This window comes from Streptomonospora mangrovi (assembly GCF_027604915.1).
In the GTDB taxonomy this organism is placed as follows: Bacteria; Actinomycetota; Actinomycetes; order Streptosporangiales; family Streptosporangiaceae; genus Streptomonospora; species Streptomonospora mangrovi.
This window is the reverse complement of the sequence record NZ_JAJAQC010000027.1, coordinates 1-54,695: the sequence shown is the minus strand read 5'-3', so window position 1 is coordinate 54,695 and position 54,695 is coordinate 1. Positions and strand designations below refer to the sequence as shown.

Sequence of the window (54,695 nt, the reverse complement as noted above, 5' to 3'; positions counted from 1 at the left end):
TGCGCCCACGTGCTGTCGTGGGTCGAGGCGCACCCGGGCCTGGGCGACAGCGAGCGCGAGCGCGCCCAGTGGATCCGCCGGGGCGGCCTGACCATCCACACCACCCTGGACGTGCGCATGCAGGAGGCCGCCCAGACCGCCGTGGAGGACTTCGTGCCGCCCACCGACCCCTCGGGCAAGGTCGCGGTGAACGTGCTGGTCGACCCGGCCACCGGCGGCATCCGCGCCATGGCGCAGAACCGCGAGTACGGGTTCGAGGCCGACAAGCCGGGCACGACCTCGGTGAACTTCGCGGTGGACGCCGCCTACGGCGGCTCCTCGGGGTTCCAGGCCGGATCCACGTTCAAGGCGTTCACCATCGCCGCCGCGCTGAAGGCGGGCATGGGGTTCACGACCTCCTTCGACTCCCCCCGCAACGCCACCGTCAAGGGCATGCGCAAGTGCTCGGGGGAGAAGCTGCCGACCTGGCACGTGCGCAACCACGGCGACTCCACCTCCGGCAAGCACGACATGCTGTCGGGCACCCGGCACTCGGTCAACACCTACTTCGCCCAACTCCAGAAGGAGGTCGGACTGTGCGAGACCGCCGAGATGGCGCGCACCCTGGGCGTGGAGCGCGCCGACGGCGAGCCGCTGGCGGAGTGGAACTCCCTCACCCTGGGCGACCAGGAGGTCTCGCCGCTGGCGGTGGCCGGCGCCTACGCGGTGTTCGCGGCGCGCGGGGTGCGCTGCGAGCCGCGCCCGGTCAGCGCGATCTCCGACGGCGTGGGCACCGACCGGCTGGCGCCCGTCTGCGCCCGCGTGCTGCCGCGCGACGTCGCCGACGCCACCGCCCACGTGCTGCGCCAGCCCTTCGCGTCCGGCGGCACCGCCGAGGGGCTGGCCATCGACCGCCCGGTGGCGGGCAAGACCGGCACCACCGACAACGCCGCCGCCGCGTGGTTCGCCGGGTTCACCCCCGACCTGGCGGGCGCCGTGGCCCTGGGCGACCCGCGCGGCGCCACCCGGCACCCGCTGCGCGGCGTGGTGATCGGCGGGCAGTACCACTCGACCGTCTACGGGGGCACCCTGCCCGGCCCCATCTGGCAGGAGACCATGGAGAAGGCGGTCGAGGACATGCCCAAGAGCCGGTTCCCGCGCCCGCCGAAGGGCTTCGAGGGCGGGGAGGACGCCCGGCGGCCCCAGGAGGCGGAGCAGAAGGCGGAGGCGGAAGACCCGGAAGCCCCCGCCGAGGAGTCCGCCGAGATCCCCGACGTGATCGGCCAGGAGCCCGAGGAGGCCGCCGCCGCCCTGGAGGACACCGGACTGCGCCCCGTCGTCGGGGAGGTGACCGTGCCCTCCGACACCGCCGAGGGCCGCGTCGCCTCGACCAACCCGCCCACGGGGTCGCATCTGCCGGAGGGCGCCAAGGTGAACGTCTTCCTCAGTCGCGGCCGCTGAGCCGGGTCCAAGGCCGGTTGGCGCTGAGGCGCGGCGGAGGCCGAGGTCGCCGGACATCGGTTTTCGGGGTGGGCGGCCGGGCCTCCACCTCCCGCCCACCTCGGTGCCCCGCACCCCTGGCCGCGGGGTTCGGGTCACGGCAAAAGCCCTGGTGCGGACCGCCGTGACCGCTACGCTGGCCCCGAACTTCCAGGAGGTCGCGCATGGCCGTCGTTCCCCTCCACTACCGCTTTGACGGGCCTCGGCACGCCCCCGCTGTGCTGCTGCTGGCACCGCCGGGCGTGCGGTGGACACTGTGGGAACCCCAGATGCCGGAACTCACCCGCGTGCTGCGGGTGCTGCGGGTCAACCACCGGGGCCACGGCTCCTCGCCCGCCCCGCCCGGCGACTATCGGCTCGACGACCTCGGCGCCGACGTGCTCGCCCTGCTGGACGAGTGCGGGCTGGACCGGCTGTCCGTCGTCGCCGCCGGACTCGGCGGGCTGCTGGCCACCTGGATCGCGGCGGCCCGGCCCGAGCGCGTCCGGCGCCTCGCCTACCTGGCCGGGGCCGCCGTCGTGCCGCGCACCCAGCCCTGGGCGGCGATCGCGGCCCGCACCCGCGACAGCGGGATGGCGGGGGTGGCCGACGACGTCATGCGCCCCTGGTTCACGCCCGCCTTCGCCGAGGACCGCCCCGACGTGGTCACGCGCCTGGCCGACGACTTCGCCCGGATCGACCCCGCCGGGTTCTCCGGCTGGTGCGCGGCGGTCGCGGGCGCCGACCAGCGCGGCCTGCTGGACCGCGTCCGCGCGCCCGCCCTGGTGGTGGCCGCCGCGCACGACCCGCTGCTGCCGCCCGGCCACGGTCGGCGCCTGGCGGCGGCGCTGCCCTCCGCCCGGTTCGCGTCGGTGACGGGCGCCGCCCACCTCGTGGGCATCGAGCGCGCCGACCGCGTCAACGAACTGCTGATGGCGCACGTCGCGCGCTGACCCGCCGCCCTGCGGCGGCCGCCCGGGCGGGGACTATGATCGCCACGGCGTGCCGGGCTCGGCCCCGGGTCCGGCCCCGCGTTTCCGGGTCCCGGCGCGGGCGCGGCGAAGCCGCCCGCCGTCCGAACCGCCGGTCCGGCCCGCCGGGTCCGCCGCTCCCGTCCGGCCCACCGGCCACCTCGCCGGCCCGATGGCCGGTCGAGCCGCCGGCCACCCACCCGTCCGAGCCCCCCGTCCGATCGTCCGCCCCGATCCGCCGCCGAGGGGAGACACCATGCCCGCCGCCTCCGAGCCCGCCGCCGGGGGTGTGCCGTGGGCCGAGGTCGGCGCGGTGGCGGCGGGCGGGGCGATCGGCGGCGGGGCGCGCGCGGCGGTCGACCTGCTGATGGCGCACGAACCCGGCGCCTGGGCGTGGTCCACGCTGGCCGTCAACTGGACCGGCTGCCTGCTCATGGGCGCGCTGATGACCGTCCTCGCCCTGCGCCGCCCGCGCACCCGCCTGCTGCGGCCCTTCCTCGGCGCGGGCGTGCTGGGCGGGTTCACCACGTTCTCCACCCACACCGCCGACGCGCTGGCGATGGCGGTCGCCGGGGCCGTGCCCGTGGCACTGGGCTACCTCGCGGCGACGCTGCTGGGCGGGCTGGCGGCGGTGTGGGCGGGTGCGGCGGCGGCCGAGCGGCTGTGGGGCCGCCCGTCGGCGGCCGGAGGCTCCGGGAGGCGGACGTGACCGTCCTGCTGGCCGCGCTGGGCGCCGCGATCGGCGCTCCGCTGCGCTACCTCACCGACACGTTCGTGGGCCGGGCGACCGGCTCGGCGCTTCCGTGGGGCACGCTCACCGTCAACGCCGCGGCGTGCCTGCTGCTGGGCGCGGTCACCGCGCTCACCCTGCCCGCGTGGGCGTCGGCGCTGGTGGCGACCGGTGTGCTCGGCGGGCTGTCCACCTACTCCGCGTTCGGCTACGAGACGTTCGCCCTGCTGCGCGCGGGGCGCCGCCTGCTCGCGCTGGCCAACGCGGCGGTGTCGATCGCGGTGGGCCTGGCGGCACTGACGGCGGGCCTGGCCGCGGGCGCCGCGTTCACCGGCTGACGCGGCCGCGCTCCACCGGCCGGGGCGGCGAACCACCACGTCACCACGGTGCCTGTGTCAGAAGATGTCGGGACCGCCCCAGTCGTAGGTGTCGCGGTCGCGCACGGCGGCCAGTTCGTCCTCGGTGAGGATCCGGGGGCCGCCCAGCGCCCGCGCGCCGATGTAGACGCCGCACAGCCACTCCAGCAGGCGGGCGTTGGCCAGCGCCTCCTCCACGTCGGCGCCGATGGCCACGCCGCCGTGGTTGGCCAGCAGCGCGGCGCGCTTGCCCTTGAGGGCCTTGACCAAGTGGTCGGAGAGCTGCCCGGTGCCGTAGGTGGCGTAGTCGGTGACGGGGATCGCCCCGCCCAGGCGGGCGGCGCGGTGGTGCACGGGCGGCAGCTCGGCCAGCGCGGCCGACACCACGGCGGCGTGGTGGCCGTGCGCCTGCACCACGGCCGCCGCGTCGGTGGCGCGGTAGACGGCGGTGTGCAGGATGGTCTCGGCGGAGGGCTCGCGGCGGCCCTCCAGCACTCCGGCGTCGACGGAGAGCACCGGGCAGTCGGCGGGCTCCACGCGGTCCAGCGGGATCCCGGCCGGGGTGACGGCCACCCATTCGCCGCTGCGGACGCTGACACTGCCGCCCTCGTGCTGCGCCAGCCCGGCATCGGCGAGGCGGCGGGCGGTCAGGCACACGTCGCGGCGTTCTTGCTCCAGCAGCATGGTTCCTCGGCAGTCTCCCGGAGCGGCGAGGCGTCCGGGGATGGGGCGGCGGTCACGGCGGCACCCGGTTAGGTTTGCCTAAACTACGGTAACCCGAGCCCCGGTGGTCTTGTCCAGTGCCGGAGCGAGATCCGCCCCACGCCCGGCCGCGCGCCGTCCGAAGCCGAGCCCCCGGCCCGGGGCGGCCGGGGGCTCGTGTCGTCCGCTGCTAGCAGGCGTCGAGGCGGTCGAACCTGCCGGGCCAGACCCACTGGTAGTTCCGGTGGGTGCCGCTGAAGATCGTCTGGCAGGAGAGGTCGGTCGCGTGGGCCAGGACGACCTTGACGCGCACGTCGTAGCCGCAGTCGTTGTACACGGTCAGGTAGTCGGTCGTTCCGCTGTCGTCGAGGCTGGTCACGACGCAGCCGGGGACCGATGCGGCTCGCGGAGCCGACTGGGGGGTGGTCTCTGCGGCGGCGGGGGCGGCCCCCGCCAGGATCGAGGCCGCGACCAGCGCGCTCGCGGCGATCGCTGACGTCTTCCTGAGCATGCGTGTACGCCTTCCGTTCGGCGGTGTGGAGTGACGTGATGGACATTAAGCGGGGGCGGGGGTGCCGCCTAGAGATGTGGCCACACACGGTCACCATATGAATTCACAGAGTTGCTCACTGTGATCACTCCAGCCCCAAAACGGGCAGATCGACCCCTGTTCCCGGCCACCCGGATTGCCCGCCTCCGTCCGCTGATGGGCGGGGCTTCTCGGGGGCGGAAGAGGCTGGTGAGGCCGGTGGCGGCCGCCTTCCCCGGCGGTCCCGCCGCCGCGCCCGGCAGGGGGAACGCCATCTGCTAGAGCGGGGTCGCGCCGTCCCCGGCGGTGCCTCCTCGCGGTCGCGCGCGGGCCGACGGCCCCGGCGGCCCTGCCAAGCGCCGGCGGCCCCAACCGACCCGACGCCTCCGGCGGTCCACCGCGACCGGCCCGCCCTGTGGACAGCGCCGACGCCGCCCGCCGTCCGTGCCGTAGCTTCGTGTGTCGGAACCGTATAGAACGTGCACCGACCGTTTTGTGGCCTTTTCACCAGGGGAGAAGCGTCTCGTGACCCGACCCGACGTACGACTGCCCAGCACCTCCTACCTCGCCGCACCCGGCTCCTCCGCCGCCACCAGCCTCTTCGTTGACGGCGCCTGGCGCCCGGCGGCCAAGGGGCGGGTCCGCGAGGTGGTCAACCCCTACGACGCCTCCGTGCTCACCGTGGTGAGCGAGGCCGGCGCCGAGGACGTCGACGCCGCCGTCGCCGCCGCCCGCGCGGCCTTCGACTCCGGCGGCTGGCGGCGCACCCCCGCCGCCGAGCGCGGCGCGCTGCTCCACCGCGTCGCCGACCTCCTCCAGCGCGACCGCGAGGAGATCGCGCTGATGGAGTCGCTTGACACCGGCAAGACCCTCGAAGAAGGCCGCATCGACGTCGACGACGTCACCGCCGTCTTCCGCTACTACGCCGGGCTGGCCGACAAGGACGCCGGACGCGTCATCGCCGCGCCCGAAGGCGTCTTCAGCCGGGTCGTCTACGAGCCCGTGGGCGTGTGCGCCATGATCACGCCCTGGAACTACCCGCTCCTCCAACTGTCGTGGAAGATGGCGCCGGCGATCGCCGCCGGAAACACCATGGTCGTCAAGCCCAGCGAGGTCACCCCCGTCACCACGTGCAAGCTGTTCGAACTGTGCGCCGAGGCCGGGCTGCCCGCCGGGGTGGCCAACCTCGTGCTGGGCACCGGCGCCGAGGTCGGCGCGGCGATGGTCGAGCACCGCGACGTCGACCTGGTGTCCTTCACCGGCGGCCTGGCCACCGGCACGCGCATCATGGCCGCGGCGGCGGCCACCGTGAAGAAGGTCGCCCTCGAACTCGGCGGCAAGAACCCCAACATCGTCTTCCCCGACGTCGACCTCGACACCGCCGTGGATTACGCCATGGCCGCCGCGTTCTTCCACTCCGGCCAGGTGTGCTCGGCCGGTGCCCGCCTGATCGTGCACGAGGACATCCACGACGCGTTCGTCGCCGAACTCGCCCGCCGCGCCGAGGGCGTGCGGCTGGGCCGGGGCACCGACCCCGGCGTGCAGTGCGGCCCGCTGGTCTCGGCCGAGCACCGCGCCAAGGTCGAGGCCGCCGTCGCGCGCGGCGTCAAGGAGGGCGCCCACCTCGCGGCGGGCGGGCGCCGCCCCGACGACCCCGACCTCGCCGCCGGGTTCTTCTACCGGCCCACCGTCTTCACCGGCTGCCGCGGCGACATGGACATCGTGCAGACCGAGGTGTTCGGCCCGGTCGTCACCGTCGAGACCTTCCGCACCGAGGACGAGGCGATCGCCCTCGGCAACGACACCGACTACGGCCTGGCCGGTGCCGTGTGGACCAACGACCCCGGCCGGGGCGACCGCGTCGCCGCCGCGCTGCGCCACGGCACCGTGTGGATCAACGACTACGGGCCCTACTTCCCGGCCGCCGAATGGGGCGGGTTCAAGCGCTCGGGCGTGGGCCGCGAACTCGGCCAGGCCGGGCTTGACGAATACCGCGAGGCCAAGCACGTCTACCGCAACCTCGACCCCCGCCCCCAGCGCTGGTTCGACTGACCCGGAGACCGGCCCCGTCCGCCGTCCTACCGGCCACGACCCGCCACCACGCTCCACCACCGCCCGCGCCGGGGCGCGCCCGCCCGGGCGCGGCCGGCCGTGCCGACCCCACCGTCGAACGGGGTGGTCCATGACCGGGCCGAGCGGGCGGGCAACCGGGCGGGCGGGCGAGCACCCGGGCGGGCGAGCGAGCAGGCAGGCAGGCAACCGGCCGGGCGGGCGGTCCGTCACCGCGGTTCGGAGGCGGCGTCCCGATCTCCGCCGTCGACGTCCTCGGTGCTGACGCGCCGCCCGGTCGGCTCCGGGCCGGACCGCAGCGCACCCGTGGGGTCGCGCTCGTCGTCGGTGGCGTCGTCGCGGTCGGTCGAGCGGGACAGCTCCGCCCATCTCTCGTCACTGGCCAGCAGGGCGCGGGCGGCGCCGGTGGCGTAGGTGTACGCCTCGCTGCCGGTCAGCAGCCGCACCGGAGGCTCGTCCATGTCGGCGACCCGGAGCACGACCCGCGCGACCTTGGCGGTGTCGCCGAGCGGGCGGCCGGCGCCGTACATCGCGGCGGCGGCGCCGACGGTGGCCCGATAGGGCTCGCTCACCGGCGGGACGGCCATCGACGACCCGGCCCAGTCGGTGTCCATGCCACCAGGCTCGATCGCGGTGACCTTGACGCCGAGCGGCGCGACCTCAAGGGCCAGCACCTGGCTGAATCCGCTGACGGCCCACTTGGCCGACTGGTAGGCGGCCAGCCCCGGGGTGGCGAGGCGGCCGCCCACCGAGCTGATGTTGATGACGTGGCCGCCGCCGCGCTCGCGCAGGGCGGGCAGCGCCGCGCGGGTGGTGTGGACGGTGCCGAAGAACACCGTCTCGACCTGGTCGCGGAACGACTCCTCGGTGGCGTCCTCGACCGCTTCCACGTTGGCGTAGCCGGCGTTGTTGACCAGCACGTCCAGGCCCCCGAAGGCGTCGCGGGCGAGCGCGACGGCCGCGTCCGCCCGCGCGCGGTCCGTGACGTCGTGGGCGATGGCGCGCAGCGTGCGGGGATACCGTTCGGCCAGGTCGGCGAGGGTTCCGGGGCGGCGGGCGGTGGCGACGACGCGGTCGCCGCGATCGAGGGCGGCGTGGACGACGGCGCGGCCGAGGCCGCGGGAGCTTCCGGTGACGAGCCAGACGGTCACGGTGGTCCCTTTCCGGGATGGGTCAGCGGGCGCGGAGCGCGCCGGCGAAGGCGGCGGCCAGGTGGTCGCCGAGGAGGGTGATGGCTTCCCGGGCGGTCCCGGCGGGCTCGGTGTGGGTGAAGCCGTGGTCGACACCGGCGAACTCACGGTGGGTGACCCGCACGCCCTTCGCGGCGAGGTCGGCGGCAAGGGCGTTGGACTCGTGCCTGAGCGTGTCGAACTCGGCGGTCTCGATGAGGGTGGGGGGAAGTTCGGCGAGGCGCGGGTGCAGCGCGGGCGAGGCGAGCGGCGTGTCGAGCGGCGCGTCCTTGAAGTAGGTCGCGCGGACCAGGCGCATGAGGCTCGGCGCGACCACGGGGTTCCGCTTCGCGCTGGTGCGGGTCGAGTCGGGGCGCGACATGTCGGCGACTCCGTACTCGCTGGACACCGCGAGCGGAACGGGGTAGCCCTCGTCGATCGCCGTCAGCGCCACGTTGAGGGCGAGCTTGCCGCCCGCGCTGGCGCCGCCGACCGTGACCCGGTCGCCGTCCCACCCCATCCGCGCGCCGTGCTCGCGCACCCACCGGTAGGCGTCGTAGCTCTCCTCCTCCGAGACCGGGAACCGCACCGCCGGAGCGGTGTCGTAGTCGGGGATCACCACGTAGCAGCCGACCTCGCTGGCGAGGTAGCGGGCCACGTTGTCCTCCTGCTCGGGCACCCGGATGATGAACGCGCCGCCGTGCGTGATCAGGTGCACGGGCGGCAGGTGCCCGGCGTCCTTCTGGGCGGCGATGTCGGCGGCGGTGGGGGCGTAGACGATCGTGCGCAGGTCGCCGTGGCGGGTGGGGATGCGGACCGTCGTCGGCCGCGCGATGGGCCGGGTGGCGAACCGCACCTTCGGTGACGCGTACATGAGGCGGTGCATCAGCGGGAACACCGCCTGGAACATGCGCGCCCGCCGCGCGGCACGGCGGTCGATCACGGGGTCGTTGCGGGGCATGGGCTGCTCCTCGGAGCGAAGTTTCTAACCGTTTAGTTGACTGGACTCGCGCCGACTGTAGGTCGCACGTCCAAATCCGTCAAATAACCGGTTAGTTGATACGCTCGACGGCATGATCAGAGACGCCGAGGCCACCCGGGCCCGCCTGCTCGCCGCGGCCCGCCGGGAGTTCGCCGCCTACGGCATCGCCGGAGCGCGCGTGGACCGCATCGCCGCCGAGGCGAACAGCAACAAGGCGCAGATCTACCACTACTTCGGCAACAAGGACGGCCTGTTCGACGCCGTGTTCACCGGGATCGTGGAGCAGGTGGTGACCGGTATCCCGCTCGACGTCGACGACCTGCCCGGCTACGCCGTGAAACTCGCCCGGGGGTACGACGAGCACCCCGACATCCTCCGGCTCAGCACCTGGCACCGCCTCGAACGCGGCGACTCGGCCCTGGTCGAGGCCGCCGTCCGCAGCAACCAGACCAAGGTCGACCAGATCGCCGCCGCCCAGCGGGAAGGCAGACTGACCACCCACTACCCGCCCGGCGTGCTCCTCGCCCTGGTCCTCCACACAGCCGCCGTGTGGGCGTCCACCCCCGACGAGCTCGCCGGCGTCATCGGCCCGACATCCCCGGAAACCCGCCACCGCCTCGTCCACGACGCGGTGCGGGCCCTCCTGTCGGCCTAGCCCGCCGGTGCGCGTCCTCCGGGTGACACCGCGACGCGCGAGCGGGTGGTTCCCGGCCGCACGGGTGCGGCACGGTCAGAAGCGGCCGGGGACCAGCGAATACAGTTTCGCGATGTTGGCGGCGGCCGAATCGGTCCGGCCGACGAAACCGCTGCGCGGGTTGAGCCTGAGCGTGCTCCCATCGGCCCGGCGGACCGTCACGTAGGCGTTGCCGGTGTTGACGCCGCTCGTCAGCCAGACCTCGTAACCGCCCTTGAGCGCGACCCGGTCCAGCGGGTCGGCCCACAGCAGCCCCTTGTCCGTGATCGACCAGTAGCCGCTCTTGACCAGGATGAGCCGGTGATCGGTCACGCCGACCACCCGTCGCCCGAAACCACCCCCGGTGTAGGCGGAGAACGCGGCGCGGACCTCTTCGTCGCGTTCGGTGTAGCGGGCCACGATGCGGTGTTCGTCAGATGCCACAGACGCCATGGGTGGGCTCCACATGAACGGACAGAACTGGCGGAGATCCTACGCGTCCGCGCCGCGCGCCGCGCCGCCCCGGCATGGGGTCCGGGGCGGCGCGGCGCGGAAGCGGTGGTGCCGACGGGAATCAGTCCTGGTCAGCGGTCCCGGCGGTGTCCTCGGCCGGGCCGGCGGCGGCCCGGCGGCGGCGCGACAGGTACATCGCGCCGGCGCCGCCGCCGATCGCGGCCACGGCCGCGGCCACCAGGCCGCCCAGCGCGGGGCCGGTCAGGGGAAGGCCGCCGGCGGCGCCGGTGTCGTCGCCGGGCGCGGGCGCGGCCTGGTCGTCGGGCGTGGCCGTGCCGCCGGTCGAGGGGGACGGCGAGGGCTCGGCCGAAGGCTTGGGGTCCTCACCCTCGGGGTCCTCCTCCTCGCCGCGCTGCTCGTCGTCGTCGCCGGGCGGCTGCTCTCCGTCGCCGCCGTCACCGGGCTTGCCGGGGTCGCCGTCGGAGATCTTCTCGACGCAGTCCGCTTCGGCGATGCCCAGCACCGACACCGCGTTCCCGCAGATGTCGACCGCAGCCTCGACCGGGATGTTCACCTGGTTGCCGCTGGCGACCCCGCCCGACCCGTCGGTGGTGGGCGCGTCGTCTCCGGAGGACTCGGCGGACTCCTCCTCGATGGCGTTGACGATGGTGGTGCACTCGGCGCTGGAGGCGCCCAGCACGGCGATGGAGTTGCCGCAGACGTTGACCGCGACGTCGACGGGGATGTTGATCTGGTTGCCGCTGGCGATCCCGCCCGACCCGTCGGTGCTGGGGCCGTCCTCGGACTCCTCGGCCAGCTTCTCCACCACGGTGACGCAGTCGGCCTTGGCGATCCCGCCGATGGCGGCGGAGTTGCCGCAGACGTCCAGCGCGACGTCGACGGGGATGTTGATCTGGTTGCCGCTGGCGATCCCGCCCGACCCGTCGGTGCTGGGGCCGTCCTCCTGCCCCGCGCCGCTGGCGGCGTAGAGGACCTCGGAGACGCGGTCGCAGTCGGCCTGGGAGATCCCCAGCACCGCCAGCGCGTTGCCGCACAACTGCGCGCGGATGTCGGCGGGGACGTTGACCTGGTTGCCGCTGCCGACCCCGCCCGACCCGTCGGTCTGGGGACTGGCGAAGGCGGCGGCGGGCGCTGCGCTGAGGAGCCCCGCGGTCAGCAGGGAGGCGGTCAGATAGGTGTACTGCTTGCGCATATTTCGGCGTGACCTTTCGCGGACGCGAACACGTTGGGCGTTCGATCTGTGTCGAAGCGTCACCACGGGCGGGCGCAGTGCGGCACGGCGCGGCCCGCGGGCAGAGGATGGTGCTTCAGGCGGCACCGACCCGGCGGCCTGTCGGCGCCCGTTCGCGGGCGGCGGCCGTGGGGCGGCGGAAAGATCGACTCGTCGGGACACCGGGGTCCCCCACGAGCGTGTCACCTTGCCGCTCGTGAGTCACGCTAGCAGCTTTGGCCTTCCTGTCAGGCGTTTTGCAAAAAATCCACCCATACCAACAGGGGCGGGGACTGGCCGAACGACACGCTCCGTGATCCCTGTTGACGCACGCGCGCCAGCCTTCCGGCTCCCATAAGCCCGACATTTTTCGCCAAACAGGACAAGACAACGTGGCTCTTTCGCCCATGCCCGCCGAATGCGGGGAATCAGGGCCTTACGCCTGGTGAGCAACAAAAAGGTCACGAGCGAAATCCGCCGATCACCCGGCGTGGCGGGGCGCACCTCCAGCCACTCGCCCCGCCCTCACGCCGGCGCGTCTCCCCCTTCTCTCCCTGTACGGAAAAGCCCCGGGCGCGGACCGAGGGTCCGCGCCCGGGGCGGGCGGCCGGGCTCAGCGCGCGCGGCGCCGAGCAGGGTGCCGGGGGCAGGCGATCAGCCGGTCAGGGCGTCAGGACTCCACGCCCAGGCCCTTGGCCACGCCGGCGCCGAGGTCGGGGTGGACGTTGGTCCAGTACTCCACGACGCGCTTCTTCATGTCGGCGGTGACCTCGGGGGCCGAGGCGTGGCCGACGATGTTGCTCACCATGTTGGCGCGCTCGGGCTCCGACAGGACGTTCTCCCACAGGGCGCGGGGCTGGCCGAAGTCGTCGTCCTCCTTGTGCAACTCGTAGGCCGAGCGCACGATCTCGCCGGAGACCTGGTAGCCCTCGGCCTCGTAGAGGTCGACCGCCGCGGCGGGGCCGCCCACGGTGTTGGGCGCGTAGACCGGGTCCACGCCGTTGCGGTAGGCCATCGGGCCGTCGAAGTTGTAGCTGCGGACCTCGACCTTGGGCTGGTTGACCGGCAACTGGAGGTAGTTCGGGCCGATGCGGTACCGGTGGGCGTCGGGGTAGGAGAACAGCCGCCCCTGGAGCATCTTGTCGGGGCTGCCGCTGATACCCGGGACCAGGTTGGAGGGCTCGAAGCCGGCCTGCTCGATCTCGGCGAAGTAGTTCGAGGGGTTGCGGTTCAGGGTGAACCGGCCGATCGTGATCTCCGGGTAGTCGCTGTGCGGCCACACCTTGGTGAGGTCGAACGGGTTGAACCGGTAGTCGACGGCGTCCTCGAACGGCATGATCTGGACGTTGACGGTCCAGGAGGGGTAGTCGCCGCGCTCGATCGCCTGCCACAGGTCGCGGCGGTGGGCGTCGGGGTCCTCGGCCTCGATGGCCTTGGCCTCGCCGGCGGTGAGGTTCTCGATGCCCTGCTCGGTCTTGAAGTGGTACTTGACCCAGAACTTCTCGCCGTTGGCGTTGTACCACATGAAGGTGTGGCTGCCGAAGCCGTGCATGTGGCGCCAGCTCTTGGGGGTGCCGCGGTCGGTCATCAGGAACGACACCTGGTGCGCCGACTCCGGGTTCAGCGTCCAGAAGTCCCACTGCATGTTGTTGTCGCGCAACTGGTTGTCGGCGCGGCGCTTCTGCGAGTGGATGAAGTCGGAGAACTTCGAGGGGTCGCGGATGAAGAAGATCGGCGTGTTGTTGCCGACGATGTCGTAGTTGCCGTGCTCGGTGTAGAACTTCAGGGCGAACCCGCGGGGGTCGCGCGCGGTGTCGGCGCTGCCCAGCTCGCCGGCCACGGTGGAGAAGCGCAGCAGCAGCGGGGTCTTCTTGCCCTTCTGGAAGAGGTCGGCCTTGGTGTAGGCGCTGACGTCCTCGGTGATCTCCATCTCGCCGAAGGCGCCGCCGCCCTTGGCGTGCACGACGCGCTCGGGCACGCGCTCGCGGTTGAAGTGGGCCATCTTCTGGATGAGGAAGTGGTCCTGGAGCAGCAGCGGCCCGTTGGGGCCGACCGACTGCGACAAACCATCGCTGGGCGCCGGGTGGCCGGCGTCGTCCGTGCTGTAGGGAACGCTCACTGCTCGCACCTTTCAAGAATGCTCAAAGCTGCCTCGGGATCGGCGCATGGCCGAGGGGCCGCACCGTGCCGCCTCGGGCGGGGGGCGGGTGGAATCAGGACGCGCCGTGCGCCCGCCGCGCGGGCGGGCGGTCGGGAGGCGCGCCGTGCTCCTGGCATTGCGGACAGACGCCCCAGAACACCACTTCGGCTTCCTCGACCACGAAGCCGTGGGTCTGCGAGGGCTCCACGCACGGGGCCTCGCCGACCACGCAGTCGATGTCGCTGACCTCGCCGCAGGAGCGGCAGACCAGGTGGTGGTGGTTGTCCCCGACCCGGGCCTCGAACCGCGCGGGCGAACCCGCCGGCTCGATGCGCCGCAGGAGGCCGGCTCTGGTGAGCGCGTGCAGCCCGTCGTAGACGGCCTGGGTCGAGACGTGGCCGACCGCACCCCGCACGCCGCGCGCGATGCGTTCGGCGTCGAGGTGGTTGCCGGACCGGACCTGCTCCAGGATGGCCACCCGTGCCGCGGTGACCCGGAGTCCGGCCGATCGGAGATCATCGGCGACGTTGTCCATGGTGATCACTCTACGACACAGACTGGAATGATTCAAGAAAACGAGTGATTCCAGTCGGGGGCGTTGGGCAAGGCTTCACCAGGAGTTTTCCGGCCCGCCGGACGGGCCGCGCGGGAGCCGCCGCCACCGGCGGCACCGGCGGGGCGACGCATCGTAAGCGCACCTTTTCATAACACGCCTGTGGCGCGGCGGGACGCCGACGTATCCTCGCCGTGGCCGCTCCCGTGCACCGGGAACCGGCCGTGCCGGTCGCGCCCGCTCCGCGACGACCCCACGCGGCGGCCCCTGGCCGCCCATCCCCCTGGAGCGACCATGGACCGACCCTCCCCCGCCCGGCCGACAGCCCCGCCGTCCGCGCGGCCGCCCGTCAGACCGACCGCCCGGCCGGCCACCCGGCGCGTCGTCCTGCGCGCGGGCGCGGCCTTCGCCGCCGCCGCGCTGGCCACCTCCTGCTCCTCCTCCGGCGGGCAGGGCGGCGACGGGTCGGGCGGCGGCGACCAGGCCGCCGGGCGCGACGCGCCCCCGCCCAGCTCCTCGCCCCCGGCCTCGGGCTCGCCCTCCGCCGACCCGGGCCGGATCACCGTCGCCGTGGGCGGCGACGTCCACTTCGAGGGCGAACTGGCCCAGCGCCTGGCCGCCGACCCCGAGACGGCGCTGGGGCCCTCCATCGCCGACACCCTCTCGGCCGCCGACGTGGCCGTGGTCAACCTGGAGACCGCCGTCACCGAGGGCGGCACCCGGGCGCCGGGCAAGGAGTACGCGTTCCGCGCGCCCGCCACCGCCTTCACCGCGCTGGCCTCGGCGGGCGTCGACGTCGCGTCGCTGGCCAACAACCACGGCATGGACTTCGGGGCCGAGGGCCTGGCCGACACCCTGGCCGAGGCCGAGGCCGCCGGGTTCCCCCTGGTCGGCGCCGGGCACAACGCGGCGGAGGCGTACGCCCCGCATCTGGTCGAGACCGGCGCCGGAACCGTCGCGGTGATCGGCGCCAGCGACGTCCTGGACGAGCACCTGATCGCCGAGTGGACCGCCACCGACACCCGGCCCGGTCTGGCGTCGGCGAAGTACGAGCAGCGCGCCCGCCTGGTGGACGCGGTCGCGGCGGCGGCGAAGGAGGCCGACGTCGTGGTGGTCTACCTGCACTGGGGCCTGGAGGGCGAGCACTGCCCGCTGCCGCACGCCCCCGAACTGGCGCGTGCGCTGGTGGAGGCGGGCGCCGACGCGGTCGTCGGCGGCCACGCCCACGTCCTGTCCCCCGGCGGCTACACGGGCGGCGCCTACGTCCACTACGGCCTGGGCAACTTCGCGTTCTACAACTACGCGGACGCCACCGCCGAGACCGGCGTGCTCACCCTGGAGTTCGAGGACGGCCGCGCGGTCGGGGACACCTGGACCCCCGCCCGGATCGAGGGCGGCGTGCCCGTGCCCTACGAGGGCGCGGAGGCCAAGGACGCCCTGGCCGCCTGGGAGGGGCTGCGCGCGGAGTGCGGCGGCCTGGACCTCGCCCCGGCGCCGGAGGGCGGCGCGACGGAGGGGACCGACGACGCGGTCGAGGCCGGGTAGGCGACCGGTTCCCGGGGCGGAGGGAATCTTCCCGGGCGGGGGACCGCGACGGGGGCGGCGGGCGGCCCGACGACCGCCCGCCCGAGCCGCCCACCCGCCGCACCGCCTAGGAGCCGGCGTGCTCCGCCAGCACCGCGTCGATCTCCGCCGTCAGCTCCCGCTTCGCCGACTCCTCCAGGTACGACGCGGCCACCCCGTTGCGCGCCAGCGCCGCCAGCGCCGAGGCGTCCAGGCCCAGCCGGGCCGCCGTGCGGTACTCGTTGGTGAGGTCGGTGCCGAACATGGTGGGGTCGTCGCTGTTGAGGGTGACCACCAGCCCCGCCTCCACCATGCGCGGCAGGGGGTGGTCGCCGATGGCGGCGATCGCGCCGGTGCGCAGGTTGGAGGTGGGCGAGACGTCCAGGGGCACCCGCTCCGCCACCAGCCGGGCCACCAGGTCGGCGTCGCGCATGGCGTCGATCCCGTGCCCGATGCGCTCGGCGCCCAGCAGGTCCAGCGCCTCGCGGACCCGCTCGGGCCCGCCGTGCTCGCCGGCGTGGGGCAGGCTGTGCAGCCCGGCCGCCCGCGCGCGGGCGAACAGGTGGGCCACCGGCGCGAAGGGCGCCTCGATCCCGCCCACGCCGAACCCCACCACGCTCTCGGGCCCCTCGGCCAGCACCGCCTCCAGGGTCTGCTCGGCGACCTCGGGGCCGTAGTCGCTGGGGTAGTCGGGGATCCAGCGCAGCCGGATCCCGTGCTCGCGCTCGGCCTCGATTCGGCCGCGCTCGATGCCCGCGAACACCGTCCGCGCGGGCACCCCGCGCATCAGGTGGCCGTAGAGGCTGACGTGGACCTCGGCGTAGCGCACGTTCTGCGCGGCCAGCCGGGCGGCCACGTCGGCGGCCAGCAGGGCGAAGTCCTCCTCGTCCACCAGGGTGTGCACCGAGGCCAGGTAGACGTCCACGAAGTGCGGGAAGTCGCGGAAGGCGTACCAGTCGCGCACCTCCTCCAGGGTGCCCGGCAGGGTCGCCACCTCGTGCTTGCGCGCGAGCCGCAGCAGCAGCTCCGGCCGCATCGAGCCCTCCAGGTGGACGTGCAGCTCGACCTTGGGCAGGGCGCGGATGAACGCCTCGGTGTCGAGGCCGGATGGGGTGGTGGTCAGATCCATGGCGGCGACGCTACGCAGGCGGCCCCCCGCGCGCCAAGGCGCGGCCCCGGCATTTGACGTTGATTCGTCTGATTGACCATGCTTCCAGAGCGCCGTGCCCCCGCGCGCTCCGGCTGCGCAGTTACCCGCCGTACGCGACTGGCCATATCCGGACAGCCGCCGATCAGCGCCGGCTCAGCAGGAATTCAATGGGAACCGTTTGAACGCGGAAGCACATCATAGGGGGCGTGATGACGACAACTTCTGGCAGCTCAACCGCTTCAACCCTGCCCAGGGCGGGCGCGCGGCAGGCCAAGTCGGGGGACGACACCGGGGCCGCCGACCAGCGCAGCCGCGTGGGCGCGGTGGAGCCGTCGCTGGCCTACGCGCCGCTGCGCCGGCTGCCCGCCCAGCACCGCAGCATGGTGCGGGTGCAGCGGATGCTGGACGCCTGCGCCGAACTCCTCGACGAGGGCGGCTACAGCGAGCTGTCGACCACCCGGATCGCCGAGCGGGCGGGTGTGGCGATCGGCTCGGTCTACCAGTTCTTCCCCGACAAGAAGGCCATCACCCAGGCGCTGGGCCTGCGCTACCTCGACCAGTTCACCGCGCGCGTGACCGAGCGACTCGCCGAGGAGGACCGCGAGCACTGGACGCACGCCGCCGATGTCATCATCGACGAGTACCTTGACATGCACCGCACCGTCCCGGGGTTCCGGAGCCTGCACTTCGGCGACGTCGTGGACGAGCGGCTGCTGGACTCCGGCACCGAGAACAACCGGGTGATCGCCACCCGGCTGCGCCAGTTGCTCACCGCCCACGGCGGCGCGCACGAGTGCGAGCAACTGGACCGCGCCGTCGTCGTGGCCGTCGAGGCCGCCGACGCGGTGCTCAAGCTCGCGTTCCGCCTCGACCCCGACGGCGAGCCCCGCCTCATCGAGGAGACCAAGCTGCTGCTGCGCACCTACCTCGGCCACCACTTCGGCTGAGGCCACCGCCCGCACCCCTCCACGGTCCGGGCACCGGCGCGGCGGCCGCCCGGCCCCGCGTTCCGGCGCGCGGCAACCGCACACGGGAGGAGACCCTCAAGTGCCCGCCGACAGCACCGCCCCAAGACCCGCCGACAGCACCGCCCAGTCCGCCACCGCCCCGCTCGCCACCGCCCACCCCACCACCGGCACGGTGGCCGGAATCCCCTACCTGGCCGTGCCCCCGGCGCTGCCCGTGGCCGACGCTCCCATGGTGGTGGCGCTCCACGCGTTCGAGCCGCCGCGCAGCGAGATTGCGCTGGCCGGCACCCTGCCGCTGGCCTCCCTGCCCGCCTGGCGGTTCTACCTGGGCCTGCCCATGTTCGGCGCCCGGCTGCCCGAGGGCGGGATCGCCGAGGTCAACCGGCGCGGCCACGACGACTACCTCATCGAACTGTTCGGCCCGGTGGTCGAGAAGGCCGCCGCCGAACTCCCCCGCGCGGTGGCCGGCCTGCGCGAACTCCACCCCGTGGGCGACACCCCCGCCGGCCTCCTGGGCGTGGGCGCGGGCGGCGCGGCCGCGCTGCTGGCCCTCGCCGACAACCGCGTGCCGGTGGGCGCCGCCGGCCTGGTCAACCCGATCGTGGACCCCCGCCCGGTGCTGGCCGCCCGCGAGCGCCGCCTGGGGGTGGACTACGCCTGGACCGACACCTCGCGCGGCGTGGCCGCCTGGCTCGACTTCACCGCCCGCGCCGCCGAGATCTGCGCGCGCCGCCCCCAGCCGCCGCTGCTGATCGTCAGCGGCGGCCAGGACGACGTCATGCCGCCCGAGCGCACCCGCGCCCTGCACGACGCCCTGGCCACCGGCTACATCCCGCAGGCGCTGCGGCACATCGTGGTGCCCGACCTCGCCCACACCATGGGCCCCGAGCCCGGCCTCCAGCCCGGCCCGCCCGAGCCCGGCGGCGTGCTGGCCGACCGCGCGCTGGTGGAGTGGTTCCACACCCACCTCAGCCCCACCGGCTCGGCGGCCGAGGAGACCGTGCGGCTGGGCTAGGCCCCGGCGGGGCCGGCGCCGACGGCGCCGAGTGTGCGGCACGACGCGTTGCCGCCCTCCTCAGCGGCGTTGTACATTGCAAGACTTTGCCGCCGCCGCCCCGCTGAGGAGGGCTTTCGTGGACCTGCCCCGTGAGCACGCCGCCACCCTGGCCCGGATCGAGGCCCGGGTGCGCGCCGACCCCCGTTTCACCGGGCTGGGCGCGGGCGGCTCGCTGCTGTCCGGCGCCGTGGACGCCTACTCCGACCTCGACCTCGTGGTCGTCGTCGCCGACGAGCACCACGAGGCGGTCATGGCCGCCCGCAGGGAGATCGCCGCGTCATGGGGGCGGCTGCTGGCCGCGTTCACCGGCGAGCACGTCGGCGAGCCCCGGGTGCTCATCTGCCTCTACGCCGACCCGCTGCTGCACGTCGACCTCAAGTTCCTGCGCGCCGACGAACTCGCCGACCGGATCGAGGACCCCCGGGTGGTGTGGGAGCGCGACGGCGCGCTGTCGCGGGCGCTGGCCGCCGCCCCCGCCGCGCCGCCGGAGGTGGACCCCCAGTGGATCGAGGACCGGTTCTGGATCTGGGTGCACTACGCGGCGACCAAGCTCGGCCGGGGTGAGCTGTTCGAGGTGGTGGAGTTCCTGGCATTCCTGCGGGCGCGGGTGCTGGTGCCGCTGGCCGGGGCCGCGCGCGGGCTGGAGCCGCGCGGGGTGCGCAAGGCCGAACTGGCGCTGCCCGGCCTCGTGCCCGCGCTGGTCGAGACCGCCCCCGGCTACGACCCCGCCCTGCTGGGGCGGGCCGTCCTGCGGTGCGTGGAGCTGTACGCGGCCCTGCGCGACGCGCTCCCGGACCCGCCCGCCCACCAGGAGGACGCGGCGCGGGCCGCCGTGGCGTACCTGGAGGAGGTCGTCGGCCGGTAGGCGGGGAAGACAGCGGGCGGGTAGCCGGGCGCCACCTCGCCGCCACGCCGCCCACCCGTCTACGGCCTCACCCGCGCCTTCACATCCGCTCGGCCAGCTTGCGGGCGGTGATCTGCACCGGGTCCCACACCGGCGAGAACGGCGGGGCGTAGCCGAGGTCCATGCCGGCCAGGTCCTCCACCGCCATGCCGCCCCACAGCGCGGCGGCGACGGTGTCGATCCGCTTTCCGGCGTTCTCCCAGCCCACGATCTGGGCGCCCAGCAGCCGCCGCGTGCGCCGCTCGGCCAGGATCTTGGTCGTCATCGTCGCCGCGCCGGGGTAGTAGCCCGCGCGGGTGGTGGAGGCCAGCGTCTCCGCCTCGTACTCGAACCCGGCCGCGCGCGCCTCGGCCTCGTTGAGCCCGGTGCGCGCCACCTCCAGCCCGCACACCTTGCTGATGGCGGTGCCCAGCACCCCGCCGAAGCGGGCGTAGCCGCCGCCGATGTTGGTCCCGGCCACCCGGCCCTGCTTGTTGGCGTGGGTGCCCAGCGCGATCGACACCGGCCGGTGCGAGATCCGGTGGAAGGACTCCACGCAGTCCCCCGCCGCCCAGACGCCCTCGGCCGAGGTGCGCATGCGCGCGTCGACCGCGATCCCGCCGGTGGGGCCGATCTCCAGCCCGGCCGCGCGCGCCAGGGCGCTGTTGGGCCGCACGCCCAGCCCCAGCACCACGATGTCGGCGGGGTACTCCCCCTTCTCGGTGGCCACCGCGCGCACCCGGCCGCCCTCGGTGCGCAGCCCGGTGGCGGGCTCGCCCATGTGCACCTCCACGCCCAGGCCGGTGAGGGCGGTGCGCACCATGGCGCCCATGTCGGGGTCGAGGGTGCCCATGGGCTCGGCCGCCGCCTCGACCAGGTGCACGCGCAGGCCCCGCTCGATGAACGCCTCGGCCATCTCCAGCCCGATGTAGCCGCCGCCCACGACCACGGCGCAGGAGGGCCGCGCCTCGTCCACGTAGGAGCGCACCGCGATCCCGTCGGCCAGGGTCTGCACCCCGAACACGCCCTCGGCGTCGATCCCGGGCAGGGCGGGGCGCACCGGCACCGCGCCGGTGGCGATCACCAGGTCGTCGAAGCGCTCCTCGACCTCCTCGCCGGCGGGTCCGCGCGCGGTGACCGAGCGGCGGTCCAGGTCGATGCCCACCACCTCGGTCTCCGTGCGCACGTCCACGGCGTGCTCGCGGCGGAAAGTGTCGGGGTCGCGCGCCACGAGGTCCTCGGCACTCGATACGGTCTTGGCGACCAGGTACGGGATCCCGCACGCCGAGTACGATGTGTGGCGGCCCCGCTCGAAGGCGAGGATGTCCAGCTCCTCGGGCCCTCGCAGCCGGCGGGCCTGCGACGCGGCGCTCATTCCCGCGGCGTCGCCTCCGATGACGATCAGTCGTGGCCGTGCGTTCACTCGCCGCTCCATGCCGCCTCCCTTGTCGGACGCTCCGGCGTCAGTCTGCCGCCGTTGCATGGGATCATCCCCGTGGCGGCCGGGATCTCCCTGGTACATAGTGACGAACACAGCGCTAGGAGGGCGGCTTACGTGACGGAACCGGCACCGGTGTTTGCCAACGGGGTCGACCACGAACGGCTCACGTCCCAGCTCCGGTTCTACCTTGAGACCGACAAGCTCAAGCGGATCCTGCGGCGCAACATGCTCGTGGACGGCTCGCGGCGCGAGAACGACGCCGAGCACTCCTGGCACCTGGCGCTGGCCGCGCGGGTGTTCGCCGAGTACGCGCCCGAGGGCACCGACATCGACCGCGTGGTCGAGATGCTCGTGCTGCACGACATCGTCGAGATCGACGCCGGCGACACCTTCGTCTACGACGCCCAGGAGTCCGTCTCGCAGTTGGAGCGCGAGCGCGCCGCCGCCGACCGCATCTTCGCGCTGCTGCCCGAGGACCAGGCCAAGCGCACCCGCGCCCTGTGGGAGGAGTTCGAGGCCCGCGAGACCCCCGAGGCCCGCTTCGCCAAGGCCATCGACCGCCTCGCCCCGATGCTGGCCAACTGGCACACCGAGGGCGGCACCTGGGTGCGCCACGGTGTCACGCGCGCCCAGGTGCTGGAGAAGGTCAGGATCATCGCCGAGGGCTCCGAGGCGCTGGGCTCCTACGCGGTGGCCCTGATCGAGGACGCCGACCGCCGGGGCTACCTGGCCACCGGGTGACCCGGTCGGGCGCCCGGGTCAGAACTGCTCGATCACCAGGTGGACCACGGCCATCAGGCCCACGGTGACGATCAGCCCGCGCAGCACGAACGGCTTGAGCCGGCGGCCCAGCCGGGCGCCGACGTAGCCGCCCAGCACCGACCCCGCCGCGATCAACCCCACCACCGGCCACTCCGGCTGGGCGAAGACCGTGTAGAACACCGCGGCGGTGGCGTTCACCACCGAGGTCAGCACGTTCTTGATCGCGTTGATGCGCTGCACGTCCTCGTCCAGCGCGGTGCCCAGGACGCTGATGAGCACGATCCCCTGGGCGGCGGCGAAGTAGCCGCCGTAGACCCCGGCGCCGTAGACCCCCAGCGGCAGCAGCGGCCCCCGGCCGCGGTGCTCGGCGCCCCGGCGCGAGCGCACCCACGCCGAGATCCGCGGCTGCACGATGATCAGCACGCAGGCCAGCGTGATGAGGACCGGCACGACCAGCTCGAAGACCTCCGAGGGCAGGTTGAGCAGCAGCACCCCGCCGGTGATGGCGCCCGCGCACGACATCACGGCCAGCCGCGCCGCGCGGCGGCCCTGCCCCTTGAGTTCGCGGCGGTAGCCGATGGCGCCGGTGATCGCGCCCGGCGACAGGCCCACGCTGTTGGAGATCGACGCGGTCACCGGGGGATAGCCCAGGGCGAGCAGCACGGGGAAGGTGAAGAGGGTCCCCGAGCCCACGACGGCGTTGATGCCGCCGGCTCCGATGCCCGCCAGCAGAATGGCGAGCGCCTCCCAGACACTCATGGGCACCCTTCGTCGGTGGCGGGGACGGGCCGGGCACGGCGGGGCCCCGGTGGGGGGATCCGGGGTTGCGCCGTGCCGGGCGGGCATGCGGTCGCGCCCGCCGCGCGTGGTCGATGACCTGGCCCGATCACGATGGCGATGCATACAGTCTACGCACCGCAGGGAATCGACCGGTCGACCGCCCCCTGGCCACCAGGACGCAATCGACTACTCTCCGCACCTGGTAGATTACTTACCGTCTCTTTGGCTATAGCTCACTCGGGCTATATCAGAAATGAACCCAATGGGGCCTGTCGGTGATCTGCGCCGGTCCGTAGTTTCGTCCTCAGCGGTGAGGAACGACACAGTCCGCCGAAACCCCGGCCCCGAGCGACCACCGACCCCCTGTCGGACGATCCACGGGACCCCCGTCGCGGCCCGTGCCGTCCCCCGCACCGTGTCGGCGTCCGCGCCCGTCGGCACACCCGATAACACACATGCTGATCTGGGAGTGGGGCAACATGTGGACTGCGGAGATGACGACCCGCGCGCTCTGTCGCGAGGTCGATCCCGACGCGCTGTTCGTGCAGGGAGCCGCGCAGAACCGCGCCAAGCTCATCTGCCGGGGCTGCCCGGTGCGCACCGAGTGCCTTGCCGAGGCGCTGGACGAACGCATCGAGTTCGGCGTCTGGGGAGGGATGACCGAACGCGAGCGCCGGGCGCTGCTGCGCCGCCGCCAGGACGTCACGTCGTGGTGGGACCTGCTGACCGCCGCGCGTGACCGCTACGAGCGCGAGAACACCGAGCCCTCGGGCGACGGCTGGCTGACCGACTCCCCCCTGGTGGCGGGGGTCGGCGCCGAGGCCGGCCGGTAGCCGGCCGGGGGCCGCGCCCGTGCGGCGCGGCCCCCGCCGGTCCGTCCGCCACCGCGCCCCGCCCCGTCGGCGGCGGGCGCGGCCCGCCGTGCGCGCGCCCTCAGGCCGGCGGCGCCGGTCCGCGCGCTCTGCCGCGCGAACCCCGGCCCGCACCTCTCAGGTGCGCGCGCCGGGCTCCACCGTGCGCTCGCGGCCGTTGGCCTCGCCGGTCACCCGCTGGTCGGGCTGCTCGGGGCCGCTGTCGCGCACCCGGTCGAACATCCCGCCGATGCTCTCCAGTGCCTTGCCCATCTCGCTGGGCACGATCCACACCTTGTTGGCGTCGCCGCGCGCGATCTCCGGCAGCTTCTGGAGGTACTGGTAGGCCAGCAGCTCGTTGGTCACCTTGCCGGAGTTCAGCGCGCGGGCCACCATCATGATCGCGTCGGCCTCGCCGCGCGCCCGCACGGTCATCGCCTCGGCCTCGGCCTTGGCGCGCACCTTCTCGGCCTCGGCGGCGCCCTGGGCGCTGAGCACGGCGGCCGACTGCTCGCCCTCGGCGCGCAGGATCGCCGACTGCTTCTGGCCCTCGGCCGTCAGGATCTCCGCGCGCTTGTCGCGGTCGGCGCGCATCTGCTTCTCCATGGCCTCCTGCACCGACTCCGGCGGCTCGATGGCCTTCAGCTCGACCCGGCTGACCTCGATGCCCCACTCGGCGGTGGCCTCGTCCAGGACCGCCCGCAGCTCGCGGTTGATCTGGTCGCGGGAGGTGAGGGTCTGCTCCAGGTCCATCCCGCCGATCACGTTGCGCAGGGTGGCCGAGGCCAACTGCTCCACAGCCTGGATGAAGCTGGCGACCTTGTAGGTGGCGTTGTAGGGGTCGGTCACCCGCACGTAGACGGCGGTGTCGACGTTCACCGACAGGTTGTCCTGGGTGATGGCGGCCTGCGGCGGGAAGCTGACCACCTGCACCCGCAGGTCGATCCGCTCGCGCACATGGTCCACGAACGGGATGACCACGTGGAACCCGGAGCCGAGGGTGCGGTGGTAGCCGCCGAAGCGCTCGACCACGTCGGCCTCGGCCTGGGGCACGATCCGGATGCTGAACCAGCCGACCACCGCCAGGATGGCGACGAAGATCAGCAGGATGACGATGACGGTTCCCATCAGGGCGGCTCCGGCTCTCCTGGCAGGGGGACACGGGCGGGCGCGGCACATCGGCTGCCACACAACCGATGTACGCGGCGATCCTAGGGGCCGCACGTGGGCCGATCCCCGGAGCAGGCCGCCGACCAGGCGCTAAACCCGGTCAACGTGGCCGGATGCGGACACCTCGCCTAATTACGGGCAACCGGATGTCAGGGTTCGACAACCGCACAAACCCCGCCCGCCCGGCACACCCGTCCCACCGGCGGCGTCCGGCGCGCCCGCCTCCCGCGAGCGCGCCGCCGCGCCGCCGCCTCACACGGCGCGGGCGCTCCACCGGTCGCCGTCGCGGTCCACCTTCAGCGGCATCCCGAACGCCTCGCTCAGGTTCTCGCCGGTCAGCTCGTACTCCAGCGGCCCCGCCGCCACGACCCGCCCCTCGCGCATCAGCAGCACGTGGGTGAACCCCGGCGGGATCTCCTCGACGTGGTGGGACACGATCACCAGCGCGGGGGCGTCGATGTCGTCGGCCAGCGTGGTCAACCGGCGCAGCAGGTCCTCGCGCCCGGCCAGGTCCACCCCCGCCGCCGGCTCGTCCAGCAGCAGCAGTTCGGGGTCGGCCATCAGCGCCCGCGCGATCAGTACCCGCTTGCGCTCGCCCTCCGACAGGGTGCCGTAGCGGCGCTCGGCCAGGTGCGCCGCGCCCCAGCGGGCCAGCAGCGCCCGGCCCCGGCCCAGGTCCACGGTGCCGTACTCCTCGCCGAACCGGCCCAGGTAGCCGTAGGACGCGCTGATCACCAGGTCCAGCGCCAGCGCGGAGTCGGGGATGCGGTTGGCCACCGCCGAACTGGCGAACCCGACCAGGCTGCGCAGCTCGGTGGTGTCGGCCTCGGCCAGGTCCTCGCCCAGCACCGCGACCTCGCCGGAGTCGGGCGCCAACTGCGCGGCGGCCACGCTGAGCAGCGACGTCTTGCCCGCGCCGTTGGGGCCGAGGACCACCCAGCGCTCGTCCTCCTCGACGGTCCACTCCACCTCGTGCAGCAGTTCCGCCTCGCCGCGGCGCACCGTCACGCCGCGCATGCGCAGCACCTGGCCGTTCATCGCACTCCCCGGGGTCTTCCACGTCCATGCCGCCCGCCGCCGCGCCGCCGGAGGGGGCGCCGCGCGGCGCGGGCCTCGCCGTTAGGAACCTACTCGACGCCCCCGCCTGTCCGCGCCCCGATCTAGGCTGAAGCGATGCTCGCAGAACTGTCATCCGCACAGGTGGTCGCCTGGGGCAACGCCTGGCTCGCCGGGCACGCCGGGCTGGACGACCTCGTCGACGCCGTCGAGCGCGCCACCGGGCCGCACGTGGTGGGCGCGGTCGCCGAGGGCCTGCCGTTCGAGTCCGGCGCCCCGCTGCGCAGCGCGCTCGCCCGCCTGCGCTCCCACGGCCTGGCCCGGTTCCACCTGTGCCTGCCCGTGCCCGGCGACCCCCTCGGGCTGGTCGGCGGCCCCGACCTCAACCGGGCCGCCGTCGAGGCGCGCGAGGCCGTGCTGGTCCGGCTGGCGGATCGCCGGGTGGGGCTGGTCCCCGGCGAGGACCGGCGCGGCTCCTCCTACGTCGGCGTGGCCTGGGACGCCTACCCCGCCGCCGACCGCGACCCCGAGTACGTCCCGCTGGCCGACGCCGAGCACCGGCTCCAGGGCGCCATCCGGGAGTCGGCCGAGCTGTTCGGCCGGGTGGACGACATCTCCTCGTGGGGGCCCGAGGTCGCCCGCGCGCTGGCCGACCTGCGCGACGCCGACCGCGCCCCCGCCCACGGCCTGGCGCCCGGCCACCCCCAGCGCGCCCACCGCCTGGCGGCCCAGGCCGACCGGCTGGCCGTGGTGGTGCGCCTGGCCGGGGCCGACGGCGGGCGCGGGCTCAGCGCCGCCCAGATGAGCGCCCGCCACGAGGCGCTGCGGGTGCTCGACAGCGCGGTGCGCCGGGCGCGCGTGGCCGCCTACTGCGCGGGCGACTGAGCCCGCCCCGGGCCGCGCCGGACGGGTCGGGGGTCGGTGCGGGGCCGGTCGCGCGTCGGCTTCTGGCCGGTCGCGGCGGGGTTCGCGCAGCGCGGGCGGCCGGGGCCGGGGCCGGGGCGCGTTCTCAGGGGAAACCCCGGGGATGTTCCGGATCCGCCCCGCACGGTCGGCAGGCGATACTCGACACCATGAACGACACGGCACCGGCTTCCTCTCACGGACAGGCCCTCCCCCACCTCCGCGCCTCCGACGCCGACCGCGACCGCGTTGCCGAGGTGCTGTCGACCGCGCTGAGCGAGGGCCGCCTCACCCACGACGAGCACTCCGAGCGGCTGGACGCGCTGTACGCCGCCAAGACGCTGGGCGAACTCGCCCCCCTCACCCAGGACCTCCCCGTGGCGGGCGGCGCCGCCGGGCGGACCGACCTCGGCGGCCTGGCCCGCTCCCCCGAGGGCGTGGAGAACATCCGCTCCGTCCTGGGCGCCGCCGAGCGCAAGGGCCGCTGGCTGGTCGAGCCGCGCACCAACGTCTCGGTGATGGTGGGCACCGCCGTGCTGGACATGCGCGAGGCCGTGCTGAGCCAGCGCGAGGTCACGGTGCAGGTCGCCATGGTCCTCAGCACCCTGGAGGTCGTCGTGCCGCCGGGCGTGCGCGTGGTCAGCCGCGTCAGCGACACCCTCAGCACCGTCGAGGTGAAGACCCGCGAGGACGCCGCCTCGCCCGCCCCGCCCACCGTGGTGCTGGAGGGCGGAGCCTGGCTGTCCACCATCACGGTCCGGTCCAAGGACCCCAAGGCCAAGCGCTGGCTGTGAGCGCGTGCGCGCCGATCCGGCACACCGAGTGAGAGAGCGGCACACTGCCATGGAACCCGAACACATCCGCGCCTCCGATGCCGACCGCGACCGCGTCATCGAACGGCTGCGGGAAGCGGTCGCCGAGGGTCGGCTGACGCCCCAGGAGCACGAGGAGCGGCTGGACGCGCTCTACCGCGCCAAGACCGTGGGCGAACTCGCCGTCGTCACCCGCGACCTGCCCGCCCCCGGCGGCGGCCCGGGCGCGGCGCCGGGCATGGAGGTGTCCTCCGAGGAGGCCCGGCGGCTGGCCGCCCAGGGCGAGGGCCGCGAGAACATCGTGGCGGTCTTCGGCGGCGCCGAGCGCAAGGGCCGGTGGCTGGTCGAGGCCCGCACCAACGTGTCGGTGCTGTGCGGCGGGGTCGAACTCGACCTGCGCGAGGCCGTGCTGAGCCAGCGCGAGGTCACCATCCAGTGCGCGGTGGTGCTGGGCGGGCTGGAGATCACCGTGCCCCCGGGCGTGCGTGTGGTGAACAACACATCAGGCATTCTGGGGGGCTGTAGCCTCCACGGCACCGACGAGGTCACCGACCCCAATCACCCCGTTATACGTCTTACGGGTACCTGCATGCTGGGTGGTATCGAGGTGAAGGCGAAGAAGCCCAAGCGCAAGAAGAAGAAGGACCGGTGACCCCCGCGCGACCCGCCCCGGTCGGGTCCGTGGCCGCGCGGTGAACGGCCGTCCACAGGGGGCGGGCTGCGACACGGCGGGATTTTTCCGCCGAGTACCGTGGATGAAGCCATGAATGAACACTCCACGCTCCTGGTTACGGTGTCCGGTCGCGACCGTCCGGGTGTCAGCGCGCGGCTGCTCAGCACCCTCTCGGTGTACCCGGTGACCCTGGTCGACCTCGAACAGGTCGTCGTGGGCGGCCGCCTGGTGCTCGGGGCGGTTCTGGCGGTCGACGACGGCGTCGCCCCCGGTGTCAGCCACGACCGCGTGTTCACCGAGCTGCGCAGCGCCGTCGAGAAGACCTGCATCGACCTCGACATGGACGTCGAGTTCTCCCGTGGCAACGGCCGGGTGGGCGCCGACTCCACCGACCAGCTCCACGTGACCATCCTGGCCGACCCGCTGCGGCCCGGGCAGTTGGGCGCCATCGCGTCCTGCATCGCCCGCGCCGGGGCCAACATCGACCGCATCGAGCGGCTGGCCAGCTATCCCGTCACCTCCATCGAACTCGACGTCTCGGGCGCCGACCCCGAGCGCCTGCGCGGCGACCTCTCCATGGAGGCCGCCACCCAGGCCATCGACGTCGCGCTCCAGCCCAGCGGGTTGCACCGCCGCGCCAAGCACCTGGTCGTCATGGACGTCGACTCCACCCTGATCCAGGGCGAGGTCATCGAGCTGCTGGCCGAGCACGCGGGCTGCGCCGAGGAGGTCGCCCGCGTGACCGAGGAAGCCATGCGCGGCGAGATCGACTTCGAGGACTCCCTGCGCCGCCGCGTGGCCATGCTCAAGGGGCTGGACGCCTCGGCCGTGGACCGGGTGCGCGAGCAACTGGTGCTGGCGCCGGGCGCGCGCACCCTGGTGCGCACGCTCAAGCGGCTGGGGTATGAGTGCGCGATCGTCAGCGGCGGGTTCTCCCAGATCACCGACGTCCTGGTGGAGCGGCTGGGGCTGGACTACGCCATGGCCAACACGCTGGAGATCGTGGACGGCAAGCTCACCGGCGAACTCGTCGGGCCGATCGTGGACCGCGTGGGCAAGGCCGAGGCGCTGCGCCGCTTCGCGGGCGAGGCGGGGGTGCCGCTGAGCCAGACCGTGGCCATCGGCGACGGCGCCAACGACCTCGACATGCTCCAGGCCGCCGGGCTGGGGGTGGCGTTCAACGCCAAGCCGGTGGTGCGCCAGCAGGCCGACACCTCGGTCAGCGTGCCCTACCTGGACACCATCGTCTACCTCCTGGGCATCACCCGCGAGGAGGTCGAGGCCGCCGACCGCATGGACGACCTCGACCCCGCCGCCCACTGAGGCCACCGCACCGACCCGCCGACCCGCACCACCACGGCCGCCCGATCCCCGGAAGGGGATGGGCGGCCGTTCGCGTCGCGTCCGCGCGGGGGCTCAGGCGGGTGCGCTGAGGGGGGTCAGCCAGTGCACCTCCAGGTCTTCGCGCAGGTAGTCCATGCGGTGCCGCTGGAAGTCCGCGAGTTCGGGGCGGGCCAGGTGCGCGCGCAGGTCGGCGGGCGAGCGCCACAGCTCGTAGAACACGAGCGTGCCGGGGTCGGCGGTGTCGCGGTGGACCTGGTACTGCAACGAGCCCGGTTCGGCCCGGGTGGGCTCCACGAACGACAGCAGCAGGCGTTCCAGCTCATCGGCCCGCTCGGGCTTGGGTCGGGCGAATCCGTAGAGGCCGACGGCCCCTTCTGCTTCAGGTACGACGATCGTCATACCTGAGGACGCTAGCCCGCCATGAGGTACGATGCAAGTCGTACCTAGGAGTGGTGGATGGATCTGGGCAAGGTGTTCGGCGCGCTGGCCGACGACTCCCGCCGCCGGGTGGTGGCCGAACTCGCCGCCGACCCGGCCGACCGCGAACGCGCCTGCGGCTCGTTCGCCCTGCCGGTGAAGAAGGCCACCCGCACCCACCATTTCCGTGTCCTGCGCGAGGCGGGCCTGATCGTCCAGCGCGACCACGGCAACGGCAGTGCGGTCTCCCTGCGCAGAGGCCACATCGAACGCCACCTCCCCGGCCTGCTCGACCTGCTGACCGAGGAGTTGGCATCCGAATCCGAGCCTCAGCCCGAGCGGCAAAGCCCGGCGCCTACCGAAGCAGCCGACCCCGCCACCCGCTGAGGCTCGTTCTCACCGCCGCCGGATTTCATGCGGCGGGTTCCATGTGGCGGGTTTTATGCGGCGGGTTTTATGCGGCGGGTTTTATGCGGCCGGTGTCATGCGGCGGCGGGTGTCAGGTGGTGGACGTAGGGCCGGACGCGGCCGTGCCGGGGCCGCCGTCGTCTTTTACGCGGGGCGTAGATCCGGAGGTAGGCGGCGGTGGCCTCCTTCGGATTTCCGCAGTACCCGCATATCTCCCTGTCATTTGAGCGTTCGCAGAGATGGCAGCGCCACTCATCGCACGCAGGTGGAAAATCCGTGGACATGGGAATCCGTGCTTTCGCGGAGAAAAGGACCGATAAGGCTTCGCGGGTCGATCGGGTAGATCGCCTGCTCCCAGTCGCGGCGCTCCTCGCTGACGAAGAACCGCCACAGGACGGCGAGCGGGTAGTCGCGCCCGTCCCAGGTGCCCGAGGCGACGCAGCGGGTGCCGACGTGCTTGTGCCACACGCACCACCCCTCGCGCGCGGCCCACAGGACGGAGACCGGCGGGGTGTCGGGGCGGGGCGTGGAGACGACCTTGCCCGAGGCCGGGATCTGGCGCAGCGACCCGGGATGGCGAATCACCCGGCCATCGGCGCTCACGCGGCCACCACACGGCGGCCGACACCGAAAAGGTCGTCGTCGGGTTCGAACCGCGCCCACTGCGGGGGTGCGGCGTGCAGCCCGCGCGCGGGCCGAACCAATCGGGCGATAACCGCCAACGGCGCAATAACCATCGCTAGGATGTGCATCGTTCTCAGCTCCCTTGAAGCTGGGGACCACGCCCCCGGATGCCTGACCCGCATCGCGGGGGTCTTTCATGCCCACCATGACGACCCATGGGCTGACCTGCCATAAGAGCTACATGTTTATAGCGTTATCGAGAATGCCGCGCATCGCGTAGCGCGGATGGTGCACCCTCATAACATGGCAGAACAAGTGAACGAGCAGTGGGCTCGGTGGGGCGCCGAACTTCGCCGCCTTCGCAAAATGGCCGGAAAGAACCAGACCGATGCCGCTCGCATGATTCATCAGAGCCGACAACTCATTGGAAAAATGGAGAACGGCACGAGAACACCAAATCGGGACCAAGCGGGCGCGCTCGATGAAGGGCTTGCTACAGGTGGAGTTCTGCTTCAGCGCTGGCGCGAACTGAGCGGCACACACGATGTCCCCGACGAGTGGAACGACTTCATACTCATGGAGAGGGCCGCCATCGAGATCAGGGAGTACCAGCCGCTCATCGTCCCTGGTCTGCTCCAGAGCCCCAAGTATGCTCGTACCATTCTTTGGCGACGGGCGCTGGCCGAGGAGCAGGTCGACCAACTGATAGCCTCACGCATGGCTCGGCTGGAGCAGCTCAACCCCCGCACGGAACTCAGGTTCGTGCTGGATGAGTACGCCCTGACTCGCACCATGGTGATGCCTGAGGTCATGGCCGAACAACTGGACCATCTGGTTACAGTGGTCAACCGGCATGGCATCGTGCTCAGCGTGGTTCCCCACGACATTCGGCGACCCCGAGTTGGCGTCTGTGGTTCGTTCCGAATCGCGACCATGGCAGACGGACGCCAGATCGTTCACGCCGAACACATCAAAGGAATGGTGCTCATAGAGAAAGCAACGGAAGTTGCGGACGTCTCGAATCAGTTCGGGGATCTCCAAGTGGAAGCCTTGTCCCCGGATCAGTCGTTGATCCTCATCAAGAGAATGAGAAGCGATATTCCATGAGCAAAACTAACATTTGGCACAAGAGCAGCTACAGCGGCGCACAGAACCCCAACTGCGTCGAGGTCGCCGAAGGCGCGCACACCCTCATGCGCGACACCCAGCACCGCGACCTGGGCCACCTCACCTTCCCGGCGACCGAGTGGGACGCCTTCCTCTCCGCCCTCCGCAACGACACCCTCTAGCAGCCCCCAGACGAGAGAGCCCCCAGGGACGTCCCTAGGGGCTCTTCCTATTACCGGCGGGCCGCGTCACCTCACAACTGGGGTAGCCGCAGGCTCGGCATGCCGGGGTGGCGCAGGTACTGCCCGGCAGCGTCCACGTGCAGCGTGAAGGCCGAGGGCTCGGGGGCACCGGCGGCGTCGTAGGCGTCCACCACGGCCTCGACGCGATCCCACAGCGCCACCGGGCCGCCCTGCCGGACCCTCCAGTCCCCGCCCTGGGCCGACAGCACGGCCACCGACCCCGTGACCACATCCACCAGGTGCACGTGCCCGTCCACGGTCGCCATCTGCGCGTCGGGGACCGCGCACTGGGCGAGGAACCGCAGGTGGAACGCCTCAACCGTCGGGTGGGTGAGGCGGTCCGGAGCGTGCCGGGTCGGGCGGTCGGCGCCGGACGCCAAGGCAGCCCAGTGGGCGGGGTTGCCGAACGAGGGCGGGGCGTGGGTGCGCACCGCCATGAACGACACCGTCCCCGGCAGCAGGCGCCCGTGGGCGGTGCCGTCGGCGTCGACGGTCAGCAGGACGCGCGCGTAGCCGTAGAGCCACCCCGACAGGGTGAGCAGGATCTTGCCGCCCGGCCGGGCTTGGGCGAGCAGGGCCGGGGGCACGGCCCGGAACGAGCAGGCGGCCACGATCCGGTCGAACGGCGCCCGGGGCCGGTACCCATAGAGACCGTCGGCCACCGCCAGTGCGGGGATGTAGCCGCAGGCGTGCAGCGAGGAAGCGGCCTGCCTCAATCGGTGCCCGTCGACCTCGATCGAGGTGACCCCGGCTGAGCCGAGCCGTTCGCAGGCCAGCGCGGTGGAGTAGCCGGTGCCGGTGCCGATCTCCAGCACGTTGTGGCCCTCGGCGACCTCCGCGTCGGCCCACATGCCCACCACCAGCGACGGCAGCGTGGAGGAGGAGGTCGGCGCGCCGCCGTGGCGCACGGCGGGGCGCGCCCAGTCGGGTTCGTCGCCGTCGAACTGGGTGATGAGCGTGGTGTCGGAGTAGGCGGCGGCCAGCCACCGGGCGTGGTCGAGGTCGGCGGTGACCGGCTCCCACACCGTCAGCCCGTCTGGGTCAGGCTCCTCGCCCGGCAGGTAGAAGCCGGGCACGAACCGGTGTCGGGGCACCGCCGCGACCGCCTGCCGCCAGGCGGGATCGCCCAGGACCCCCTCCTCGGCCAGGGCGCGGACCAAGCCGCGCCGCAGCCGCGCGGCGTCGGCGTCCAGGTCAGCGGGCAGCGTCATGGCCGACCGTCTCCTCTACTCAGAATGTCGGCGAAGGCGCGCGCGATGTCCGGCGCGTCGGGCAGCCAGCCCCACTGCCCGTTGGGGTTGCACTCGATGGCGGTCCAGCACTGCGGATCGAGGGCCGCGCCGGTCAGGGCGAAGTCGAAGCAGCCGAAGACGAGCCCCCAGGACTCCAGGTAGGCGTGCAGGGCGGCCTCGACGGCGGCGGGGACGGTGACGGGGGTGTGGACCAGTTCCGCCCAGTCGCCGCTGCGCCAGTCGAGCGCGCCGTGTGGCGTGGTGATCTGCTGGGCGAACACCTGGGGGCCGACGACGGTGACCCGCACGTCGCAGGTCTTGGGGATCTGCGCCTGGAACAGGTGCGCGGTGAGGGCGAGGGAGTCGTCAAAGGCGGCGGGGTCGACGCGCTGCGCCCAGATCACCCCGGCGTGCCCGTCCTCGCCGGGGGGCAGGCCGCGAAATGTCTTGTAGACGACGTGCTCGTGGTCGGCGGCGAAGGCACGTGCGGCCTCGGCGTCGTTGGTGATCAGCGTCGGCGGGATGGTCAGTCCGAGGTCGGCGAAGCGCTGGAGTTGGGCCGGTTTGAAGTCGGCGCGGGCCACCGCAGAAGGGTGGTTGACGTAGCGGGCGGCCGACAGGTGGTTGAGGACGCCGCTCAGACCGTGGCGAGCCTCGGCGGCGGCAAAACGCTGCTGCTGGGCTGGCAGGTGCTCGTATCGGGCGGCGTAAGGGGTGGGGCGGCGGTAGTACACCGCCGCCACGTCCTCCAGGTTCACCTCCCGGCTTCCCGTGCGCAGCCGCCCCTGCCACTCCCCTGTGTCAAGGCCGAGGCGGAAGTCGAAGGACAGCGCGGCCCCGATGTCGGCGGGATCCACGCGCGCCACAGGCACGCCCCGGTCGTTCAGTTCGGCGATGACCCAGTCGGCGGTGACGTCTTCCAGAGCGGTGAGGACCAGGACGGTGGAGCCCATGCTCAGTCGGACTCGTAGTCGGTGGTGTTGTCGTCCTGGGTCTGGGGGTTGGGGCCGGTGCCGTCGCCGCCCCCCGACATCGAGGCGGTGCCCTTCGTCCGGGAGGTGCCGTGCTTGGCAAGCTCGACCGGCCGTCCGGCGGCGTCGGTGTAGCGGGCGATCTGGGTTGCGGGGTCCAGGCTCACCACCGCGTAGCCCGGCGGGCCGACCGGCAGCCGTCCGGTGACCAGCCGCATAGCCCACGGCGCCTGAGGTTCCACTTTCTCCAAGGTGCGGCCTCTTCCTGTGCAAGAGCGGTCGGGCTGGATGGCGGAGGACGACGCCGGGGCAGACCACCCGTCTTATGTCCCTGCTACCACACGGAGACTTCTCTCGGACGCCCCCAGAGTAGACCGGTGTCGTGCTTCTCCTGACTCTGAGCGTGCGGGTGATTACCTTCAATGAGGAAGGTCTCCAGCGAAGTCGGAGGGGTGCCATGGCCGAGATGGTCGGGCTGCTCCGGGCTCAGGGGGTCTTGCAGGACCCCGCCACGGACCACCGCCGCCTCGGTGTCTACGGTTGCTCGTCCTCCTCCACCAGGCCGGTGCGGTAGGCGTAAATCGCGGCCTGGACGCGGGTGCGGACGCCGATCTTGGTGAGGATGCGGGACACGTGGATCTTGGCCGTTCCGGCGGCGATTCCCAGGTCGTCGGCGATCTCGGTGTTGGACCGGCCGAGGGCGAGCAGGCGTAGGACCTGCGTCTCCCGCGCCGTCAGCTCCGGCACGGCCGCGGGCGCCGCATCAGGCGCGGCCGTCGGCCGTGTCGGAGCCTTCGGCGCGGCGGCGTGCGGGCCGGGCGTCGCGTAGCGGTGCACCAGCCGCCGGGTCACCTGGGGGTCGATGAGGCCGTGCCCCTTGTGGGCCGCCCGCACAGCGGCGGGGTAGAGGTCGGGGTCGCCGTCCTTCAGCAGGAACCCCACGGCGCCCGCTTCGAGCGCCCCGAACAGGTAGGCGTCGGTGTCGAAGGTCGTCAGCGCGATCACCGGCGGGCAGTGCGGACCGGCCATCAGGCGCCGGATGGCGGTGATCCCGTCGATGCCCGGCATCCGGATGTCGGTGAGGACCACGTCCGGCCGGAGCCGACCGGCCATCTCAACCAGCTCGGCGCCGTCCCGCGCCGCGCCGAGGAAGGCGATGTCGGGCTCGTGGCTGAGGAGCTGGCGCAGTCCCTCGCGGGCCAGCCGCTGGTCGTCGGCCACCAGGAGGCGGATCACCGGGCCTCCCCGGCGAGCGCGTCGTCGCGGTGGGCGTCCGCGCCCGCGTCGGCGTTCGGCGGGCGTGCGGGCAGGTCGGCCCGCACCCGCCAGCCGCCCTCCGGGCGCGGCCCGGCGGTGCAGCTTCCCCCGAGCGCGGCCACGCGCTCGCGCATCCCCGCAAGGCCGCGGCCCCCGCTCGGAGCACCCTCGGCGCCCCCGGCCGGACCGCCGTCAGCGCGCCCGGCCGGTGCGCCCCCGGGCCGGACCCGGGGCGGGCCGGGATCCTCGACGGTGACGGTGATCGCGCCGTCCACCCCCCGGACCCGGACCTCGGCCGCGCCCGCCGCCGAGTGCCGCGCCGCGTTGGTCAGCGCCTCCTGCACGATGCGGTAGACGCAGCCCGCCACGGCCGCGTCCGCGCCACTCCGCTGGACAGCGGGGTCGACGTCGAGCACGACGTCCAGCTCCGAACCCCCGCTGCGCTCCGCGAGCGCCGCCAGGTCGGCGAACCCCCGGTCCGCGGCGCGCGACCGCGCGTCGGTCGGCACCAGAGTCGCGAGCAGCCCGCGTATCTCGGCGAGCGCCTCCGCGGAGAGGTCGGCGATCCCGCCGAGCGCGCGGTCGGCCTCCGGGTCGCGGCCGCCCAGCGCCCGGCGGCCGCCGACCGCCTGGAGGCGGATCGCGCTCAGGTGGTGGCCGACGATGTCGTGGACGTCGCGGGCGATCCGCGCGGCCTCGTCCGCGCGCGCACGCTCCTCGCGGGCACGCTGCAACCGCTCGGCCTGCTCGGCGCGCTCGGAGCGCAGCCGCAGCGCGTAGCCGACGGCGGCCGGCGCCGCACCGGCCGCCGCGTACACCGGCAGGGCGGCCAGGCCCCAGGTCCCGCCGCCCGCGAGCGCGAGCGCCGCCGCCCACACGGCGGAGCCCGCCGCCAGCACGACCCGCAGCCGGTGCCGGTGGTAGGCGGCCGACGCGACGCACAGCGCCAGCGCCCACATCCCGGTGTCGCGCTGGAGGACCATGCTCGCCACCAGCACCACCGCGGCCGAGGCGGCGACCGCCGCCAGCGGCGCGCGGCGGCGCACCGCCAGGGGGGCGCAGGCGGCCACGACCGGCAGCACCCACGCGACCAGCGCGCCCGCGTCGGTGAGGTCGGGCGGCCGGCCGCGCACCCACCCGTCGAGTGCCGCGGCGGCCAGGGTGGCGGCCGCCGCACCGCCCGCGAGCAGGGCGTCCCCGGCGGCGGGGGACATCCGCCGCCGGGTGGCCGTGGGCCGAAGCGTCCGCAGTGCTCTCACGGCGGCCAGTATCACGCGTCCGGCGCGGGGCAGCTCGTGCCGGGGTCGGGCAGGACGCCGTCGATCAGGTACCGGTCGACGTGGCCGATCGCGCAGGGGTCGCCGTGGTTGACGTAGAGGCCGTGGCCGATTCCGTCGTAGCCGACGGTGACCGACCCGGGCACCGCGTCGGTGACGGCCCGCACGGAGCCCTCCTCATACACCGGGGCGACGCCTAGGATCGGCGGGAGTTCGTCGGCGGGCAGGGGCGCGGGCGGGTTCACGGCGTCGGGCGACCACGAGGAGCACGCGAGGTGGGCGTTCTCCCGGACCCCGGAGAAGTTGGGCGAGAAGCTTTCGGAGCGCTCCACCGCGCGGCGGTAGGCGCGGTAGCCGTCGTAGGCGAACCCGTCGGCGCAGCGCACCGCGAGCAGCGCGCTGGGCTGGGGCGGCAGGCCCCGCCCGCGCGGATCGAACTTGGCGGCGTCGCCGTCGGCGGCCGCCGCGACCGCCTCGGCGAACGCCGGCCAGTTCGCCTCGCGCAGCACCATGGACTGGGCGAGCGCCTTGAGGTCGTCCCCGTCGTAGCGGCGGTCGCCGGCGGCTTCGGCGCCGGGCAGCGGATCGCGCTCGGCCCGGCGGACGGTGTCCTGCCACACCTCCTCGGCGTCGCTCCCGTGCAGCGCGCACGACGTGTCCTCGGCGCACCAGGCGGTGAAGCGCTCGAACACCGCCTCCAGGCCTTCGTACTGGAGCCGCTCGGACTCCGCCATGGGTGAGACGTGGTCGGGCACGCTGTCCAGCGCCATCACCCGCACCCGCTCGGGAAACAGCCGCGCGTAGGAGGCGCCGAGGACGCCGCCGTAGGAGTTGCCGAGGTAGGAAAGCTCCTCCTCACCGAGGGCGGCGCGGATGGCGTCCATGTCGCGGGCCTGGGTGGCGGAGTCCATGTTCGCGAACACCTCGGGGGCGGCGTCGCGGCAGGCCGCGACGGCCTCGGCGTTTGCCTCCGCGGCCCGCTCGTAGGCACGCCGGTTGTCGGGGGTGGCGAACGCGGGTCCGGTCGCGCAGTTCTCCAGCGGAAGGTGCTCGCCGCTCTGCCCGCCGCGCGGGTCCCAGGTCACGACGTCCATCCGTTCGCGCAGGCCCGCGAAGTTCGCCAGCGACCGGGACAGGGCACCGACCCCGCTCCCGCCCGGACCGCCCGGGTTGAACAGGACCGTGCCCAGCGGGTCGCCCTCGCCGGTCGCGGCCGCCCGCGCCAGGGTGAGCGTGATGGTGGCCCCGCCGGGGTCGTCGTAGTCGACGGGGACGTCGAGTTCGGCGCACTCCAGTGCGGCGGCGACGTCGCCCGCGCACGCCGACCACGACAGGGCCGCCGGGGCGGTGGAGTCGGCAACGGGCTGGGCGTCGGCGGTGGAGCAGCCGCCGAGCACGAGGAGCACGGGCAGGGCGAGCGGGGCGAGCAGGGCTGGTCGCGGGCGGTTCATGGAAGGGGTCCTCACGGAAAAAAGGGGCGCGGCCGCGCCGTCGTCGGGTGCCCCAACGCTAGGCAGGCGACCGCCGCGCCACATCTGCCACCCGGCATACATCCGCGCGCACGGCGCGGCCGGACCGGGCCGCGCGGGGCAGGAGGCGAGACCCGCGGTGGGCGCCCTTGGACGGTGCCGGGCGCGCCGTGCGCTCAGCCGCCGTCGGCCGCGCGCAGGGCCGCGTGGAGGCCGTCGTCGTAGCGCAGGGCCGCCGCCACCCGGTCGCCGTCGAGGACGAACAGGGTGGCCGTGCGCACGGGCGGGGCCTGGCGGGACTCCGCGTCCGGGGCGTCGGGCCAGGTGGCGTCCTGCTCGACCACGATCCGGTCCCGCGCCACCGGGTGCCAGGACACCGGTTCCAGGTGGATCCCCGAGCGCGTGATCCAGTCGGTGAACACCTCCACGCCCTCGGCCGCGCCCTTGGGGCGGCGGGCGGCGGCCAGGTCGCGTTCGTTGACCGCGCGGTGCCACTCCCGCACCGACGACCAGTCGTCCTCGGCCATGCGAGCCCTCCTTCGAGCATTTGTATGCGTTCCGCATATATTAGCCGCCGGGTCCGGAGGGGCGCCGCCCCGCCGCCGCGTCCGGCCGGAAATCACGGTGGGCACGGCGGCAGGGCGGACTGCTACGCCTCCCGCGCCTGCGGGTCGGCGTCCGGCACGGGCATGCGCCCGGCCACCACCGCACCGGCCAGCAGCCCGACCCCGGCCAGCAGGGCGGCCACCAGGAACGGGTCGGCGCCGTGCAGGGCGGGGGCGAACCCGATCCCCACGTAGACCGCCACACCGCCGGAGCCGCCGAGCTGGTCGGCCGCGCGCTGCACTCCTGCGGCCGCCCCCGCGTCGTAGCCGGTCACGCCGCTGACCGCGAGGTACTGGAGACCCACGAGGCCGAACCCCATCCCGGCGGCCACCAGCAGCATCGCCGGGACCAGCGCCACCGGCCCCGCCTCCCAGCGGGCGACCAGCGCGATCACCGCCATCGCGGCACCGGTGAACCCGAGCCCCGCCAGCACGCACGCGCGCGCACCCCACCCGGCCAGCAGCCGGGGCACGAGCACGGACGCGGCGATGAGGGCGACCGCCAGCGGCAGCATCGTCACCCCGGCCGCCAGCGGGCCGAGGCCCAGGCGGTCCTGAAGGTAGAACGTGAACAGCAGGAACGAGGTCGACAGCGCCCCGCTGAGCAGCACCGTGGTCAGGTTCGCCGCCACCCGGGTGCGGTCGGCGAAGAAGGCCGGCGGCAGCAGCGGGTTGCGGGAACGCGCCTCCACCCGCGCGAACGCGGCCCCCGCCAGCACCGCCCCGGCCAGCGCGGCGGGCACCACCCACACCGGCCCGCCCGGTTCGCCCGCCTCGACCACGCCGTAGGCGAGCAGCAGCGGGCAGGCGGTCAGCAGCAGCGCCCCGGGAACGTCCAGCGGAGCGGCGCCGGGCGCCGGCGACCGGTCGTGCTCGACCAGCAGCAGCGCCGCCAGCAGCACCACCAGCACGAACGGCACCGAGATCAGGAAGATCCACCGCCACCCCAGGTGGGCGGTGACGACCCCCGACAGGACGAACCCGAGCACCAGCCCGCAACTGGCGACCGCCGCCCACACGCCCAGCGCCCGCGACCTGCGCGGCCCCTCGGGGAACAGCAGCACGATGGTCGCCATCGCCGCCGGAAGCGCGATGGCCTCACCGGCGCCCTGGAGCAGCCGGGCGACCACCAGCAGCGCGAAGGTCGGCGCCAGACCCGCCAGCAGGGAGGCGGCGCCGAACAGGCCCGTGCCCACCAGCAGCGTGCGGCGGCGCCCCAGCAGGTCGCCCAGGCGCCCGCCGAGCATGAGCAGCCCGCCGCCGGTGACGGTGTACCCGACCACGACCCAGGTCAGCGCGTGGCCGCCGACCCCCAGTTCGGCGCCGATCGAGGGCAGGGCGATGTTGACCACGGTGACGTCGACCGCGATGAAGAACTGAAGCATCGACAGCGCGCACAGCACCAGCCACGCGCGTGCCGGGGACGGGCCGCGCCCGCCGGAAGAAAGGAAAGGGAGAAGACGTGAGGACATCCGGTGCTCCGTCGCTCAGAGGAGTTTCCGGGCAGCACGAAGGCGCCGCTCCGGTCTGATCACGAAGCGGCTGGACGTCTCACCGAGAGAGGCCGGGACGCCCCGCCGCTAGCGGAGCGTCCTGGTGACGGCGGCGCAGGCGGCCGCGGAGGAGCCGGACATGCCCCGAACGCTACCAGCGGGGTGTGACAGCGCGGTCGACAGCCCGGTCCCCGGTCGCCGGACCCCGGATCTCGGACGCGGGACCGCCGCCGGGGCCGGACCGCCGCGCGGCGCTACGCGGGGTCCGAGGGCGGCGGTTTGGGGGCGTCGGCCGGGGCGGGGGCGGAGGTGGCGCGCAGGATTTCGCGCGCCTGCTCGGCGGCGCGGTGCGTGCTCTCGCTGACGAAGTCGAGGAAGCGGGCGATGTTCTCCAGGCGTATGGCGGCGGGGGTGTTCGCGCCGAGGATGGCCGCGCCCTGGCGCGTGGTCTCGACCAGCAGGTCGTTGGCGCGGGCGCTGGCGATCGTGGACTGGTAGAACAGCTCGTTGTCCACGACGTAGCGGTCGCGGCGGCCTTCGGCGCGCTCCCGGCGGACCAGGCTCAGCCCCTCCAGGTAGGTGGTGGCCTTGGAGATGGACGCCGGGCTGACCTGGAGGTGGCGGGCGAGTTCGCCCGCGGTGAGGCTGGCCTCGTCGGTGATGTAGAGGCGGCCGAGCACCCGCGCGGGCATCTTGGCCAGGCCCGACATCATCAGGACGGTGGTCAGCCGCTCCTCGAACTCCGCAACGGCTTCGGGGTCGCGCCCGTAGGGCTGGGGGCTGGGTTCGCGCTCCCGGGTGGCGGCGGTCCGGCGGCGGCGGGTGCGCTGCTCGGTGGCGCGCTGGGCCAGGTCGGGACGGTAGCCGGTGGGGCCGCCGTTGCGCATCACCTCACGCGTGACCGTGGAGGTGGGACGGTCCAGGCGCCGGGCGATCTCGGCGTAGGCGAGGCCGTCGGCCAGCCCCACCGCGATCTGCTGACGCTCCTGCTGGCTGAGCCTGCCTCCCGGCATCGCGGTCTCCCCTTCGTCAGTACTCCGTTGCGCCCACCATAGCGTTCCGTTCATCTACATTGCAACGACACAGTGGCACCCATTGCGTTCTACACGCGACCAGCGCAACGATTTTGATTCGTCCACCTGCTAAAACAATGTCTGGACGCAACGATGCAGTTGAAGGAATCTGGAAAGCAACGTAGCTTTTGCGATGTCGGAAACGACACGGGCACCACGCCCCACCACGAACCACCACCACCCGGCCAGGAGCACACCATGCAGACCTTCACCACCCCCGCCCCCATCACCGCCGACCTCACCCTCCCCGCCGGCCGCATCCAGATCATCGCCGCCGACCGCACCGACACCACCGTCGACATCCGCCCCGCCAACCCCACCAAGAACCGCGACATCACCTCCGCCCAGCAGACCACCGCCACCTACACCGACGGCGTCCTGCGCATCCACACCCCCCAACCCAAGAACACGGTCCTCAGCTCCGCCGGATCCGTCGAGATCACCGTCCAACTCCCCGCCGACTCCCACGTGCGCGCCACCACCGCCGCCTGCGAACTGCGCGGCGTAGGCCGCCTGGGCCAGGTCACCTTCGAAGGCGCCTACAACCACACCAAGATCGACGAGGCCGCCGCCCTGACCCTCACCGCCACCCAGGGCGACACCGTGGTCGGCCGCCTCAACGGCGACGCCACCATCACCGCCCAGTCCGGCGACATCACCATCACCCAAGCCACCGCCGGAACCCTCAACCTGAGCACCCAGTCCGGCGACATCAACGTCACCGCCGCCGCCGGCGCCTCGGCCACCCTGGACTCCCACACCGGCCACGGCCGCGTCAGCAACTCCCTGAAGAACGACGGCACCCCCACCCTGCACATCCACGCCACCACCACCCACGGCAACATCACCGCCCGCAGCCTCTGACCCGCTGAAAGCGCCGGAACCACCCAGACCCTCGGGCCACCGGCCGACCCGCCGAACGGGGCGGCGCCCACCGCGCCGCCCCCGGCCCCCCGCCCTCCCCCTCCCCGCCCCACCGGCTCCGCCGGCACCTGCGCCTGCGGCCCGTAGAAGGAAGCACCCCTCATGACCACCCCCGCCATCGCGGCGAACAGGCTGCGCAAGTCCTACGGCGACAAGGCCGTCCTGGACGGCGTCGACCTCACCGTCGCCGAAGGAACGGTCTTCTCCCTGCTCGGCCCCAACGGCGCCGGCAAGACCACCACCGTCAAGATCCTCTCCACCCTCATCAGCCCCGGCCCCGACTCCGGTGAGATCCGCGTCGCCGGCCACGATCTCGCCACCGACCCGCAGGCGGTCCGCGCCGCGATCGGCGTCACCGGGCAGTTCTCCGCCGTCGACGGCCTGATCACCGGCGAGGAGAACATGCTCCTCATGGCGGACCTGCACCACCTGCCCCGCCGCGAGGGCCGCCGCGTCGCCGCCGACCTGCTGGAGCGCTTCGACCTGGTCGCCGCCGCGAAGAAGCCCGCCTCCACCTACTCCGGCGGCATGAAGCGCCGCCTGGACATCGCGATGACCCTGGTCGGCGACCCGCGCATCATCTTCCTGGACGAGCCGACCACCGGCCTGGACCCGCGCTCCCGGCACAACATGTGGCAGATCATCCGCGGGCTCGTCGCCGACGGGGTCACTGTCTTCCTCACCACGCAGTACCTGGAGGAGGCCGACCAACTGGCCGACCGCATCGCCGTGCTCAACGACGGCGGGATCGCCGCCGAGGGCACCGCCGAGGAGCTGAAGCGGCTCATCCCCGGCGGGCACGTCCGGCTCCGCTTCACCGACCCGGCCGCCTACCGCGGCGCCGCCGCCGCGCTGGGCGCCGCCGTCCGCGACGAGGAGGCCCTGGCCCTGAACGTCCCCAGCGACGGCGGTCAGCGCGATCTGCACTCCATCCTCGACCGGCTGCACGCCGCCAGCGTCGAGGCCGACGAACTGACCGTGCACACCCCCGACCTCGACGACGTCTTCTTCGCCCTGACCGGCGGCGGCGTCCCCCAGCAGCCCCAGCAGTCCGAGCAGCCCACGGAGGCCGTCCGATGAACACCCTGTCCCTCGCCGCGCGCGACTCCGCCACGATGCTGCGCCGCAACCTCCTGCACGCCCGGCGCTACCCCTCGCTCACGCTGAACCTGCTGTTCACCCCGATCATGCTGCTCCTGCTGTTCGTCTTCATCTTCGGCGACACCATGAGCGCCGGCATCGGCGGCGGCGACCGCTCCGCCTACATCGCCTACATCGTTCCGGGCCTGCTGCTGATGACCATCGGCAGCACCGTGGTCGGCACCTCGGTGTCGGTCGCCAACGACATGGCCGAGGGCATCATCGCCCGCTTCCGCACGATGGCCATCCACCGCGGCTCGGTGATCGTCGGCCACGTGGTCGGCAGCGTCGTGCAGTCGGTCGCCAGCGTGGTCCTGGTCGGCGCCGTCGCCGTGGCCATCGGCTTCCGCGCCACCGACGCCACCCTCCTGGAGTGGTTCGCGGCCTTCGGCCTGCTCGTCCTCTTCGCCACGGCGCTGACCTGGATCGCGGTGGGCCTGGGCCTGATCAGCCCCAACGCCGAGGCCGCCAGCAACAACGCGATGCCGCTCATCCTGATGCCGCTGCTGTCCAGCGCCTTCGTCCCCGTGGAGGCGATGCCGGGCTGGATCCAGCCGATCGCCCAGTACCAGCCGTTCACGCCCGCCATCGAGACGCTGCGGGGCCTGCTGCTGGGTTCCGAGATCGGCGACAACGGGTGGCTCGCGGTGGCCTGGTGCGTGGGGCTGGCGGTGGCCGGCTACATCTGGTCGACGGCGAGGTTCAACCGCGACCCGAGGTAGCCGCCGTGACAGCGCGGGCAGCGCCCGCCCCCCGTCCCCCGCCGGGCGGCGTACACCGACACCGCGTCGGGTACGCCGCCCCTTTCGTGCGCGGCGCGGGCCGCCGACACCCCGCAGATGTGTATGCGTACCGCATGCAACGCGTGTGTAGAGTCGACTCGGCGGCAGCGGTCGCGGTAACGGCTGCGGTAGCGGCAGGGGCGGCGAGCGGGTGGGCGGAAGGGAGAGCGGGCCATGCCGGACACCGAAGGGCCGGGGCAGACCCTCTTCCACTTCGTCCGCTACTGGTCGCGGCGCTGGCTCAGCCCCACCGGGGCCGGGATCGGCCCCGATCGGGGCCGCGACGTCTGGGTCACCGAGGCCGTCGCCGCCCGCGCGCAGGGCAGTGGCGCCACCGTCAACGACGTCGCCGACGAACTCGGCATCGACCAGTCCGGCGCCAGCCGGCTCGTGGCCCAGGCCGTCGCCCACGGCTACCTGCGCAAGACCACCTCGGCCGACGACGCCCGGCGCCGCATCCTCGTCGTCACCGACTCCGGCCGCCGCCTGCTAAGCGCCGCCCACGCCTGGCAGGAGTCGGTGTTCGCCGACCTCACCGCCGACTGGCCCGAGCGCGACGTCCGCGAACTCCACCGCATGATGCGGCGCCTCATCGCCCACCCGCAGGCTAATCCGCAGTCCGAGCCGCCGTTCGACCCGCCCGGCGCGCCGCCGGTCGGCGGCCCCGCCCGGCCGTGAGCGGCGCGGACGGCCGAGGGGCGCGGCCGCGCGCGCTCCCGCCGGTGCCCGCGCGGGCACCGTACTCGTTGCGCGGCCCCAGCCAGGCGGCGCACAGCAGCACGATGAGCGCGATCTCCACCGGCGCGCCGCCGTAGTACATCACCTGCCCCGCCGCCCGCGCCTGCTCGGCGGCCACCCCCGGCGGCGGATCCGCGTAGACGACCTTGGCCAGGACGTTGTGCGCGGCCAGCGCGCCCACCAGCACCGCCGCGCGCCACGGCGCGGCCGGCCGGTGCGGCGCGGGGTCGGGGCCGCCCAGCACGGCGAACGCGAACAGGTACCCGGCGGCCAGCACGTGGACGTGCACGGCGGCGTGCCACCACGCGTCCGTCGCCGCCGCCGCGTACAGGCCGGTGCGGTAGAGCACCCACAGGCCGCCCATGTTGAGCACCGCCGCCGTGAGGGGGTGGGCCACCGCCCCGGCCGGACGCGACGCCAGGAGCCGGCCCAGCGCGCGGTCGCGTCGGCGCGGCAGCGCCCGCAGGGCCAGCGTCACCGGCGCCGCCAGGACCAGCAGCAGCGGTGCCAGCATGCCCAGCAGCACGTGGCCGGCCATGTGGGCGGCGAAGTCGTGGTGGGCGCGCTCGGCGAGGGGGCCGAGCAGAGCCGCGCCCGCGCACAGCCAGCCGCACACCCACAGCGCCAGACGGCGGCCGGGCCAGTCGGTGTCGCGGAGCCAGAGGGCGAGCACCCCCGCCCCGTAGGCCAGGACGGCGGCGGCGAGCACGCCGGCGACCGCCCACTCGCCCGCGCCGAGCGCCACCCCGGCGTGGTCGGCGCCGCCAGGCACGCCGTGGTTGGGCGGACCGTGGCCGGGCGAGCCGCCGCCGGGCGGGCCGTGGCCGTGCACGGCGCCGCTATCCGGCCCGGCGCCCGGCGGCGGTGCGGACGCGGGCGCGGGACCGGGCGCGGCGGGTCAGCACCCACCCGGCGATCCCGGCCGCCAGCAGCAGCGCGGCGACGACGTTCCACACGAGGTCGTAGGGCAGCAGGTCAACGCCGTAGCGGATCTGGTGGAGGCCCATCAGCTTGTGCTGCACCAGCCCGTCGTAGAGCTGGAAGAACCCGGCGCCCGTCAGCCAGCCGGAGGCGACGGCGGCACCCCAGAAGGCGCGCTCGCGGTGCAGGGCCGCCATGAGGAAGAACCCGGCGACGGTGGCGAACCAGCTAAAGGCGTGGAACAGGCCGTCGGAGACCAGGCCGACGGAGGTGGTGGAGCGGTCGTAGAAGTGGTGCCAGTGCAGGAGCTGGTGGAAGACCACCTCGTCGAGGAAGGCCACCGTGCCCAGGCCCAGCAGCACACCCGCCACCAGGTTGCGCCCGTGCCGGTCGTACCGGCCGCCCGCCGCATCCGGCGTCCCCGCCGGGCCGGCGCCGCTCCGCGCTCGCGCCATGGTGCGTCTCCTTCCGGGTGCCGCCACGCCCCGCCGCACCGTGCCGCGCAGCCGCAACCGGACGTGCGGGTGCGCGGCCGAACATCCGCGCGGACGTTCGGCCGCCCGTGTCGGCCGGACCGGCCGGGACGGCTCGGGCGGACTGCCGGTGCTCTCGCCGCAGGGGGCGGCGGTGTGCGGGCGCGGCTACCCCCGCGCCCCGCCGGGAAACCGCGCGGACGCGCCGGCGCCGGTCCGCGCTCGCAGGCGGCGCGGCGGGGGCGGCATGTACTTCCCCGCAGCGCCGCCGCAACTCTTTTATTTCGCTAAAGGAAAAGATGCGGTGGTCGGCGCAGCCGGTTAGGCGGTCGGGCCGACCAGGACGGCTGGACCGGCCGGGACAGGCTCGGGGCGCGCCCGTGCCCACCACAGGGGGCGGCGGTGTCGGGCGCGGCCACCTCGGCACCCCGCCGGGAAACCGCGCCAACGCTGCCCGCGTGTCCGCGCGAGGACGGGCGGGGAGGGGAGCGGGTGCCGAGTGGTGCGGGGCGGGGGACCGGTTTTTCTAACGGCCACTGGCACACGCCCTGACCTGCCCGTACGCCACACGCGGCGCCACATGGCGCCACTATGGCGCCAGTTTGGCACCACTTGGGCTTGCCTTGGTGCCACGCGTGTGCCACAGTGGCGTCATGGACTTGACCGCCTACGTGAACCACCTCGGCCGCGAGTTCGCCACGCTCGCCGAAGCCGGAGGTGAGGAGTCGCGGGCGCTGGTCGAGCGGCTGAGCGGGTCGCTCGAATCCGCGATCCGCATGACCCTGCTGGACGCGCTGTCGGCCGCCGCCGACGAGATCAGCCGCGACCTCGCCCCCGGGTCGGTGGAGCTGCGCCTGCGCGGCCGCGACCCCGACTTCGTCGTCAACGCGCCCACCGTCGAGCCGTTCGCCGCCCCCGCCGAGGCCGCCCCGGCGCCAGCCGAGAGCGCGCCCGACCCCGAGGCACTGCTCGCCGACGACGGCGGTCCCACCGCCCGCATCAACGTCCGCCTGCCCGAACAGCTCAAGGCCGCGATCGAGGAGGCCGCCGCCAGGGAAGGGCGCTCGGTCAACGCCTGGCTGGGCCGGGCCGCCGCCGCGGCCCTCCAGCGGCCCGCCCCCGGGCGCACCACATCGCCGCCCGCCGGCGGGAAGCGGACCGAGCAGGGGCTGACCGGCTGGGTGCGCTGACCCCCGCCCCCGCCCCGCCCCCTCCCACCCGCCTCCACCGCACCTCTCCACCACCACGTCCCTGACCTGCGGGGACGCTCCACCGACCCATGCCAAGGGGACAGCCATGCCGATTTTCGACACTCCCGACCCGATCTCCGTCACCGTGGAGATGGGCGCGGGCAACATCCGCATCGCCGCGAGCGACCGGACCGACACCGTTGTCGAGGTCCGCCCCAGCGACGAAGCCGACGAGTCCGACGTGAAGGCCGCCCAGCGGATCCGCGTCGACTACGCCAACGGCGTGCTCCGGGTCGTCGGCCCCAAGATCCGCGCCTTCGACTTCTCCAAGAAGTCCTGGTCGGCCGACGTGTCCATCCAACTGCCCAGCGGCTCCGCGGTGACGGCCGAGACCCAGGCCGGCGACCACCACTGCGTCGGCCGGCTCGGCGAGTGCCGCCTCAAGACCTCCGCCGGGCACCTGTGGGTCGAACGCACCGGCCCGCTGTACCTGCGCACCGGGGCCGGCCACATCACCGCCGACGCCGTGGCGGGCGGCGCCGAAGTCTCCACCGGCACCGGCAGGATCCAGCTCGGCGAGATCGAGGGCAGCGCGGTCGTCAAGAACTCCAGCGGCGAGACCACGATCGACGCTGTCACCGGCGACGTCCGGGTCCGCTCGGCCGCCGGCGACATCACCATCGACCGCGCCGGCGCCGGCGTCGACGCCAAGACCTCAACCGGCACCATCCGCGTCGGCGAAGTGGCCCGCGGCTCGGTCGCGCTCGCCACCCCCATGGGCGACCTGGAGATCGGCATCGCCGAGGGCACCGCCGCCTGGCTGGACGTCCACACCGGCCGGGGCCACGTGCGCAACCTGCTGGACAACGCTCCCGGCCCCGAGGACGCCGACGAGACCGTCGAGGTGCGCGGCCGCACCGACTACGGCGACATCACCATCCGCCGCCCCTGACACCCCCCTTCCGTCCGCACGTCCATCCACACCATCTCCGTCCACACCACCTTCACGTCCATCCGCACCCCCCACTGGAGAAAGGGATCCACCATGACCACAGCCCAGCCCCGGCCGGCGATCGCCGCCACCGGGCTACGGAAGTCCTACGGCGACAAACCCGTCCTCAAGGGCCTCGACCTCAACGTGCGCGAAGGCACGGTCTTCTCGCTGCTGGGCGCCAACGGCGCCGGCAAGACCACCACGGTCAAGATCCTCTCCACGCTGATCCGGGCCGACTCCGGCGACGTCCGCGTGGCCGGGCACGACCTCGCCCATGAACCCGACGCGGTGCGCGCCGCGATCGGTGTCACCGGCCAGTTCTCCGCCGTGGACAACCTGCTGACCGGCGAGGAGAACCTGCTGCTGATGGCGGACCTCCACCACCTCCCCCGCGACGACGCCCGGCGCCGCACCGGGCAGCTGCTCGAACAGTTCGACCTGGTGGAGGCCGGCCGCAAGCCGGCGGCGACCTACTCCGGCGGCATGCGCCGCCGTCTCGACCTCGCGATGAGCCTGGTGGGCAGCCCGCGGCTGATCTTCCTGGACGAGCCCACCACCGGTCTGGACCCGCGCAGCCGCCGCAACATGTGGCAGATCGTCCGGGACCTGGTGGCCGGCGGCGTCACCGTCTTCCTGACCACGCAGTACCTGGAGGAGGCCGACGAACTCTCCGACCGGATCGCCGTGCTCGAAGGCGGCCGGGTGGTCGCCGAGGGCACCGCCGACGAACTCAAGCGCCGGATCCCCGGCGGCCACGTCCGCCTGCGGTTCGGCGACCACCGGCACCTCGACGCGGCCATGCGCGTGCTCGACCAGCCCTCGCGCGACAACGACCCGCTCGCCCTGCGGGTGCCCGGCAGCGGCAGCCTGCGCTCCCTCAAGCACCTGATCGGCCGGTTGGACGACCACCGCATCGAGGTCGAGGAGCTGTCCGTGCACACCCCCGACCTGGACGACGTGTTCCTGGCCCTCACCGGCAAGCCCGCCACCGAGAACGAGAAAGCGACCACCCGATGAGCACCCACGCCCTCGCCCCCGCCGCGCGCCCGCGCCTCCACCCGTTCCGCGACTCGGTCACGATGCTGCGCCGCAACCTCAGACGCATGCTGCGCTACCCCTCGATGACCCTGACGCTCGTCGGGATGCCGGTGGTGTTCCTGCTGCTGTTCGTCTACGTGTTCGGCGGCACGCTGGGCGCCGGGCTCGGCGGCCCGACGGCCGGCGACTCCGCCGACGGGCGCTCCGCCTACGTCGACTACGTGGCGCCCGCGATCATCCTGATGACCGTGACCAGCGTCATCCAGGGCACCGCGATCTCGGTCGCCATGGACCTCACCGAAGGGATCATCGCCCGCTTCCGCACCATGCACATCGCCCGCGCGGCGGTGCTCACCGGGCACGTCCTGGGCAGCATGATCCAGACGGCGATCGCCCTGGCGGTCGTGATCGGCGTGGCGCTGCTGGTGGGCTTCCGGCCCGAGGCCGGACCGGTGGAGTGGCTGGCCGTGGTCGGATTCCTCGCGGTGATGACCTTCGCGCTGGTGTGGCTGGCCGTGGCGCTGGGCCAGGTGAGCAAGAGCGTGGAGTCCGCGAGCAACGTGCTGCTGCCGCTGGTGCTGCTGCCCTTCCTCGGCAGCGGGTTCGTGCCCACCGACTCCATGCCGACCGGCCTGCGCTGGTTCGCCGAGTACCAGCCGTTCACGCCGATGATCGAGACGCTGCGCGACCTGCTGATGGACCAGCCGGTCGGCGACAACGCCTGGATCGCGCTCGCCTGGTGCGCCGCGATCGCCCTGGGCTCCTACCTCTGGGCCCGGCGCCTGTTCAACCGCGAGCCCGCCAACTGACGCGGGCCCCCGCTCCGATCCCCACTGCCACACCGCCACCACTCCCCTCCCCCCGGCCGGCCGCGACCGCACCGGGCCGTCGTGCCCGAGCACCTCCGCGGCAGCCGTCACCGAGGCCGATCGGCCTCCATCCCCGTCTCCGTCTCGACACCCCCGCCGCGAGCCGACCACGGGCCCGCCGCCCACGCCTCGGCCGACCACGGAGCGCGTCCGAGTGGACGCACACCGTGCTCACACTCACGATCGCCTGCCGGGCCGCGCCGCCGCAACGCGGCTTCCCCGGCTGTGGATAACCCGCTTCCCACCCCGTCCCTGTCCCACGGACCCGAGGAACCGAGAACCTTATGAACGACCCCGTCCACACCGTCCCGGCGATGCCCACCACGCGCCGGCCCGGCTGCCCCTTCGACCCCCCGGCGGAACTGCTGGCGGCCCGCGAGCACGGTCCGATCAGCCGCCTCTCCTTCCCCGACGGCCACCAGGGCTGGCTGGTCACCGGATACGACCAGGTCCGCCAGATCCTGGCCGACCCCCGGTTCAGCGCCCGCAAGGAGCTGATGGGCCACCACCCCCTCATCGACTACGGCGGCATGCAGGTCCCCCCGGCGGCGCCCGGCGAGTTCATGCTCACCGACGAGCCGGTGCACAGCCGCTACCGCAAGCCGCTGGTCCGCAGCTTCACCGCGCGGCGGATGCGGCTGCTCACCGAGCGGATCGAACAGGTCACCACCGAGCACCTGGACGCCATGGAGCAGGCCGGGCCGACGGCCGACCTCGTCACCGCGTTCGCCAAGCCCGTCCCCGCCGTCATGATCTGCGAACTGCTGGGGGTGCCCTACGCGGACCGGGGGGCCTTCCAGCGGCAGGTGGACCTGTTCCACAGCGCGGAGGTGAGCGACGAGGACCTGATCGCGGCCTACACGGCGGTCCAGACCTACCTCGCCGACCTGGTCACCGCCAAGCGCGCCGACCCCACCGACGACATCCTCAGCGAACTCTCCCAGGGCGACCTGACCGACGAGGAGCTGAAGGGCGTCGCCCTGACCCTGCTGGCGGCCGGGTTCGACACCACCGCGAACTCGCTGGCGCTGGGCGTCTTCGCGCTGCTGCGCAACCCCGAGCAGCTCGCCGCGCTGCGCGCGGACCCCGCCGGCCTCGCCGACGGGGCCGTGGAGGAGCTGCTGCGGTACCTGAGCGTCGCCAAGACGTCGATGCGCGTCGCGCTGGAGGACGCCGAGGTGGGCGGCCAGATGGTCGAGGCCGGCACGACGGTCGTGCTGTCGCTCAACACCGCCAACCGCGACCCCGAACGCTACACCGACCCCCACACCCTGGACCTGCGCCGGCAGGACGGCGGGCACCTCGCCTTCGGCCACGGCATCCACCAGTGCCTGGGGCAGCAACTGGCCCGCACCGAGATGCGCGTCGCGCTCCCCGCGCTGTTCGCCCGGTTCCCCGGCCTGCGCCTGGCGGTACCGCCCGAGGAGGTCCCCCTGCGCCCGGAGACGGCGGACCTCTACGGGGTGCGGTGCCTCCCGGTCACCTGGGACGTGTGAGCGGGAGGCGGTGAGCCGAGGCACCACCGCCTGGAATCGCCCGGGGCCGCCCGCCACCACCCGGAACCCGCACGCGCGGGGACGGGTGGCCGCGGGCGGCTCTCGTCGGCTCTCGTCGGCTCTCGTCGGCTCTCGTCGGCTCCGCGAGGCGTCCGTCCCGCACCTTCCCGCCCGCCCCGCCCGGCCGGAATGTCACCGCCGCCCACTACTGTTGCGGCCAAAGCGCAGGTGACTGCGGCTGCGCGCCGAAAACGAAACAGAAAGGCCGACCGGCATGCACACGGTCATCTCCCGTGACGGCACCCCCATCGCCTACGACAAGACCGGCACGGGACCGGCGCTCGTCCTGGTGTCGGGCGCCCTCATGGCCCGCGCCGACTTCGCGCCCTACACCGCGCTGCTGTCCGAGCACTTCACCGTCTACGCCCACGACCGACGCGGTCGGGGCGACAGCGGCGACACCGCGCCCTATGACGTCGCCCGCGAGGTCGAGGACATCGACGCGGTCATCGAGGCCGCCGGCGGTTCGGCGATGCTGCTGGGCCTGTCGTCGGGAGCCGTGCTGGCGCTGGAGGCCGCCGCGCGGGGCAGCGCCGTCACCCGGGTCGCGCTGTACGAGCCCCCGTTGATCGTGAACGCCTCCCGGCCCCCGCTGCCCGCCGACTACGTCGAGCACCTGGACCGGCTGGTCGACAAGGGCGCCCGCGGCGAGGCCGTCGCCTACTTCCTGACAGCGGCGGTCGGCCTTCCCGAGGAGATGGTCGCGGGCATGCGCCAGGCGCCGATGTGGCCCGCCATGGAGGCGCTGGCCCACACCATCGCCTACGACGGCCGGGTGATGGGCGAGGCCATGTCGGGCAACGAACTGCCGCTGCACCGCTGGGAGTCCGTGCGGATCCCGGTCTTCGTCGGCATCGGCGGCGCCAGCGAGGCGTTCATGCAGAACGGCTGCCGGGCGCTCACCGCGCTGGGGCCGCACGTCGTCACCCACACGTTCCCCGGCCAGGACCACGGCATCGCGCCGGAGGCGCTGGCGCCCGTGGTCACCGAGTTCTTCACCGCCGAGCAGCCGACCGCCACCGCGTAGCCCGCGCGGCCGGCGGGGACCGGGAGGGCTGTCGGGGCTGTTCGGGCAGTCAGGGCTGGACGAGGATGCGAATGGGGTTGCCCTCGTGCTCGTGCAGGCGGCGGATGCCGTCGGCGAGGTCGTCCAGCCCCACCACTCCGCTGATCGACCGCGACAGGTCCAGCCGCCCGGCGGCGACCAGGTCGACCAGTGTGCCGATGTCCTCGTTCTTGTAGCCCAGGTGCCCCAGCGCCTGCTTGCGGGACAGCCCGAAGGCCGCCGTCGTGCCCAGGGAGACCTTCTGGGCGCTGAGCCCGACCCCGACGATCCGCCCGCCGGCGGTGAGCAGGTCCAGGCCCTGCTCAAAGGTGGCCTTGAGCCCGACCGCGTCGAAGGCGACGTCGAGCAGGTGGCCCTTGGTGACCTCCGCGACCTTCGCCTTCACATCGGGGTCGCGGGAGTCGAACGCGAAGTCGGCGCCGACCGCGAGCGCGCGCCCGCGGATCTCCTCGTCCAGGTCGAAGGCGACGATCGGGTTGGCGCCCACGAGCCGGGCCAACTGCACGATGTGGGTGCCCACCCCGCCGACGCCCCACACGCCCACGGCCTCGCCGATGGCCACCTTGCCGGTGCGCACCACCGCGCCGAAGGGCGTGGACACGGCGTCGGCCAGGATGGCGGCCTGGTCCAGCGGCACCGAGTCGGGCACCCGGGTGAGGCCGACCGCCTGGGCGACGGTGTACTCGGCCCAGGCCCCGTCATAGGCAAACGCCATCAGCCGGATGTTCGAGCAGTTGCCGAAGTCCGCGCGGCGGCAGTACTCGCAGACGCCGCACGGCCGACCGGCGGCCGGAATCACCCGGTCACCCACGGCCCAGCCGGTGACCCCGGGACCGATGCTCGCGATGGTGCCCGCCGCCTCGTGCCCCTGGGTGACGACGTCGGGCACGTCCGCGCCGCCGAAGACACCGTCGATCAGGCTGAGGTCGGAGTGGCAGATGCCGCAGTAGGCCACCTTCACCAGCACCTCGCCGGGTCCGGGCTCGGGAACGGGGATCTCCTCGATCGCCCACTGCCGGGTGGCCTTGCGAAACCGCTGCGCGCGCATGGTCGGCACGGCGTGCCTGGTGGCGGTCATCGGAGCGAGTACCTCCTGGCGACGGGACGAACGGTCCGCTGCTTCGGGCCGGTCCGCAATGGTGCGGCCGACAGGTGCAAAGCTACGTCGCGACGCGGGGAGGGGGCGGCGGCGACACGCGGCCGGGCCGACCGTGGCCTGATTCCGGGCATAAAAAATGGGGGGACCCCCAAAGGAGTCCCCCCACTCAAATAAATTGCGGCAGCAACCTACTCTCCCACCCCACAACAGGGCAGTACCATCAGCGCAAAGAGGCTTAACGACCGGGTTCGGAAAGAGACCGGGTGTGACCCTCCCACCATAACCACCGCAAACCCAACC

56 protein-coding genes and 1 rRNA gene (1 of these 57 running past the window's edge) are annotated in these 54,695 nt (G+C 73.6%); 29 read left to right on the top strand and 28 right to left on the bottom strand.

The features are described 5' to 3' along the window. The 4 genes from LG943_RS16360 to LG943_RS16345 form a co-directional block, all read left to right on the top strand. Positions 1-1,440 carry the 3' portion of a transglycosylase domain-containing protein gene (locus LG943_RS16360; protein WP_270073150.1) on the top strand. It extends 876 nt beyond the left edge of the window, so only the last 1,440 of its 2,316 coding nucleotides appear in the window; the start codon falls outside the window, past its left edge; its stop codon occupies positions 1,438-1,440. A 203-nt stretch (positions 1,441-1,643) separates the two neighbouring features. Next, on the top strand, positions 1,644-2,411 hold the full coding sequence (locus LG943_RS16355; protein WP_270073149.1) for an alpha/beta fold hydrolase: 768 nt from the start codon (positions 1,644-1,646) through the stop codon (positions 2,409-2,411). A 274-nt stretch (positions 2,412-2,685) separates the two neighbouring features. Beyond that, positions 2,686-3,138, top strand: a complete 453-nt coding sequence (locus LG943_RS16350; RefSeq protein WP_270073148.1) for a fluoride efflux transporter FluC — start codon at positions 2,686-2,688, stop codon at positions 3,136-3,138. Then, positions 3,135-3,497, top strand: coding sequence for a fluoride efflux transporter FluC (locus LG943_RS16345; protein WP_270073147.1), 363 nt, complete (start codon positions 3,135-3,137; stop codon positions 3,495-3,497). The genes LG943_RS16350 and LG943_RS16345 overlap by 4 nt, the downstream gene beginning before the upstream one ends. Positions 3,498-3,554: 57 nt before the next feature. Here LG943_RS16345 and LG943_RS16340 read toward each other — a convergent pair whose 3' ends face one another. Together LG943_RS16340 and LG943_RS16335 are read right to left on the bottom strand one after the other, a co-directional pair. Beyond that, positions 3,555-4,199: a class II aldolase/adducin family protein gene (locus tag LG943_RS16340; protein WP_270073146.1), complete on the bottom strand. Its 645-nt coding sequence runs from the start codon at positions 4,197-4,199 to the stop codon at positions 3,555-3,557. A 208-nt stretch (positions 4,200-4,407) separates the two neighbouring features. Then, a complete protein-coding gene (locus LG943_RS16335) occupies positions 4,408-4,728 on the bottom strand; it encodes a hypothetical protein (protein WP_270073145.1) in 321 nt (106 codons plus the stop codon). Between the two features lie 564 nt (positions 4,729-5,292). Between LG943_RS16335 and LG943_RS16330 the strand changes: the two genes are divergently transcribed. Continuing rightward, positions 5,293-6,798, top strand: a complete 1,506-nt coding sequence (locus LG943_RS16330; RefSeq protein ID WP_408648600.1) for an aldehyde dehydrogenase family protein — start codon at positions 5,293-5,295, stop codon at positions 6,796-6,798. Positions 6,799-7,025: 227 nt separating this feature from the next. On the opposite strand, the gene LG943_RS16325 is transcribed toward LG943_RS16330, so the two are convergent. Both LG943_RS16325 and LG943_RS16320 read right to left on the bottom strand, forming a co-directional pair. After that, on the bottom strand, positions 7,026-7,967 hold the full coding sequence (locus LG943_RS16325; RefSeq protein WP_270073143.1) for an SDR family NAD(P)-dependent oxidoreductase: 942 nt from the start codon (positions 7,965-7,967) through the stop codon (positions 7,026-7,028). Positions 7,968-7,989: 22 nt separating this feature from the next. Then, positions 7,990-8,946, bottom strand: a complete 957-nt coding sequence (locus LG943_RS16320) for an alpha/beta hydrolase (RefSeq protein ID WP_270073142.1) — start codon at positions 8,944-8,946, stop codon at positions 7,990-7,992. A gap of 112 nt (positions 8,947-9,058) precedes the next feature. On the opposite strand from LG943_RS16320, the gene LG943_RS16315 reads away from it, so the two are divergent. Next, positions 9,059-9,622, top strand: a complete 564-nt coding sequence (locus LG943_RS16315) for a TetR family transcriptional regulator (RefSeq protein WP_270073141.1) — start codon at positions 9,059-9,061, stop codon at positions 9,620-9,622. Between the two features lie 75 nt (positions 9,623-9,697). On the opposite strand, the gene LG943_RS16310 is transcribed toward LG943_RS16315, so the two are convergent. The 4 genes from LG943_RS16310 to LG943_RS16295 form a co-directional block, all read right to left on the bottom strand. Then, a complete protein-coding gene (locus tag LG943_RS16310; protein ID WP_270073140.1) occupies positions 9,698-10,084 on the bottom strand; it encodes a hypothetical protein in 387 nt (128 codons plus the stop codon). 130 nt (positions 10,085-10,214) lie between these two features. Then, positions 10,215-11,306, bottom strand: a complete 1,092-nt coding sequence (locus LG943_RS16305; RefSeq protein WP_270073139.1) for a chaplin — start codon at positions 11,304-11,306, stop codon at positions 10,215-10,217. Positions 11,307-11,994: 688 nt separating this feature from the next. Beyond that, a complete protein-coding gene (locus LG943_RS16300; protein ID WP_270073138.1) occupies positions 11,995-13,443 on the bottom strand; it encodes a catalase in 1,449 nt (482 codons plus the stop codon). A gap of 94 nt (positions 13,444-13,537) precedes the next feature. Beyond that, entirely contained in the window at positions 13,538-13,999 is a 462-nt protein-coding gene (locus LG943_RS16295) for a Fur family transcriptional regulator (RefSeq protein ID WP_270073137.1), read from the bottom strand. Positions 14,000-14,311: 312 nt separating this feature from the next. On the opposite strand from LG943_RS16295, the gene LG943_RS16290 reads away from it, so the two are divergent. Next, a complete protein-coding gene (locus tag LG943_RS16290) occupies positions 14,312-15,562 on the top strand; it encodes a CapA family protein (RefSeq protein WP_270073136.1) in 1,251 nt (416 codons plus the stop codon). A gap of 106 nt (positions 15,563-15,668) precedes the next feature. On the opposite strand, the gene add is transcribed toward LG943_RS16290, so the two are convergent. Beyond that, complete coding sequence (add, locus tag LG943_RS16285; RefSeq protein ID WP_270073135.1) at positions 15,669-16,709, bottom strand: adenosine deaminase; 1,041 nt, start codon at positions 16,707-16,709, stop codon at positions 15,669-15,671. 401 nt (positions 16,710-17,110) lie between these two features. Here add and LG943_RS16280 point away from each other — a divergent pair, with 401 nt between their 5' ends. From LG943_RS16280 to LG943_RS16270, 3 genes are all read left to right on the top strand, one after another. Beyond that, a complete protein-coding gene (locus tag LG943_RS16280) occupies positions 17,111-17,677 on the top strand; it encodes a TetR/AcrR family transcriptional regulator (protein WP_270073192.1) in 567 nt (188 codons plus the stop codon). A gap of 193 nt (positions 17,678-17,870) precedes the next feature. Beyond that, the gene (locus LG943_RS16275) at positions 17,871-18,713 is read left to right on the top strand and encodes an alpha/beta hydrolase family protein (RefSeq protein ID WP_270073191.1); all 843 of its coding nucleotides are present in this window, start codon (positions 17,871-17,873) and stop codon (positions 18,711-18,713) included. Between the two features lie 118 nt (positions 18,714-18,831). After that, on the top strand, positions 18,832-19,620 hold the full coding sequence (locus LG943_RS16270) for a hypothetical protein (protein WP_270073134.1): 789 nt from the start codon (positions 18,832-18,834) through the stop codon (positions 19,618-19,620). 79 nt (positions 19,621-19,699) lie between these two features. Here LG943_RS16270 and LG943_RS16265 read toward each other — a convergent pair whose 3' ends face one another. Next, on the bottom strand, positions 19,700-21,061 hold the full coding sequence (locus LG943_RS16265; RefSeq protein ID WP_270073133.1) for an FAD-dependent oxidoreductase: 1,362 nt from the start codon (positions 21,059-21,061) through the stop codon (positions 19,700-19,702). 132 nt (positions 21,062-21,193) lie between these two features. Here LG943_RS16265 and LG943_RS16260 point away from each other — a divergent pair, with 132 nt between their 5' ends. After that, on the top strand, positions 21,194-21,820 hold the full coding sequence (locus LG943_RS16260; protein WP_270073132.1) for an HD domain-containing protein: 627 nt from the start codon (positions 21,194-21,196) through the stop codon (positions 21,818-21,820). A gap of 18 nt (positions 21,821-21,838) precedes the next feature. Here the strand turns inward: LG943_RS16260 and LG943_RS16255 are convergent, their stop codons facing one another. Further along, on the bottom strand, positions 21,839-22,600 hold the full coding sequence (locus LG943_RS16255) for a sulfite exporter TauE/SafE family protein (RefSeq protein WP_270073131.1): 762 nt from the start codon (positions 22,598-22,600) through the stop codon (positions 21,839-21,841). Positions 22,601-23,100: 500 nt separating this feature from the next. Between LG943_RS16255 and LG943_RS16250 the strand changes: the two genes are divergently transcribed. Then, entirely contained in the window at positions 23,101-23,454 is a 354-nt protein-coding gene (locus LG943_RS16250; protein ID WP_270073190.1) for a WhiB family transcriptional regulator, read from the top strand. 156 nt (positions 23,455-23,610) lie between these two features. Here LG943_RS16250 and LG943_RS16245 read toward each other — a convergent pair whose 3' ends face one another. Both LG943_RS16245 and LG943_RS16240 read right to left on the bottom strand, forming a co-directional pair. Continuing rightward, on the bottom strand, positions 23,611-24,600 hold the full coding sequence (locus LG943_RS16245) for an SPFH domain-containing protein (RefSeq protein WP_270073130.1): 990 nt from the start codon (positions 24,598-24,600) through the stop codon (positions 23,611-23,613). A gap of 294 nt (positions 24,601-24,894) precedes the next feature. After that, complete coding sequence (locus tag LG943_RS16240) at positions 24,895-25,680, bottom strand: ABC transporter ATP-binding protein (RefSeq protein WP_270073129.1); 786 nt, start codon at positions 25,678-25,680, stop codon at positions 24,895-24,897. 135 nt (positions 25,681-25,815) lie between these two features. Between LG943_RS16240 and LG943_RS16235 the strand changes: the two genes are divergently transcribed. The 4 genes from LG943_RS16235 (at position 25,816) to serB (ending at position 29,409) form a co-directional block, all read left to right on the top strand. Next, positions 25,816-26,583, top strand: a complete 768-nt coding sequence (locus tag LG943_RS16235; protein WP_270073128.1) for a hypothetical protein — start codon at positions 25,816-25,818, stop codon at positions 26,581-26,583. A gap of 188 nt (positions 26,584-26,771) precedes the next feature. Further along, complete coding sequence (locus LG943_RS16230) at positions 26,772-27,395, top strand: DUF1707 SHOCT-like domain-containing protein (RefSeq protein WP_270073127.1); 624 nt, start codon at positions 26,772-26,774, stop codon at positions 27,393-27,395. 49 nt (positions 27,396-27,444) lie between these two features. Further along, positions 27,445-28,065 carry a DUF1707 SHOCT-like domain-containing protein gene (locus LG943_RS16225; RefSeq protein WP_270073126.1) on the top strand — a complete coding sequence of 207 codons (621 nt, stop codon included), beginning with the start codon at positions 27,445-27,447 and terminating at the stop codon, positions 28,063-28,065. A 111-nt stretch (positions 28,066-28,176) separates the two neighbouring features. Next, positions 28,177-29,409, top strand: coding sequence for a phosphoserine phosphatase SerB (gene serB / locus LG943_RS16220; RefSeq protein WP_270073125.1), 1,233 nt, complete (start codon positions 28,177-28,179; stop codon positions 29,407-29,409). Positions 29,410-29,502: 93 nt separating this feature from the next. On the opposite strand, the gene LG943_RS16215 is transcribed toward serB, so the two are convergent. Continuing rightward, positions 29,503-29,829, bottom strand: a complete 327-nt coding sequence (locus tag LG943_RS16215; protein ID WP_270073124.1) for a putative quinol monooxygenase — start codon at positions 29,827-29,829, stop codon at positions 29,503-29,505. A 57-nt stretch (positions 29,830-29,886) separates the two neighbouring features. Here LG943_RS16215 and LG943_RS16210 point away from each other — a divergent pair, with 57 nt between their 5' ends. After that, positions 29,887-30,234, top strand: a complete 348-nt coding sequence (locus LG943_RS16210) for an ArsR/SmtB family transcription factor (RefSeq protein ID WP_270073123.1) — start codon at positions 29,887-29,889, stop codon at positions 30,232-30,234. A gap of 273 nt (positions 30,235-30,507) precedes the next feature. On the opposite strand, the gene LG943_RS16205 is transcribed toward LG943_RS16210, so the two are convergent. Beyond that, positions 30,508-30,858: a hypothetical protein gene (locus tag LG943_RS16205; protein WP_270073122.1), complete on the bottom strand. Its 351-nt coding sequence runs from the start codon at positions 30,856-30,858 to the stop codon at positions 30,508-30,510. 324 nt (positions 30,859-31,182) lie between these two features. Here LG943_RS16205 and LG943_RS16200 point away from each other — a divergent pair, with 324 nt between their 5' ends. Together LG943_RS16200 and LG943_RS16195 are read left to right on the top strand one after the other, a co-directional pair. Continuing rightward, a complete protein-coding gene (locus LG943_RS16200) occupies positions 31,183-31,986 on the top strand; it encodes a helix-turn-helix domain-containing protein (RefSeq protein ID WP_270073121.1) in 804 nt (267 codons plus the stop codon). Then, positions 31,983-32,168 carry a DUF397 domain-containing protein gene (locus LG943_RS16195; protein WP_270073120.1) on the top strand — a complete coding sequence of 62 codons (186 nt, stop codon included), beginning with the start codon at positions 31,983-31,985 and terminating at the stop codon, positions 32,166-32,168. The genes LG943_RS16200 and LG943_RS16195 overlap by 4 nt, the downstream gene beginning before the upstream one ends. A gap of 71 nt (positions 32,169-32,239) precedes the next feature. Here the strand turns inward: LG943_RS16195 and tgmC are convergent, their stop codons facing one another. The 9 genes from tgmC to LG943_RS16150 form a co-directional block, all read right to left on the bottom strand. After that, on the bottom strand, positions 32,240-33,439 hold the full coding sequence (tgmC, locus tag LG943_RS16190; protein ID WP_270073119.1) for an ATP-grasp peptide maturase system methyltransferase: 1,200 nt from the start codon (positions 33,437-33,439) through the stop codon (positions 32,240-32,242). Continuing rightward, a complete protein-coding gene (tgmB, locus tag LG943_RS16185; RefSeq protein ID WP_270073118.1) occupies positions 33,436-34,413 on the bottom strand; it encodes an ATP-grasp ribosomal peptide maturase in 978 nt (325 codons plus the stop codon). Before tgmB ends, tgmC begins: the two co-directional genes overlap by 4 nt. Positions 34,414-34,415: 2 nt before the next feature. After that, positions 34,416-34,649 (bottom strand): putative ATP-grasp-modified RiPP, encoded by a 234-nt coding sequence (locus LG943_RS16180; protein ID WP_270073117.1) that lies wholly within the window; start codon positions 34,647-34,649, stop codon positions 34,416-34,418. A 316-nt stretch (positions 34,650-34,965) separates the two neighbouring features. Continuing rightward, on the bottom strand, positions 34,966-35,667 hold the full coding sequence (locus LG943_RS16175) for a response regulator (protein WP_270073116.1): 702 nt from the start codon (positions 35,665-35,667) through the stop codon (positions 34,966-34,968). Beyond that, positions 35,664-36,947 (bottom strand): sensor histidine kinase, encoded by a 1,284-nt coding sequence (locus tag LG943_RS16170; RefSeq protein WP_270073115.1) that lies wholly within the window; start codon positions 36,945-36,947, stop codon positions 35,664-35,666. Before LG943_RS16170 ends, LG943_RS16175 begins: the two co-directional genes overlap by 4 nt. Positions 36,948-36,958: 11 nt before the next feature. Then, positions 36,959-38,416, bottom strand: a complete 1,458-nt coding sequence (locus LG943_RS16165; protein WP_270073114.1) for an alpha/beta fold hydrolase — start codon at positions 38,414-38,416, stop codon at positions 36,959-36,961. Positions 38,417-38,610: 194 nt separating this feature from the next. Further along, complete coding sequence (locus LG943_RS16160; protein ID WP_270073113.1) at positions 38,611-38,961, bottom strand: nuclear transport factor 2 family protein; 351 nt, start codon at positions 38,959-38,961, stop codon at positions 38,611-38,613. A 122-nt stretch (positions 38,962-39,083) separates the two neighbouring features. Continuing rightward, positions 39,084-40,424, bottom strand: a complete 1,341-nt coding sequence (locus tag LG943_RS16155) for an MFS transporter (RefSeq protein ID WP_270073112.1) — start codon at positions 40,422-40,424, stop codon at positions 39,084-39,086. Between the two features lie 362 nt (positions 40,425-40,786). Then, positions 40,787-41,545 (bottom strand): GbsR/MarR family transcriptional regulator, encoded by a 759-nt coding sequence (locus LG943_RS16150; protein WP_270073111.1) that lies wholly within the window; start codon positions 41,543-41,545, stop codon positions 40,787-40,789. Positions 41,546-41,803: 258 nt separating this feature from the next. On the opposite strand from LG943_RS16150, the gene LG943_RS16145 reads away from it, so the two are divergent. From LG943_RS16145 to LG943_RS16130, 4 genes are all read left to right on the top strand, one after another. After that, positions 41,804-42,469, top strand: coding sequence for a DUF4097 family beta strand repeat-containing protein (locus LG943_RS16145; RefSeq protein ID WP_270073110.1), 666 nt, complete (start codon positions 41,804-41,806; stop codon positions 42,467-42,469). A 162-nt stretch (positions 42,470-42,631) separates the two neighbouring features. Further along, positions 42,632-43,609 (top strand): ATP-binding cassette domain-containing protein, encoded by a 978-nt coding sequence (locus tag LG943_RS16140; RefSeq protein WP_270073109.1) that lies wholly within the window; start codon positions 42,632-42,634, stop codon positions 43,607-43,609. Beyond that, positions 43,606-44,391 (top strand): ABC transporter permease, encoded by a 786-nt coding sequence (locus LG943_RS16135; RefSeq protein WP_270073108.1) that lies wholly within the window; start codon positions 43,606-43,608, stop codon positions 44,389-44,391. Before LG943_RS16140 ends, LG943_RS16135 begins: the two co-directional genes overlap by 4 nt. A 234-nt stretch (positions 44,392-44,625) precedes the next feature. Then, on the top strand, positions 44,626-45,129 hold the full coding sequence (locus LG943_RS16130; protein ID WP_270073107.1) for a MarR family winged helix-turn-helix transcriptional regulator: 504 nt from the start codon (positions 44,626-44,628) through the stop codon (positions 45,127-45,129). On the opposite strand, the gene LG943_RS16125 is transcribed toward LG943_RS16130, so the two are convergent. After that, positions 45,059-46,021, bottom strand: a complete 963-nt coding sequence (locus LG943_RS16125) for a cytochrome c oxidase assembly protein (RefSeq protein WP_270073106.1) — start codon at positions 46,019-46,021, stop codon at positions 45,059-45,061. The two genes, LG943_RS16130 and LG943_RS16125, sit on opposite strands and share 71 nt — an antisense overlap. A 7-nt stretch (positions 46,022-46,028) precedes the next feature. Next, positions 46,029-46,565 carry a DUF2243 domain-containing protein gene (locus LG943_RS16120; RefSeq protein ID WP_270073105.1) on the bottom strand — a complete coding sequence of 179 codons (537 nt, stop codon included), beginning with the start codon at positions 46,563-46,565 and terminating at the stop codon, positions 46,029-46,031. A gap of 671 nt (positions 46,566-47,236) precedes the next feature. On the opposite strand from LG943_RS16120, the gene LG943_RS16115 reads away from it, so the two are divergent. From LG943_RS16115 to LG943_RS16090, 6 genes are all read left to right on the top strand, one after another. After that, the gene (locus LG943_RS16115; RefSeq protein ID WP_270073104.1) at positions 47,237-47,773 is read left to right on the top strand and encodes a ribbon-helix-helix protein, CopG family; all 537 of its coding nucleotides are present in this window, start codon (positions 47,237-47,239) and stop codon (positions 47,771-47,773) included. A gap of 106 nt (positions 47,774-47,879) precedes the next feature. Beyond that, a complete protein-coding gene (locus tag LG943_RS16110) occupies positions 47,880-48,725 on the top strand; it encodes a DUF4097 family beta strand repeat-containing protein (protein ID WP_270073103.1) in 846 nt (281 codons plus the stop codon). Between the two features lie 93 nt (positions 48,726-48,818). After that, the gene (locus tag LG943_RS16105) at positions 48,819-49,784 is read left to right on the top strand and encodes an ATP-binding cassette domain-containing protein (protein ID WP_270073102.1); all 966 of its coding nucleotides are present in this window, start codon (positions 48,819-48,821) and stop codon (positions 49,782-49,784) included. Continuing rightward, positions 49,781-50,614 carry an ABC transporter permease gene (locus LG943_RS16100; protein WP_270073101.1) on the top strand — a complete coding sequence of 278 codons (834 nt, stop codon included), beginning with the start codon at positions 49,781-49,783 and terminating at the stop codon, positions 50,612-50,614. The genes LG943_RS16105 and LG943_RS16100 overlap by 4 nt, the downstream gene beginning before the upstream one ends. A gap of 344 nt (positions 50,615-50,958) precedes the next feature. After that, positions 50,959-52,170, top strand: coding sequence for a cytochrome P450 (locus LG943_RS16095; protein WP_270073100.1), 1,212 nt, complete (start codon positions 50,959-50,961; stop codon positions 52,168-52,170). A 274-nt stretch (positions 52,171-52,444) separates the two neighbouring features. After that, complete coding sequence (locus tag LG943_RS16090) at positions 52,445-53,257, top strand: alpha/beta fold hydrolase (RefSeq protein WP_270073099.1); 813 nt, start codon at positions 52,445-52,447, stop codon at positions 53,255-53,257. A gap of 49 nt (positions 53,258-53,306) precedes the next feature. Here LG943_RS16090 and LG943_RS16085 read toward each other — a convergent pair whose 3' ends face one another. Next, positions 53,307-54,374 (bottom strand): zinc-binding dehydrogenase, encoded by a 1,068-nt coding sequence (locus LG943_RS16085; RefSeq protein WP_270073098.1) that lies wholly within the window; start codon positions 54,372-54,374, stop codon positions 53,307-53,309. A gap of 196 nt (positions 54,375-54,570) precedes the next feature. Further along, positions 54,571-54,686, bottom strand: a 5S ribosomal RNA gene (rrf, locus tag LG943_RS16080). Between the last annotated feature and the right edge of the window lie 9 nt (positions 54,687-54,695).

Bases quoted from the DNA above. Each gene is read 5' to 3' on its own strand.
- LG943_RS16215 (WP_270073124.1), bottom strand. From the start codon at position 29,829: ATGACGATCGTCGTACCTGAAGCAGAAGGGGCCGTCGGCCTCTACGGA.
- LG943_RS16140 (WP_270073109.1), top strand. From the start codon at position 42,632: ATGACCACCCCCGCCATCGCGGCGAACAGGCTGCGCAAGTCCTACGGC.
- LG943_RS16085 (WP_270073098.1), bottom strand. From the start codon at position 54,374: ATGACCGCCACCAGGCACGCCGTGCCGACCATGCGCGCGCAGCGGTTT.
- LG943_RS16160 (WP_270073113.1), bottom strand. From the start codon at position 38,961: ATGGCCGAGGACGACTGGTCGTCGGTGCGGGAGTGGCACCGCGCGGTC.
- LG943_RS16095 (WP_270073100.1), top strand. From the start codon at position 50,959: ATGAACGACCCCGTCCACACCGTCCCGGCGATGCCCACCACGCGCCGG.
- add (WP_270073135.1), bottom strand. From the start codon at position 16,709: ATGGATCTGACCACCACCCCATCCGGCCTCGACACCGAGGCGTTCATC.
- LG943_RS16250 (WP_270073190.1), top strand. From the start codon at position 23,101: ATGTGGACTGCGGAGATGACGACCCGCGCGCTCTGTCGCGAGGTCGAT.
- LG943_RS16280 (WP_270073192.1), top strand. From the start codon at position 17,111: ATGGTGCGGGTGCAGCGGATGCTGGACGCCTGCGCCGAACTCCTCGAC.
- serB (WP_270073125.1), top strand. From the start codon at position 28,177: ATGAATGAACACTCCACGCTCCTGGTTACGGTGTCCGGTCGCGACCGT.
- LG943_RS16340 (WP_270073146.1), bottom strand. From the start codon at position 4,199: ATGCTGCTGGAGCAAGAACGCCGCGACGTGTGCCTGACCGCCCGCCGC.
- LG943_RS16120 (WP_270073105.1), bottom strand. From the start codon at position 46,565: ATGGCGCGAGCGCGGAGCGGCGCCGGCCCGGCGGGGACGCCGGATGCG.
- LG943_RS16235 (WP_270073128.1), top strand. From the start codon at position 25,816: ATGCTCGCAGAACTGTCATCCGCACAGGTGGTCGCCTGGGGCAACGCC.
- tgmC (WP_270073119.1), bottom strand. From the start codon at position 33,439: ATGACGCTGCCCGCTGACCTGGACGCCGACGCCGCGCGGCTGCGGCGC.
- LG943_RS16150 (WP_270073111.1), bottom strand. From the start codon at position 41,545: ATGCCGGGAGGCAGGCTCAGCCAGCAGGAGCGTCAGCAGATCGCGGTG.
- LG943_RS16320 (WP_270073142.1), bottom strand. From the start codon at position 8,946: ATGCCCCGCAACGACCCCGTGATCGACCGCCGTGCCGCGCGGCGGGCG.
- LG943_RS16115 (WP_270073104.1), top strand. From the start codon at position 47,237: ATGGACTTGACCGCCTACGTGAACCACCTCGGCCGCGAGTTCGCCACG.
- LG943_RS16110 (WP_270073103.1), top strand. From the start codon at position 47,880: ATGCCGATTTTCGACACTCCCGACCCGATCTCCGTCACCGTGGAGATG.
- LG943_RS16100 (WP_270073101.1), top strand. From the start codon at position 49,781: ATGAGCACCCACGCCCTCGCCCCCGCCGCGCGCCCGCGCCTCCACCCG.
- LG943_RS16295 (WP_270073137.1), bottom strand. From the start codon at position 13,999: ATGGACAACGTCGCCGATGATCTCCGATCGGCCGGACTCCGGGTCACC.
- LG943_RS16315 (WP_270073141.1), top strand. From the start codon at position 9,059: ATGATCAGAGACGCCGAGGCCACCCGGGCCCGCCTGCTCGCCGCGGCC.
- LG943_RS16240 (WP_270073129.1), bottom strand. From the start codon at position 25,680: ATGAACGGCCAGGTGCTGCGCATGCGCGGCGTGACGGTGCGCCGCGGC.
- LG943_RS16230 (WP_270073127.1), top strand. From the start codon at position 26,772: ATGAACGACACGGCACCGGCTTCCTCTCACGGACAGGCCCTCCCCCAC.
- LG943_RS16350 (WP_270073148.1), top strand. From the start codon at position 2,686: ATGCCCGCCGCCTCCGAGCCCGCCGCCGGGGGTGTGCCGTGGGCCGAG.
- LG943_RS16130 (WP_270073107.1), top strand. From the start codon at position 44,626: ATGCCGGACACCGAAGGGCCGGGGCAGACCCTCTTCCACTTCGTCCGC.
- LG943_RS16245 (WP_270073130.1), bottom strand. From the start codon at position 24,600: ATGGGAACCGTCATCGTCATCCTGCTGATCTTCGTCGCCATCCTGGCG.
- LG943_RS16200 (WP_270073121.1), top strand. From the start codon at position 31,183: ATGGCAGAACAAGTGAACGAGCAGTGGGCTCGGTGGGGCGCCGAACTT.
- tgmB (WP_270073118.1), bottom strand. From the start codon at position 34,413: ATGGGCTCCACCGTCCTGGTCCTCACCGCTCTGGAAGACGTCACCGCC.
- LG943_RS16355 (WP_270073149.1), top strand. From the start codon at position 1,644: ATGGCCGTCGTTCCCCTCCACTACCGCTTTGACGGGCCTCGGCACGCC.
- LG943_RS16335 (WP_270073145.1), bottom strand. From the start codon at position 4,728: ATGCTCAGGAAGACGTCAGCGATCGCCGCGAGCGCGCTGGTCGCGGCC.
- LG943_RS16195 (WP_270073120.1), top strand. From the start codon at position 31,983: ATGAGCAAAACTAACATTTGGCACAAGAGCAGCTACAGCGGCGCACAG.
- LG943_RS16155 (WP_270073112.1), bottom strand. From the start codon at position 40,424: ATGCTTCAGTTCTTCATCGCGGTCGACGTCACCGTGGTCAACATCGCC.
- LG943_RS16210 (WP_270073123.1), top strand. From the start codon at position 29,887: ATGGATCTGGGCAAGGTGTTCGGCGCGCTGGCCGACGACTCCCGCCGC.
- LG943_RS16090 (WP_270073099.1), top strand. From the start codon at position 52,445: ATGCACACGGTCATCTCCCGTGACGGCACCCCCATCGCCTACGACAAG.
- LG943_RS16165 (WP_270073114.1), bottom strand. From the start codon at position 38,416: ATGAACCGCCCGCGACCAGCCCTGCTCGCCCCGCTCGCCCTGCCCGTG.
- LG943_RS16225 (WP_270073126.1), top strand. From the start codon at position 27,445: ATGGAACCCGAACACATCCGCGCCTCCGATGCCGACCGCGACCGCGTC.
- LG943_RS16305 (WP_270073139.1), bottom strand. From the start codon at position 11,306: ATGCGCAAGCAGTACACCTATCTGACCGCCTCCCTGCTGACCGCGGGG.
- LG943_RS16135 (WP_270073108.1), top strand. From the start codon at position 43,606: ATGAACACCCTGTCCCTCGCCGCGCGCGACTCCGCCACGATGCTGCGC.
- LG943_RS16145 (WP_270073110.1), top strand. From the start codon at position 41,804: ATGCAGACCTTCACCACCCCCGCCCCCATCACCGCCGACCTCACCCTC.
- LG943_RS16105 (WP_270073102.1), top strand. From the start codon at position 48,819: ATGACCACAGCCCAGCCCCGGCCGGCGATCGCCGCCACCGGGCTACGG.
- LG943_RS16180 (WP_270073117.1), bottom strand. From the start codon at position 34,649: ATGCGGCTGGTCACCGGACGGCTGCCGGTCGGCCCGCCGGGCTACGCG.
- LG943_RS16255 (WP_270073131.1), bottom strand. From the start codon at position 22,600: ATGAGTGTCTGGGAGGCGCTCGCCATTCTGCTGGCGGGCATCGGAGCC.
- LG943_RS16290 (WP_270073136.1), top strand. From the start codon at position 14,312: ATGGACCGACCCTCCCCCGCCCGGCCGACAGCCCCGCCGTCCGCGCGG.